Annotated in this window: 57 protein-coding genes and 1 tRNA gene (1 of these 58 only partly in view); 18 read left to right on the top strand and 40 right to left on the bottom strand. The window is 71.5% G+C overall.

What is annotated here, in order from left to right; all coding sequences use genetic code 11:
- The 6 genes from ACFVFQ_RS32040 to ACFVFQ_RS32015 all read left to right on the top strand — a co-directional run.
- Nucleotides 1-289 carry the 3' portion of an ROK family transcriptional regulator gene (locus ACFVFQ_RS32040; protein ID WP_383422790.1) on the top strand. Its footprint begins 899 nt before the window's first position, so 289 of the gene's 1188 nt are visible here — the last part of the coding sequence; the start codon falls outside the window, past its left edge; the stop codon is at nt 287-289.
- Between the two features lie 66 nt (nt 290-355).
- Nucleotides 356-1768 carry an extracellular solute-binding protein gene (locus ACFVFQ_RS32035; RefSeq protein WP_383422788.1) on the top strand — a complete coding sequence of 471 codons (1413 nt, stop codon included), beginning with the start codon at nt 356-358 and terminating at the stop codon, nt 1766-1768.
- A gap of 11 nt (nt 1769-1779) precedes the next feature.
- Nucleotides 1780-2736, top strand: a complete 957-nt coding sequence (locus ACFVFQ_RS32030; RefSeq protein ID WP_383422785.1) for a carbohydrate ABC transporter permease — start codon at nt 1780-1782, stop codon at nt 2734-2736.
- Nucleotides 2737-2763: 27 nt separating this feature from the next.
- Nucleotides 2764-3672 (top strand): carbohydrate ABC transporter permease, encoded by a 909-nt coding sequence (locus ACFVFQ_RS32025; RefSeq protein WP_383422783.1) that lies wholly within the window; start codon nt 2764-2766, stop codon nt 3670-3672.
- A gap of 7 nt (nt 3673-3679) precedes the next feature.
- A complete protein-coding gene (locus ACFVFQ_RS32020; RefSeq protein WP_383422781.1) occupies nt 3680-5242 on the top strand; it encodes a 6-phospho-beta-glucosidase in 1563 nt (520 codons plus the stop codon).
- Nucleotides 5233-6225: an N-acetylglucosamine kinase gene (locus ACFVFQ_RS32015; RefSeq protein ID WP_383422779.1), complete on the top strand. Its 993-nt coding sequence runs from the start codon at nt 5233-5235 to the stop codon at nt 6223-6225. The genes ACFVFQ_RS32020 and ACFVFQ_RS32015 overlap by 10 nt, the downstream gene beginning before the upstream one ends.
- Before the next feature lie 216 nt (nt 6226-6441).
- Here the strand turns inward: ACFVFQ_RS32015 and ACFVFQ_RS32010 are convergent, their stop codons facing one another.
- Together ACFVFQ_RS32010 and ACFVFQ_RS32005 are read right to left on the bottom strand one after the other, a co-directional pair.
- The gene (locus ACFVFQ_RS32010; RefSeq protein WP_383422777.1) at nt 6442-6747 is read right to left on the bottom strand and encodes a hypothetical protein; all 306 of its coding nucleotides are present in this window, start codon (nt 6745-6747) and stop codon (nt 6442-6444) included.
- Nucleotides 6748-6947: 200 nt separating this feature from the next.
- Entirely contained in the window at nt 6948-7640 is a 693-nt protein-coding gene (locus tag ACFVFQ_RS32005; RefSeq protein ID WP_383422775.1) for a FadR/GntR family transcriptional regulator, read from the bottom strand.
- A 329-nt stretch (nt 7641-7969) separates the two neighbouring features.
- On the opposite strand from ACFVFQ_RS32005, the gene ACFVFQ_RS32000 reads away from it, so the two are divergent.
- The 8 genes from ACFVFQ_RS32000 (at nt 7970) to ACFVFQ_RS31965 (ending at nt 19168) form a co-directional block, all read left to right on the top strand.
- Complete coding sequence (locus ACFVFQ_RS32000; RefSeq protein WP_383422773.1) at nt 7970-9397, top strand: hypothetical protein; 1428 nt, start codon at nt 7970-7972, stop codon at nt 9395-9397.
- 14 nt (nt 9398-9411) lie between these two features.
- Nucleotides 9412-10419 carry a glutamate ABC transporter substrate-binding protein gene (locus tag ACFVFQ_RS31995; protein ID WP_383422807.1) on the top strand — a complete coding sequence of 336 codons (1008 nt, stop codon included), beginning with the start codon at nt 9412-9414 and terminating at the stop codon, nt 10417-10419.
- A gap of 150 nt (nt 10420-10569) precedes the next feature.
- The gene (locus ACFVFQ_RS31990) at nt 10570-11871 is read left to right on the top strand and encodes a hypothetical protein (protein WP_383422771.1); all 1302 of its coding nucleotides are present in this window, start codon (nt 10570-10572) and stop codon (nt 11869-11871) included.
- Nucleotides 11868-14525, top strand: coding sequence for a tetratricopeptide repeat protein (locus ACFVFQ_RS31985; RefSeq protein WP_383422769.1), 2658 nt, complete (start codon nt 11868-11870; stop codon nt 14523-14525). Before ACFVFQ_RS31990 ends, ACFVFQ_RS31985 begins: the two co-directional genes overlap by 4 nt.
- Before the next feature lies 1 nt (nt 14526).
- Entirely contained in the window at nt 14527-15951 is a 1425-nt protein-coding gene (locus tag ACFVFQ_RS31980; RefSeq protein ID WP_383422767.1) for a protein phosphatase 2C domain-containing protein, read from the top strand.
- Between the two features lie 121 nt (nt 15952-16072).
- Complete coding sequence (locus ACFVFQ_RS31975) at nt 16073-16924, top strand: hypothetical protein (RefSeq protein ID WP_383422765.1); 852 nt, start codon at nt 16073-16075, stop codon at nt 16922-16924.
- A 43-nt stretch (nt 16925-16967) separates the two neighbouring features.
- A complete protein-coding gene (locus ACFVFQ_RS31970; protein WP_383422763.1) occupies nt 16968-18641 on the top strand; it encodes an FHA domain-containing protein in 1674 nt (557 codons plus the stop codon).
- A gap of 122 nt (nt 18642-18763) precedes the next feature.
- Entirely contained in the window at nt 18764-19168 is a 405-nt protein-coding gene (locus ACFVFQ_RS31965; protein ID WP_383422761.1) for a globin, read from the top strand.
- 605 nt (nt 19169-19773) lie between these two features.
- On the opposite strand, the gene ACFVFQ_RS31960 is transcribed toward ACFVFQ_RS31965, so the two are convergent.
- The 7 genes from ACFVFQ_RS31960 to ACFVFQ_RS31930 form a co-directional block, all read right to left on the bottom strand.
- Nucleotides 19774-20634: a hypothetical protein gene (locus ACFVFQ_RS31960; protein ID WP_383422759.1), complete on the bottom strand. Its 861-nt coding sequence runs from the start codon at nt 20632-20634 to the stop codon at nt 19774-19776.
- Nucleotides 20631-21065, bottom strand: coding sequence for an acyl-CoA thioesterase (locus ACFVFQ_RS31955; RefSeq protein ID WP_383422757.1), 435 nt, complete (start codon nt 21063-21065; stop codon nt 20631-20633). The genes ACFVFQ_RS31960 and ACFVFQ_RS31955 overlap by 4 nt, the downstream gene beginning before the upstream one ends.
- A gap of 5 nt (nt 21066-21070) precedes the next feature.
- On the bottom strand, nt 21071-22735 hold the full coding sequence (gene ettA, locus ACFVFQ_RS31950) for an energy-dependent translational throttle protein EttA (protein WP_383422755.1): 1665 nt from the start codon (nt 22733-22735) through the stop codon (nt 21071-21073).
- 310 nt (nt 22736-23045) lie between these two features.
- The gene (locus tag ACFVFQ_RS31945; RefSeq protein ID WP_383422805.1) at nt 23046-24431 is read right to left on the bottom strand and encodes an LAETG motif-containing sortase-dependent surface protein; all 1386 of its coding nucleotides are present in this window, start codon (nt 24429-24431) and stop codon (nt 23046-23048) included.
- A gap of 241 nt (nt 24432-24672) precedes the next feature.
- Nucleotides 24673-25215 carry a single-stranded DNA-binding protein gene (locus ACFVFQ_RS31940; protein ID WP_383422753.1) on the bottom strand — a complete coding sequence of 181 codons (543 nt, stop codon included), beginning with the start codon at nt 25213-25215 and terminating at the stop codon, nt 24673-24675.
- 344 nt (nt 25216-25559) lie between these two features.
- The gene (locus ACFVFQ_RS31935; protein WP_383422751.1) at nt 25560-27716 is read right to left on the bottom strand and encodes a YfjP family GTPase; all 2157 of its coding nucleotides are present in this window, start codon (nt 27714-27716) and stop codon (nt 25560-25562) included.
- Nucleotides 27716-29485, bottom strand: coding sequence for a dynamin family protein (locus ACFVFQ_RS31930; protein ID WP_383422749.1), 1770 nt, complete (start codon nt 29483-29485; stop codon nt 27716-27718). Before ACFVFQ_RS31930 ends, ACFVFQ_RS31935 begins: the two co-directional genes overlap by 1 nt.
- A gap of 300 nt (nt 29486-29785) precedes the next feature.
- On the opposite strand from ACFVFQ_RS31930, the gene ACFVFQ_RS31925 reads away from it, so the two are divergent.
- Nucleotides 29786-29861: transfer RNA gene (locus ACFVFQ_RS31925), tRNA-Arg, on the top strand.
- A 165-nt stretch (nt 29862-30026) separates the two neighbouring features.
- On the opposite strand, the gene ACFVFQ_RS31920 is transcribed toward ACFVFQ_RS31925, so the two are convergent.
- The 29 genes from ACFVFQ_RS31920 to ACFVFQ_RS31780 form a co-directional block, all read right to left on the bottom strand.
- A complete protein-coding gene (locus tag ACFVFQ_RS31920) occupies nt 30027-31421 on the bottom strand; it encodes a tyrosine-type recombinase/integrase (RefSeq protein WP_383422747.1) in 1395 nt (464 codons plus the stop codon).
- A complete protein-coding gene (locus tag ACFVFQ_RS31915) occupies nt 31421-31591 on the bottom strand; it encodes a helix-turn-helix transcriptional regulator (protein ID WP_383422801.1) in 171 nt (56 codons plus the stop codon). Before ACFVFQ_RS31915 ends, ACFVFQ_RS31920 begins: the two co-directional genes overlap by 1 nt.
- Nucleotides 31592-31942: 351 nt before the next feature.
- Nucleotides 31943-33499 carry a YfjI family protein gene (locus ACFVFQ_RS31910; protein WP_383422745.1) on the bottom strand — a complete coding sequence of 519 codons (1557 nt, stop codon included), beginning with the start codon at nt 33497-33499 and terminating at the stop codon, nt 31943-31945.
- Complete coding sequence (locus ACFVFQ_RS31905) at nt 33496-33771, bottom strand: hypothetical protein (protein ID WP_383422743.1); 276 nt, start codon at nt 33769-33771, stop codon at nt 33496-33498. Before ACFVFQ_RS31905 ends, ACFVFQ_RS31910 begins: the two co-directional genes overlap by 4 nt.
- Before the next feature lie 47 nt (nt 33772-33818).
- Entirely contained in the window at nt 33819-34709 is an 891-nt protein-coding gene (locus tag ACFVFQ_RS31900; protein WP_383422741.1) for a bifunctional DNA primase/polymerase, read from the bottom strand.
- 87 nt (nt 34710-34796) lie between these two features.
- Nucleotides 34797-35897, bottom strand: a complete 1101-nt coding sequence (locus tag ACFVFQ_RS31895; RefSeq protein WP_383422739.1) for a hypothetical protein — start codon at nt 35895-35897, stop codon at nt 34797-34799.
- A gap of 78 nt (nt 35898-35975) precedes the next feature.
- On the bottom strand, nt 35976-36434 hold the full coding sequence (ssb, locus tag ACFVFQ_RS31890) for a single-stranded DNA-binding protein (RefSeq protein WP_383422737.1): 459 nt from the start codon (nt 36432-36434) through the stop codon (nt 35976-35978).
- Nucleotides 36435-36451: 17 nt separating this feature from the next.
- Nucleotides 36452-36586, bottom strand: coding sequence for a hypothetical protein (locus ACFVFQ_RS31885; RefSeq protein WP_383422735.1), 135 nt, complete (start codon nt 36584-36586; stop codon nt 36452-36454).
- A gap of 20 nt (nt 36587-36606) precedes the next feature.
- A complete protein-coding gene (locus ACFVFQ_RS31880; protein WP_383422733.1) occupies nt 36607-37035 on the bottom strand; it encodes an NUDIX domain-containing protein in 429 nt (142 codons plus the stop codon).
- Nucleotides 37036-37044: 9 nt separating this feature from the next.
- On the bottom strand, nt 37045-37491 hold the full coding sequence (locus ACFVFQ_RS31875; RefSeq protein ID WP_383422731.1) for a hypothetical protein: 447 nt from the start codon (nt 37489-37491) through the stop codon (nt 37045-37047).
- A 29-nt stretch (nt 37492-37520) separates the two neighbouring features.
- Nucleotides 37521-37715: a hypothetical protein gene (locus ACFVFQ_RS31870; protein ID WP_383422729.1), complete on the bottom strand. Its 195-nt coding sequence runs from the start codon at nt 37713-37715 to the stop codon at nt 37521-37523.
- Nucleotides 37716-37919: 204 nt separating this feature from the next.
- Nucleotides 37920-40103: a hypothetical protein gene (locus ACFVFQ_RS31865; RefSeq protein ID WP_383422726.1), complete on the bottom strand. Its 2184-nt coding sequence runs from the start codon at nt 40101-40103 to the stop codon at nt 37920-37922.
- Nucleotides 40096-41355, bottom strand: coding sequence for a hypothetical protein (locus tag ACFVFQ_RS31860; RefSeq protein ID WP_383422723.1), 1260 nt, complete (start codon nt 41353-41355; stop codon nt 40096-40098). Before ACFVFQ_RS31860 ends, ACFVFQ_RS31865 begins: the two co-directional genes overlap by 8 nt.
- A gap of 227 nt (nt 41356-41582) precedes the next feature.
- Nucleotides 41583-42017 carry a hypothetical protein gene (locus ACFVFQ_RS31855; RefSeq protein ID WP_383422721.1) on the bottom strand — a complete coding sequence of 145 codons (435 nt, stop codon included), beginning with the start codon at nt 42015-42017 and terminating at the stop codon, nt 41583-41585.
- A 364-nt stretch (nt 42018-42381) separates the two neighbouring features.
- Complete coding sequence (locus ACFVFQ_RS31850; protein WP_383422719.1) at nt 42382-42627, bottom strand: hypothetical protein; 246 nt, start codon at nt 42625-42627, stop codon at nt 42382-42384.
- A gap of 9 nt (nt 42628-42636) precedes the next feature.
- Nucleotides 42637-42879: a hypothetical protein gene (locus ACFVFQ_RS31845; RefSeq protein ID WP_383422717.1), complete on the bottom strand. Its 243-nt coding sequence runs from the start codon at nt 42877-42879 to the stop codon at nt 42637-42639.
- 54 nt (nt 42880-42933) lie between these two features.
- The gene (locus ACFVFQ_RS31840; RefSeq protein ID WP_383422716.1) at nt 42934-43062 is read right to left on the bottom strand and encodes a hypothetical protein; all 129 of its coding nucleotides are present in this window, start codon (nt 43060-43062) and stop codon (nt 42934-42936) included.
- 20 nt (nt 43063-43082) lie between these two features.
- On the bottom strand, nt 43083-43397 hold the full coding sequence (locus ACFVFQ_RS31835) for a hypothetical protein (protein ID WP_383422714.1): 315 nt from the start codon (nt 43395-43397) through the stop codon (nt 43083-43085).
- Between the two features lie 12 nt (nt 43398-43409).
- Nucleotides 43410-43784 (bottom strand): RRQRL motif-containing zinc-binding protein, encoded by a 375-nt coding sequence (locus ACFVFQ_RS31830; RefSeq protein ID WP_383422713.1) that lies wholly within the window; start codon nt 43782-43784, stop codon nt 43410-43412.
- Complete coding sequence (locus ACFVFQ_RS31825) at nt 43784-44071, bottom strand: hypothetical protein (RefSeq protein ID WP_383422711.1); 288 nt, start codon at nt 44069-44071, stop codon at nt 43784-43786. Before ACFVFQ_RS31825 ends, ACFVFQ_RS31830 begins: the two co-directional genes overlap by 1 nt.
- Before the next feature lie 9 nt (nt 44072-44080).
- The gene (locus ACFVFQ_RS31820; RefSeq protein ID WP_383422709.1) at nt 44081-45805 is read right to left on the bottom strand and encodes a hypothetical protein; all 1725 of its coding nucleotides are present in this window, start codon (nt 45803-45805) and stop codon (nt 44081-44083) included.
- Entirely contained in the window at nt 45802-46305 is a 504-nt protein-coding gene (locus ACFVFQ_RS31815; RefSeq protein ID WP_383422707.1) for a hypothetical protein, read from the bottom strand. The genes ACFVFQ_RS31820 and ACFVFQ_RS31815 overlap by 4 nt, the downstream gene beginning before the upstream one ends.
- Complete coding sequence (locus tag ACFVFQ_RS31810; RefSeq protein ID WP_383422705.1) at nt 46302-46580, bottom strand: DUF6303 family protein; 279 nt, start codon at nt 46578-46580, stop codon at nt 46302-46304. Before ACFVFQ_RS31810 ends, ACFVFQ_RS31815 begins: the two co-directional genes overlap by 4 nt.
- A complete protein-coding gene (locus ACFVFQ_RS31805) occupies nt 46577-47206 on the bottom strand; it encodes a GGDEF domain-containing protein (protein ID WP_383422703.1) in 630 nt (209 codons plus the stop codon). Before ACFVFQ_RS31805 ends, ACFVFQ_RS31810 begins: the two co-directional genes overlap by 4 nt.
- Nucleotides 47203-47472, bottom strand: coding sequence for a DUF6284 family protein (locus ACFVFQ_RS31800; protein WP_383422701.1), 270 nt, complete (start codon nt 47470-47472; stop codon nt 47203-47205). The genes ACFVFQ_RS31805 and ACFVFQ_RS31800 overlap by 4 nt, the downstream gene beginning before the upstream one ends.
- 130 nt (nt 47473-47602) lie before the next feature.
- Complete coding sequence (locus ACFVFQ_RS31795; protein WP_383422699.1) at nt 47603-48379, bottom strand: DUF4097 family beta strand repeat-containing protein; 777 nt, start codon at nt 48377-48379, stop codon at nt 47603-47605.
- Between the two features lie 56 nt (nt 48380-48435).
- The gene (locus ACFVFQ_RS31790) at nt 48436-48609 is read right to left on the bottom strand and encodes a hypothetical protein (protein WP_383422697.1); all 174 of its coding nucleotides are present in this window, start codon (nt 48607-48609) and stop codon (nt 48436-48438) included.
- Between the two features lie 162 nt (nt 48610-48771).
- Nucleotides 48772-49110: a hypothetical protein gene (locus ACFVFQ_RS31785; RefSeq protein WP_383422695.1), complete on the bottom strand. Its 339-nt coding sequence runs from the start codon at nt 49108-49110 to the stop codon at nt 48772-48774.
- A 116-nt stretch (nt 49111-49226) separates the two neighbouring features.
- Nucleotides 49227-49367 carry a hypothetical protein gene (locus ACFVFQ_RS31780; RefSeq protein ID WP_383422693.1) on the bottom strand — a complete coding sequence of 47 codons (141 nt, stop codon included), beginning with the start codon at nt 49365-49367 and terminating at the stop codon, nt 49227-49229.
- A gap of 868 nt (nt 49368-50235) precedes the next feature.
- Here ACFVFQ_RS31780 and ACFVFQ_RS31775 point away from each other — a divergent pair.
- Both ACFVFQ_RS31775 and ACFVFQ_RS31770 read left to right on the top strand, forming a co-directional pair.
- Nucleotides 50236-51009: a helix-turn-helix domain-containing protein gene (locus ACFVFQ_RS31775; protein WP_383422691.1), complete on the top strand. Its 774-nt coding sequence runs from the start codon at nt 50236-50238 to the stop codon at nt 51007-51009.
- Nucleotides 51006-51479: an NUDIX hydrolase gene (locus tag ACFVFQ_RS31770; RefSeq protein ID WP_383422689.1), complete on the top strand. Its 474-nt coding sequence runs from the start codon at nt 51006-51008 to the stop codon at nt 51477-51479. The genes ACFVFQ_RS31775 and ACFVFQ_RS31770 overlap by 4 nt, the downstream gene beginning before the upstream one ends.
- On the opposite strand, the gene ACFVFQ_RS31765 is transcribed toward ACFVFQ_RS31770, so the two are convergent.
- A complete protein-coding gene (locus ACFVFQ_RS31765) occupies nt 51467-52030 on the bottom strand; it encodes an HD domain-containing protein (protein ID WP_383422687.1) in 564 nt (187 codons plus the stop codon). The genes ACFVFQ_RS31770 and ACFVFQ_RS31765 overlap by 13 nt on opposite strands.
- Before the next feature lie 7 nt (nt 52031-52037).
- Entirely contained in the window at nt 52038-52481 is a 444-nt protein-coding gene (locus ACFVFQ_RS31760; RefSeq protein WP_383422685.1) for a GntR family transcriptional regulator, read from the bottom strand.
- A 2743-nt stretch (nt 52482-55224) separates the two neighbouring features.
- Between ACFVFQ_RS31760 and ACFVFQ_RS31755 the strand changes: the two genes are divergently transcribed.
- Nucleotides 55225-55353: a hypothetical protein gene (locus tag ACFVFQ_RS31755; RefSeq protein ID WP_383422683.1), complete on the top strand. Its 129-nt coding sequence runs from the start codon at nt 55225-55227 to the stop codon at nt 55351-55353.
- Nucleotides 55354-55530: the final 177 nt, after the last annotated feature.

Raw genomic sequence — 55530 nt, 5'->3', positions numbered from 1 at the left:
CGCCGAGGCGCTGGCCCGTCAGGACGTGCGGGCCGAGGTGGCGCGGCGGCTGGCGACCGGGCTGGCCGCGGTGGTCGCGGTGGTCGACCCCCGGCTGGTGGTGCTCTCCGGCGAGGTCCCGCAGGCCGGCGGCGAGCCGCTGCGGGCCCTGGTCGAGAAGGAGTTCACCGGACTGGCGCTGCCCCGCCCCGAGATCCGGATCAGCGACCTCGCCGGCAACCCGATCCTCACCGGCGCGCTGCGCACCGCGCTCGCCGAGGCCCGCGACGCGGTCTTCGACACCGGCTGACCGCCGCGCGCCCCGGCCGGGGAGCCCCTAGGGGCCCCAAGGAACCCTTGACGTAAGGAAGTCCGCATGCCGCTCCCCCGCCCGGCCGCCCGCATCCGTCGTCACCGTGCCCGGGCCCGTGCCTGCCGCCGTCCCCGTGGCCGGTTCCTCGGTCCGGGCCGCCGGCTGCTGGTCGGGCTGGCCGCCGCCGGGCTGCTCGCCGCGGGGTGCGCCCGCCCCAGCGTCGGCAGCGACCGCGACGACCCCAGCAAGCCCGTCACCCTCACCTTCTGGCACGGCTGGTCCGAACCGGGCGAGGTCAAGGCGATCAACGACAGCATCGCGCGGTTCGAGAAGCTGCACCCCAACATCACCGTGCGGGCCGTCGGCAACGTCTCCGACGACACCATGAACCAGGCGCTGCGGGCCGGCGGCAGCAACGCACCCGACGTGGTGTCCTCGTTCACCACCAACAACGTGGGCCAATACTGCTCGTCCGGTATGTGGGCGGACCTCGACCCGTTCCTGAAGAAGACCGGCGTGGTGAAGGAAAAGGTCTTCCCGAAAACCCTGCTCGACTACACCCAATACCGCGGCCGGCAATGCGCCCTCCCCCTGCTCGCCGACGCCTACGGCCTCTACTACAACAAGGACGCCTTCCGGCGCGCCGGCATCGACCGGCCGCCGCACACCATGTCGGAACTGAAACGGGACGCCGCGAAACTCACCCGCCGCACCCCGAACGGCTCCTACCAACAAGTCGGCTTCATGCCCAACTTCCGTCTCTACCAGAACAGTCCGGACCGGCTCTTTGCCCAATGGGGCCCGCGCTACTTCGACCACAACGGCAAGGCGCAGCTCGCCAAGGATCCCAAGACCCGGGATTTCTTCACCACCCAGCGAGCCCTCATCAACGCCCAGGGCGGCTATCCGGCGATGGAGAAGTTCCGCGCCGGATTCGGCGACGAAATGTCCTCGCAGAACGCCTTCCTGCGCCAGAAGGTGGCCATGCACATGGACGGCGAATGGCGCGGCCTCTTGCTCAAGGAGGCCAAGGCGCCGTTCGCCTGGGGCGTCGCGCCGATGCCGGTGCCGGACGACCAGGCGGACGCCTACGGCCGCGGCTATCTCACCGGCACCGTCGCCGGCATCGCGCACAGCAGCCAACACCAGAACGCCGCCTGGGAGTTGGTGAAATTCCTGACCGTGAACACCGACCAGGTCGTCGCGTTCGCCAACGCCATTCACAACGTCCCGTCCACCAACGCCGCGCTCACCTCCCCGAAACTGGACGCCGACCCGGCATTCCGTACCTTCCTCGACATCGCCCGCAATCCGCGCAGCACCGCGATTCCCCCCTCCAACAACGGCGCTATGTACATCACCTCGCTCCAGGACTTCGGCTACGCCGAGGAGGCCGGAAAGGTCCCCGACCTCGGCGCGGGGCTGCGCCGACTCGACGCGCGGATCGACGCCGACAACCTCCAGTCCGAGAACTGACGGAGCCCGCCATGGCAGCCACCACCCCCACCGCGCCGGCGCTGCGGCGCAAACACCTCCGCGAACGCCTGCGCATCGTCGGATTCCTCTCCCCCTGGCTCGTCGGATTCTCGGTGTTCTTCGGCTATCCGCTGATCGCCACCGTCTATTTCTCCTTCATGCACTACAACCAGATCGAGCAACCCACCTTCGTGGGCCTGCGGAACTGGACCTACGTCCTGACCCAGATGCCACTCTTCGGGCCGGCGCTGTGGAACACGCTCTGGCTGGTCGTGGTGATGGTGGCGCTCCGGGTCGTCTTCGGGCTGGGCATCGGCCTGCTGATCACCAAGGTGAAATCGGGCGCCGGCTTCTTCCGCACCGCGTTCTACCTCCCCTACCTGGCACCCCCGGTGGCCGCCACCGTCGCCTTCGTCTTCCTGCTCAACCCGGCGACCGGCCCGGTCAACGAGATCCTCGGAGCGCTCGGCATCCCGGCCCCGCAGTGGTTCAACGACCCGGCCTGGTCCAAGCCGTCGCTGGTGCTGCTGTCCCTCTGGGGCATCGGCGACCTGATGGTGATCTTCATGGCGGCGCTGCTGGACGTCCCCAAGGAGCAGTACGAGGCAGCCGAGTTGGACGGCGCGGGCGCCTGGGGGAAGTTCCGCTATGTGACCTGGCCGTCGATCACCCCGATCGTGCTGTTCGCGGTGGTCACCGGCGTCGTCCAGACCATGCAGTACTACACCCAGGCACTGGTCGCCGGGAAGCTGGCGTCCGGCGTCACCATCGGCCCCGGCAGCGTCATCCAGCCCGGCTACCCGGACCACTCCACCCTGACCGTGCCGCAGCTCGTCTACTCGGTGGGCTTCCAGAACTTCAACACCGGTGCGGCCTGCGCCCTTTCGCTGGTGCTCTTCGCCCTCGCGATGGCCGTCACCACCCTGTTGATGCGCAAGCGCGCCGGCCTGCTCCCGGCGGAGGACTGACCCGCCATGACGGAGGACTGACCCGACGTGACCACCACGACGCTCACCCGCCGCCGCCCGGCGCGGGCCACCGCCCCCGGCACCGCCGGCTCCCCGGCCGCCCGCGCCCGCCGCCGGCGCCTGCTGCACTGGATCGCCGTGCACGCGCTGGCGATCGCCGCCGCCCTGTTCTTCCTGCTCCCCTTCGTCTTCGTCTTCCTGACCTCCGTCATGACCGACGACCAGGCGATGAGCGGCGAGTTGTGGCCGCACCAGTGGAAGTGGTCCAACTACACGGCCGTGTTCACCACCCCCGGCTTCCTCGACTGGTGGAGGAACTCCCTGCTCTACGCGGGCCTGGGCACCCTCCTCACGGTCTGCTCGGCGGTCCCCGTCGCCTATGCGCTGGCCCGCTTCCGCTTCCGCGGCCGGCGCACCGCGATGATCCTCGTGATCGCCACGATGATGCTGCCGCCCCAGGTCATCGTCATCCCGATGTATCTGGTGTGGGCGCAACAGCTCCATCTGACCGGCTCGATCTGGCCGTTGGTCATCCCGATGGCGTTCGGCGACGCCTACTCCATCTTCCTGCTGCGGCAGTTCCTTCTGACGATCCCGCAGGAGTACGTGGAGTCCGCGAAGGTGGACGGCTGCGGCGAACTGCGCACCCTGCTGCGGGTCGTCGTCCCGATGGCCCGCCCCGGCATCGCCGCCATCGCCCTCTTCCAGTTCTTCTACTGCTGGAACGACTACTTCGGCCCGCAGATCTACGCCGCGCAGAACCCGGCCGCCTGGACGCTCTCCTACGGCCTGGAGTCCTTCAAGAGCGCGCACAGCGTCAACTGGAACCTCACCATGGCCGCGACGCTGCTGGTCATGGCCCCCGTCATCGTCGTCTTCTTCTTCGCGCAGAAAGCCTTCGTCGAAGGCGTCACACTCACCGGAGTGAAGGGCTGAAACGGACATGCTGCCAACTTCCGGGGCGCGCGCCCCGCACTCCCGCATCAAGATCGCCGTGGTCGGCGGCGGCTCGACCTACACCCCCGAACTCATCGACGGCTTCGCACGGTTGCGGGACGCCCTGCCGGTCGCCGAACTCACGCTGATCGACCCGGCCACCGACCGGCTGGAGCTGGTCGGCGGGCTGGCTCGCCGGATCTTCGCCGCCCAGGGCCACCCGGGCAAGATCACCTGGACCGACGACCTGGACGCCGGCCTCGACGGCGCCGACGCCGTCCTCCTCCAACTGCGGGTCGGCGGCCAGGCCGCCCGCAACCAGGACGAGACCTGGCCGCTCACCTGCGGCTGCGTCGGCCAGGAGACCACCGGCGCGGGCGGCCTGGCCAAGGCGCTGCGCACCGTCCCGATCGTGCTGGACATCGCCGAACGGGTGCGCCGGCGCTGCCCGGACGCCTGGATCGTGGACTTCACCAACCCGGTCGGCATCGTCACCCGGGCCCTGCTCACCCACGGCCACAAGGCCGTCGGCCTGTGCAACGTCGCCATCGGCTTTCAGCGCAAGTTCGCCCGCCTGCTGGGCGTCGCCCCCGAGCGGGTGCAGTTGGAGCACGTCGGCCTCAACCACCTCACCTGGGAGCGCGCCGTCCGCGTCGACGGCGAGGACGTGCTCCCCAAGCTGCTCGCCGAGCACGGCGAGGCGATCGCCGACGACATCCGGATGCCCCGCGCGCTCCTGGACCACCTCGGCGTCGTCCCCTCCTACTACCTGCGCTACTTCTACCAACACGACGCGGTCGTCTCGGAGTTGCGCACCAAGCCCTCCCGCGCCGCCGAGGTCGCCGCCATCGAGCGCCAACTCCTCGACCTCTACGCCGACCCCACCCTCACCGCAAAGCCCGACCTCCTCTCCCGCCGAGGCGGCGCCTTCTACTCGGAAGCAGCCGTGGCGTTGACGTCTTCCCTGCTGGGCGGCGGCCACACCGCGGGCGGCGGGGGCGGGGCGGCGGGTGGGCCAACTGCCGCTGGTGGGAGTGGGGTTGGTGGCGGCTTTGGCGTCCGTGGCGGCGCTGACAGTGGTACCGCGGGCGATTCCGGGGCCGCTGGCAACTCCGGGGCCATCGGTGGCTCCGGGGCCGGTGGTGGCTCGGGGGCCGGTGGTGGCTCCGGGGCCGGTGGTGGCTCGGGGGCCGGTGGTGGCTCCGGGGCCGGTGGTGGCTCCGGGGCCGCTGGTGACTCCGGTGCCATCGGTGACGTGCAGATCGTCAATACGCGGAACAACGGGACGTTGTCGTTCCTGCCGGATGATGCGGTGATCGAGGTGCCGGCGGCCGTTGGCCCCGGGGGGGCCTCCCCCCTCCCCCTCCGCCCCCTCGCCCCCCTGTTCGCCGGACTGGTCGGCAATGTCACGGCCTACGAGGACCTGGCCCTGGAGGCAGCCCTCAAGGGCGGCCGCGATCGGGTCTTCTCGGCACTCCTCGCACACCCCCTCATCGGACAGATCGACTACGCGGACCGGCTCACCGACGAGCTGATCGCACACAACCGGGAGCACCTCACGTGGGCCTGACCGGCACGGCGCTCGCCATCGACGCGGGCAACAGCAAGACCGACGTGGCCCTGGTGGCCACGGACGGCCGGGTCCTCGGCCGGGCCCGCGGCGGCGGCTTCCAACCGCCGCTGGTGGGCACCGCCCACGCCGTCGACATCCTCACCCCCTTGATCTCCTCGGTCCGGGACCAGGCCGGACTGACCGGCGACGCCCCGGTCACCCAGCTCTCCGCCTTCCTCGCCAACGCCGACTTCCCCGTCGAGGTGACCCGCCTGACCGCCGAACTGACCTCGCGCGGCTGGGCGGACGCCGTCACCGTCCACAACGACACCTTCGCCCTGCTCCGGACCGGACTCCCGGACGGCGGCGAGCAGTTGGGCGTCGCCGTGGTCTGCGGCGCCGGCATCAACTGCGTCGGGCGCGGCCGCGGCGGGGCCACCGCCCGCTTCCCGTCCATCGGCCGCATCTCCGGCGACTGGGGCGGCGGTTCCTTCCTCGCCGACGAGGCGCTGTGGCACGCGGCCCGCGCGGAGGACGGCCGGGGCGCCCCCAGCGAACTCGCCCGCGCGCTCCCCGCCCACTTCGGCCTGACCACCATGCTGGAGCTCGTCGAGGCCCTACATCTGCACCGGATCCCCGACGCCCGCCGGCACGAACTCACCCCCCTCCTCTTCGACATCGCGGCGTCCGGCGACGCCGTCGCCCGTTCCCTTGTGAGGCACCAGGCGGAGGAGGTCGCCACGATGGCCACCGTCGCCCTCCGGCGCCTGGACCTCCTCGCCGAACCGACCCCGGTCATCCTCGGCGGCAGCGTCCTCGCCGCCCGGCACCCCCTTCTGCACGACCGCCTCACTGAACTCCTCGCCGAACGCGCCCCGAAGGCGCTCCCGCACGTCCTCACCGCCCCACCGATCCTCGGCGCCGCCCTGGACGCACTGGACCGGGCGACCCCGACGCCCCACCCGGACGCCTATCAACGGCTGCGGTCGGAGTGGCGGTAGGCCGGGGCAGGGCGGAGCGCGCCGGGGCGGGGCAGGCCACGGCGGGTCCGGTCGGGTCGGCCGGGCCAGAGCGGGGCTGCCACAGCGGCCCGTGCACGTGCGCACAGCCCCACGGATGCGACGCGAGAGAGAGCCCCAACCACGCCCACCGGGATGTGAGACATAGCCCCAACCGCCCCCGCTCGCCCGCCTCGTGGGCGCAAACCGCGAGCGCGCTCACCCCACCTGTACGCAGTCGCCTCTTCGGGTCTCGATGCGTTCGCCGGGGGTGAGGATGAGGTCGGGCGGGGAGGGGGAATGGTCGCGTTCCGTGATGAGGGTGAGGGGATGGTCGGTGTCGTTGATGATGAGGGTGGGGGTGCCGTCGGCGGAGTGGTAGACGGGGTAGGTGCCGGCCGGATCGATGTAGGTCGTGCCGCCGATGGTGAGGAAACCGCTGACCGTAGCGGGGTGTTCGGGGATCGTCGGGGTGCCGGCGGCGGCCTTGACGAGGGGGGTCAGGAGTCGGGTGATGCGGCGCATGGCGTGCCTCCGTTGCGTGGGTGGGGTCGGCGGGAGCGCCAACCCTTCGTCACTCAGCGTAGTTGGAGGGGGATGCGTTCGACAGCGGCGCGTGGGGTGAGGCGGGGGCGCGAGGAATGGCTGCCCGCGCCCCTTGGTAAAGGTCCGCGGGCGGGCGGGAGTTGGCGGGCGGGAGTTGGCGGGCGGGAGTGGGCCCGGGCTCAGTCGTCGAGCGGGAGGGCCAGGTCGCGGACGTGGCCGGCGAGGAGGAGCACCGCGGCGTCGACGGCGGCCTGCGGGTCCTGGGCGCGGATGGCGTCGGCGAGGTGGGAGTGCGGGTCGGTGGGCGCGGCGTCGGCGGTGTCCAGGCAGGCGGCGCGGCGGAGTTCTGCACGCAGGGCGGCGGCGAGTGAGCGGTAGATGTCGGCGAGGACGGGGTTGGCGCTGGCCTCCGCGACCAGGATGTGGAACTCGGCGTCGGCGGCGGTGAACGCGTCGCTGTCGTGCGTCGCGAGGGCGACCCGGCGGCGGTCCAGGGCGGCCTCGATGCCGGCGAGTTGGGCGTCGGTGCGGTGCTTGGCGGCCTGGCGGGCGGCGACCACGTCGAGCCCCTGGCGGACCTGGGTGACGTGACTGAGCTCGGCGCGCTCCAGGCGGCGACGGAGGGCGACCGCGCTGTCGTCATCGGAGATCACGAACGTGCCGTCTCCCTGCCGGGCTTCGAGGAGCCCGGTGTGGACCAGGGAGCGGACCGCCTCGCGGACCGAGGCACGGCTGACGCCGAGCGCCTCGGACAGCGCGCTCTCCGGCGGGATGCGACTGCCCACCGGCCACACGCCGTTGACGATCTGGGCGCGGATCTCGTCGGTTGCGCACTCCACGAGCGACACCCGGCCCTTACGGACGGTCTGCACGCGCTCACTCCTCCCCGGGGCGGCCGTCGGTGACGGGCCTCCGGTTTCCCGGTCGCCTGATGTCCGGCGACTCCTCGTAAGGGTAATGCGGGGCGGTGCGCGGCGCGCTGCCCCGGAATGGCGCCGGCTCCGGGAACCGGGGCGGGCCGGGCGGGCGTGATGAGTCGTGACGGGCCCGCGGCGGGGGCCGGGGGCACGCCCGGGGTGGGTGGCGTTCCGAACAAGATCGGGTCAAGTCCGGTGTGGTGGTCGGGCGCTGCGGACATACTGACCGCCATGTGTCCGTGCCCGCAGCCAGCGACCCAGGGGGTGGTTCTTCGGTGACGTCGGTGACGCCGTTCTCTTCGGTGACGTCCGCGCCGTCCGCGGCTCCGGACGCTCCCGCGCCGGTCGTGGGGGCCGGCGCGCGCCGGCGCACCGCGTGGGCCGAGGGGCTGGACCGGCTGCGGGCCGCGGCCACGACGGAGCCGGGGCGACTGCGCGTGATCGGGGCGGTGCTGGCGCTGCTGGTCGTGCTCTTCGGTGCGACCACCGCCTGGCAGGTGTCCGACCGTTCGGCGGCCGCCGACGACGTCGTGCGGCGCAGCCAGCCGCTGACCGCGGACGCGGCGGACGTCTACCGCTCGCTGGCGGACGCCGACACCACCGCCGCCGCCGGGTTCCTGGCCGGCGGAGTGGAGCCCGAGGCGACCCGGCAGCGGTATGCGGCGGACCTCGCCAAGGCGTCGCAACTCCTGGTCAAGGCGGCGGCGAACGCGCGGGTACCGGGTGCGGAGGGCGGCTCGGCGGACCCGGCCGGGGCCCAGATCGCCCGGCTGAACCGGCTGTTGCCGCGGTACGCGGGCCTGGTGGAGACGGCCCGGGCCAACAACCGGCTCGGGCTGCCGTTGGGCGGCGCCTATCTGCGGTATGCCAACGAGCAGATGCGCTCGGAACTCCTGCCGGCCGCCCGGGCGTTGTACGTGGCGGAGACGCAGCGGCTGGCCGCGGACCACCAACGGTCCACGGCCTGGCCGTGGTTCGCGCTGGCGGCGGGGGTGATGGCCATCGGGGCACTGGCCTGGGCGCAGCGTCGGCATTACCGGCGCACCAACCGGGTGTTCAACCGCGGCCTGTTGGCGGCGACGGTGGCGACGGTCGCGGCGCTGCTGTGGCTGGCGGCGGGGCACACGGTGGCGCGCGCTGGGCTGTCCGACGCATACGGGCACGGCGTCCGCTCGTTGGAGGCGCTCAACGTCGCCCGGATCGAGGCCCTACGGGCGCGCGGGGACGAGAACCTGACGCTGGTGGCGCGCGGCGCGGTGCTGACCCGGGGCCAGAAGGACTTCTACGAGGTCGACTACCAGGCGGGGATGCGCGCGCTGGCCGGCACCGGCCCGGAGGCCGCCGGTGAGCTGGGCAAGGCGCTGGCGCTGGCGGACGATGCGGCGGGCCGGAGCCCGGTACGGGACGCGGTGGCGGCCGCCGGCCAGTGGCGGGACCGGCACGCCGAGGCCCGACGGGCGGACGATCGGGGCGACTACGAGCGGGCGTTGGCCAAGGTGATCGGCAAGGCGGGCTCCACCGGGGCGTCGTTCGACCGGGTGGACACCGGGCTGGGCCGGGCGCTGGTCCACGAGCAGCAGCGGTTCCGGTCGGCGGCGGACGGCGGGCGCGCGGCGTTCGACGGACTGGCGGTGGGCGGCGCGGCGCTGGCCGTATTGGCCGCGGCGGCCGCGCTGTCGGGTATCGGGCGCAGGCTGTCGGAGTATCGGTGAGGGGGTCTGGGGAGATGGTGGTGCGCGGGCACAGGCTGCGGGATCTGCGGGCCGTGCTGACGCCGGTCGCGGCGGGCATGGCCGTGATGACGGCGGCCGCAACGGTGTTGGTGCCCGCGCTCGGCCACGGTGACCGCCCGCAGGGCCCCGGGCCGGTGGCGCTGCACCGGGCGTACGGGCCGGGGACGGGCCGCGCGCAGCCGGCCGCGGCGGGCTGCACGCCGGCCACCGCGACCCGGAGCCTTCAGCCCTCGTCGGCCGACGGCCCGGCGGTGGAGCGGATCAAGAAGAAGGGCCAACTGGTCGTCGGGGTGGACCAGAACACCTACCGGTGGGGCTACCGCAATCCGGACACCGGCCAGTTGGAGGGCTTCGACATCGATCTGGCGCGGGCCATCGCCAGGGACATCCTGGGGCCGGACGCCAAGGTCGTCTTCCAGGCGGTGCCGACCAACCAGCGGGTCCCGGCGGTCCAGCAGCGCGCGGTCGACATGGTGGTGCGGACGATGACGATCAACTGCGAGCGCAAGGCCCAAGTGGCGTTCTCCACCGCGTACTTCCAGGCCGGGCAGCAGGTGCTCGCCCCGAAGGCGTCGCCGATCACCGCGTTCGACGACTCGTTGCGCGGCAAACGGGTGTGCACCGCGGCCGGTTCGACGGGCGAGGCGGAGCTGGCGAGACGGAGCCACGGCGCGCGGGTGGTGACCGCGCCCAACCAGCTGGACTGCCTGGTGCGGCTCCAGTTGGGCGAGGCGGACGCGGTGGTCACCGACAGCGCGCTGGCCGCGGCGCAGGCGGCGCAGGACCCGACGGTGGAGCTGAAGGGCAAGCAGTTCACCGACGAGTCGTACGGGGTGGCGCTCAACAAGGCCGATCCGGACCTGGTGCGCCGGGTCAACGCGGTCCTGGTCGACTACCGCAGCGGCGGGGACGACAGCCCCTGGATGCGGGCGTACCGGAAGTGGTTGAAGGCCGATCTGCCCGGTATATCGGGGCCGCCGGCGCCCCAGTACAGCGACTGAGGAGATCCGGCGGCGGCCGGGTGCCCCACGGGGCGGCCGAGGGGGTCACTATGGAGGGGCTGGAGCGGGGGAAGGGGTTGTCGACCAAGGACGGGCGAGCGCCGGGGGCACCAACCGCCGTGCACGGTACGCGTATGGGAGAGGTGAGCGATGGGGGTCCCTGGACCCTTCCCCGGCTCGGCGGGGAGACCCGATGCCCCGGTGTGGGACCGGGAGGAGGTGGACCGCGCCCTGGCGCGGCTCGGCGCCGAGTACGAGGCGCTGGAGACGTCGTTGCTCGCGTTGCAGGACCACGCCGGCCGCCGGCTCCTGGAGGGCGCCGAGCTGTCGGGCGTCACCAAGGAGCGCTGGGCCGAGGCGGAGCGGTCGATCACGGCGCTGTGGGCGCTCTTCGACGCCTATACGGAGGCGTTGACGGCCGCCCGGGAGCTGCGGGCGCGCCGGCGTTGGCCGTCCACCGAGGAGCTCGCGGAGCTGTCGGAGCTGTTGCGGCATGGCGAGGTGACGGTGCCGGCCATGGCGGTCGAGGCCGTCGGATGCGGGCGGCTGGGCCTGTCGGAGCTGGTCTCCAAGATGACCGGGCTCTACGCGCGGTCGCTGGACGTGATCGTGGCGGCCGACGCGGTGTGGTCAGCGCTGCCGGCCCGGATAGACCTGCTGGCCGAGGAGTTGCGGCGGACCCGGTCGCTGGCCCACTCGGTGGGGGTGCGCCCCGGTGAGCATCCGGCGGGCGACGATCTGGAGCGGATCACCGCGGAGTTGGCGCGGCTGCGCGCTCAGGTGATCGTGGATCCGTTGGCGTTCTGGGCGTCGGCGGGGGACGGCAGCGCGGCGCCCGGAGGCGGCCGCCCGGATACCACCCGCTACGACCGGGCGGCGCGGGCGCTGGAGGACATCCGGCGCGAGGTGGCGGCGGTGCTGGACGTGCGGCAGGACGCGGAGCGGCGGCTGATGCTGCTGCGGGACGTGCTGTCGCGGGCGGACCGGACGCTGACCGAGGCGCGGCAGGCGCGCGGCGAGGTGCTGGCGAAGATCGCCGCGACGGAGGTGCCGGCGGTCAGCGGCCCTTCGACGGCGCTGCACGAGCAGTTGGTGACGGCCGCGGAGTACCGCCGCCGGGCGCTGTGGCACCGGTTGTCACCGCTGCTCGATAGCCTGGAGGAGCGTGCGGAGGACGAACTGCGGCGGGCCCGGGAGTCGTTGACGGCGGTGACCGCGCCGCTGGCGGTGCGGGCCGAGCTGCGCGGCCGGTTGGACGCCTGCCGGGCGCGGGTGGCGCGCCGCGGGCTGGCGGCGGATCCGCTGCTGGTGGAGCGGTACGACCTGGCGCGCCGGATGCTGTGGAGCGCGCCGTGCGATCTGCGGGTGGCGGAGCAGGCGGTGTGGCGCTATCAGGAGGCGGCGGCGGAGGCGATGGTTCCGGAGCCGCGGGACGGCCGGGGGGAGAGTTGAGCGAACGGGACGGGGGACGCTGCCAGCGCCGGGAGTGCGAGGGGCACTACGAGGACGTCGGCGGCGGTGAACTGTACTGCGACGTCTGCGGGTTGGCGCCGGTGGTCTCCGCCCGGGGGCTGCTGTCGGTGACCGCGACGGTGCTGACCCGGCGGGCGGAGGCGGGGGGCGCGACGGTCGCCGCGCCGCCTCCGTCCGGGGCCCGCGCGCGCCGGGAGGCCGGGGCGCACGTCCCCGAGCGGGCGGCGGACGGCGAGGGGCCCGGGAGCGGGTCGGGAAGCGGTTCCGGAAGCGGGTCGGGCGGCCGGGCGCCGGTGGTGGTGCGCGGCACCGGCGGCGGGCCGGGCGCGGGCTCCGGGAGCGGTTCCGGGGCCTCGCGGGGGCGGCTGGGCGCGGGGCTGGTGACGGTGCCGCAGGTGCCGCGGCGCGATCCGCGGGCGGCGGTGCTGGAAGACCCGCAGGTGCCCGAACGGAAGCGGTTCTGTAGCCGCGGGGAGTGCGGGGCGCCGGTGGGCCGGGGCCGGGACGGCCGGCCGGGCCAGCCGGAGGGCTTCTGCACCAAGTGCGGTCATCCGTACAGCTTCGTACCGAAGTTGCGGCCCGGGGAGCTGGTGCACGACCAGTACGAGGTCGCGGGGTGCCTGGCGCACGGCGGGCTGGGCTGGATCTATCTGGCCCGGGACCGGGCGGTGGACGACCGGTGGGTGGTGCTCAAGGGGCTGCTGGACACCGGCGACGAGGAGGCGCTGGCGGCGGCGGTGTCCGAGCGGCGGTTCCTGGCCGCCATCGAGCACCCGAACATCGTGCGGATCTACAACTTCGTGGAGCACCTGGACCGTTCGACGGGCAGCCGGGACGGCTACATCGTCATGGAGCACGTCGACGGCACCTCCCTGAAGGACCTCGCCAACGAGCGGCGCACGCCCCAGGGGCGGCGCGACCCGATGCCGGTGGAGCAGGCGTGCGCGTACGGCATCGAGGCGCTGGAGGCTCTCGGGCACCTGCACGCCCGGGAGTTGCTGTACTGCGACTTCAAGGTCGACAACGCCATCCAGCAGCACGACCGGCTGAAGCTGATCGACCTGGGCGCGGTGCGGCGGGCGGACGACCACGAGAGCCCCATCTACGGCACGATCGGCTACCAGGCCCCCGAGGTCGGCGAGGTGGGCCCGTCGGTCGCCTCCGACCTCTACACCGTCGCCCGCACCCTGGCCGTCCTCACCTTCGACTTCCAGGGCTACACCAACGTCTTCGCCGACTCCCTGCCGGATCCGGACCACATCGAGGTGTTCCGCCGCTACGAGTCCTTCTACCGGCTGCTGGTGCGGGCCACCGACCCCGATCCGGCCCGCCGCTTCGGGTCGGCGGAGGAGATGGCCGAGCAGTTGACGGGGGTGCTGCGGGAGGTGGTGGCGCTCCGTACGGGCGAGCCGCGGCCGGCGCTGTCCACCTTGTTCGGGCCGGAACTCCGGGTGGTGGGCACGGAACTGCTGCCGCCGCCGGCCGGCGACAGCTCGCTGCTGGGCACCCGTCGGGCCGGCCGGCGGGGGGCCGCCCATACGGGCGCCGAGGACCCGGCGCGGCTAGCGGGCAGTCCGGCGCCGCTCCCGTTGGACGTGGCCGCGGCGGCGTTGGCGCTGCCGGTGCCGCGGGCGGACCCGGGCGACCCCAACGCCGGCTTCCTGGCCGGGCTGCACGCCGCGACGCCGGCGGAGCTACTGGGCGCCCTGCGCGCGGCGCCCGCCGACTCGCCGGAGGTCCGACTGCGGGCGCTGCGCGCCCAGTTGGAGCTCGCGGCCGACGCCGGCGATCCGGGGCCCGGCGGATCGGCCCCGGTAGCGGGGTGGGACGGCGACGCCCCGTCTCCAGATGGCCCGGTGGAGACCGGTGGCCCGGTGGGCGCCGACGCCGCGTGGGACGTGGACGACGGGAGCGGGGACTGGCGGGCGGTGTGGCACCGCGGGCTGGGGGCGCTGGCGGCCGGCGACCGGGAGGGCGCGGCGCTGGCGTTCGACGCGGTACTCGACGCCTTCCCCGGTGAGCCGGCGCCGAAGCTGGCGCTCGCCATCAGCGCCGAGCTGCTGGGGCAGTGGGACAACGCCGCGGAGTACTACCGACTCGTGTGGGCGACCGACCGCGGTTATGTGAGTGCCGCGTTCGGGCTGGCCCGGGTGCGGCTGGCGGCCGGCGACCGAGAGGGCGCGGTGGCGGCGCTGGAGTCCGTCCCGGAGGGGTCCATCCACTACACGGCGGCCCGGATCGCGGCGGTGCGGGCCCGGCTGCGACAGCGCTCCCCCCAAGAGCCCCTGTTGCCGGACCTCACGGCCGCCGCCCAACAGGTCGAGGCGCTGGCCGACTTCGGGCTGGACGACCGGCGCCGGGAACAACTGGCCACCGAGGTACTGGGCAGTGCCCTGGACTGGGTACTCTCCGGGAGCCACGGCGACGGGCCCGGTGTTCCGGCCGGCGGGCCAAACGGGCCGGCGCCTTTGCCGCAGCGGCCGGCGCTGCTCGGCAGTCCGCTGGACGAGCGCGGGCTGCGGCTCGGGCTGGAGCGGTCGTACCGCCTGCTGGCGCGGCTGGCGCAGCGTGGTGAGGAAAGGATCGAACTGGTGGAGCGGGCCAACCGCTTCCGCCCCAGGACATGGGTGTGACATGGGTATGAGTGGGCCGTCCCGGTGCCGGAACTGCGGTGAGCCGCTCGTCGCGGGGGACAACTTCTGCGGGCGGTGCGGCGCCGATCCCCTGGCGCCGGCCGGGTTCGGCGGGGCCGCGGGGTTCGGGGCACCGCCGGCGGCGGCGTACGCGGCGGGCGCGACGGCGCAGGCGGGCCCGCCGCCGCCCGACCCCACGACCCGCCTGCCGTTCGGGGACGCGGTGGCGCCACCGGCCGGCGGCGCCGGCGGGCGGCCGGCCGACCCGCGGGTGGTCGGCTACGAGACGGTCGCCGACGCCGCCGCCGGGACCCGGCCCGAAGGGGACGCCCCGGCCTGGGCGTTGACCGACGTCGGGGCGGAAGCGGAGCCCCCCGCGGGCGCCCGGAGTGCCCCCGTGCCCGGGACCGAAGCGGAATCCGTAGCGGAATCGGCAGTGGCCCACGGGACGCCGGCCGCGGACTCGGCCGCACCGGGGCCCGGCGCGGCATCCGGAGCGGCGTCCGAAACGCCCGCCGAGCCGGCCGCCGGCCCCGACCTGCCGCCCGCCGCGGCCGGATCCGGAGCCGCCCCGCCGGCCCCGACCGCGCGCGAACGGGACCATTTCGAGCGGGAGTCGGCCGGCGCCGCGGCGGTCAGCGACCGCGGCCACCGGCACCACCGCAACGAGGACTTCTTCGCCCTGGCCGACACCGCGCTGCCGGACGGCTCGCCCGCGGTGATCGCGGTGGTCTGCGACGGCGTCTCCTCGGCGACCCGGCCGGACGACGCGTCCCTGGCCGCCGCCGAACGGGCCGCCGGCGCGCTGCGGATGGCGCTGCCGCGCGGCGAGCACCCGCAGCAGGCGATGCACGACGCGGTGCTGGCGGCCTCGGCAGCGGTCGACGCGCTGGCCGACGACCCGTCGATAGCGCACCACGAGTACCGCCAACAGAACGCCCCCGCCTGCACGTTCGTCGGCGCGGTGGTCGGCGGCGGGCTGCTGACCATCGGCTGGGTCGGCGACAGCCGGGCGTACTGGATCCCCGACGACCGCACCGCGCCGCCGGTCCGGCTCACTGAGGACGACTCCTGGGCCGCCCAGATGGTCGCCAACAACCTGATGACCGCGGCCGAGGCCAACGCCGACGAGCGCGCGCACGCCATCACCGGCTGGCTGGGCGCCGACGCCTACGAAGTCGAGCCGCACGTCGCGGCGTTCCAGCCGGACGGACCGGGGAGCGTGGTGGTGTGCACGGACGGGCTGTGGAACTACGCCGAGTCGGCCGCCGCGCTGGCCGCGGTGCTGCCCCTGGACGCACCCGCCCGGCCGCTGCACGCCGCGCGGACGCTGGTCGGGCACGCCCTGGACGGCGGCGGGCACGACAACGTCACGGTCGCGGTGGTGCCGTTCCGGGCGGCCGCGGCGGGGGCAGGATCGGCCTGAGCATCCGCGCGCACCCCCACCCTCAGCTACCGGGAGAGACCCCCAGCCCGGCCGCCAACCCCGGGCCGGCCGCCCACCGGTGGCCCGGCCGGCGGCGGCCCCAAGGAGCGGAACGTCACCCATGGCCAACTTCGCCAAGTCGCGGGCACCGCGCTTCACCGCCGAGGTGCACCAGAACCCCCATCTGCCCCAGGGTGGGCGGGAGGTGCACGCCGTCGTCACGGTCACCGCGACCGGCGGCGGTTCCACCGGCGGGCGCCCGGTGCCCGTACCGCGGCCGGAGCCGGTGGTTCCGGTCGCGGCCGAACAAGAAGGCGGGACCCTCGGCCCGGATGCCGGGGTCGTCCTGCGGGTGCGCACTCCGGTGGGCGCCGAGGTGCGGTCGCTGCGCCAAGTGGCGCCCCCCGCCGGGGAACTGACCGGCCAGCGAAGAGCATCGGGGCCGCGCGCTGGCGACTACCCGACCGGCCCCTGGGGCGACGAGTCCCGCGACTTCCACCTCTGCCTGCGCGTCCCGGACGCCGGCCTCGGCCGGGAGATGCTCGCCGCCCGCATCACGGTGCTGCTGCCCGCACCCGACGGCAGCGCGCCACGGGCCGTGGCACAGGGCCTGGTACGGGCCGTGTGGACGGACGATCCGGCCGCCGCGGTACGGATCGACCCACAGGTGGCGCACTACACGGGACGGTCCGAACTGGCCCAAGCCGTCCAGCAGGTGCTGGATGCGGCGAAGTCCCAAGATGCCGGTCGCGCCCTCGCGGAACTACGGCGCGCACGGCGACTGGCCGCCGCCCCGGGGGACGCGGACACTGCGAAACTCCTTGCGAAGGTGGTGGACGGCGTCGACGCCACGACCGGTACTGTGCGACAGGCGGCGAAGGCGGCCGAGGCCCGACGGGAGAACTCCCGGGAGGCGTCCGGCCCCCGTTCCTCGCCCGGAGAAACCGCAATGAACAACCATGAACAGCACTGATCAGTACCACCGGAAGTAACGGTACGGAGGGGGAAGAACCGACATGCCTACCTGCCCGAGCGGCCACCAGTCGGCGGCCGAAGACTGGTGCGAGGTGTGCGGCCAGCGCATGGCGGGCGCCGTCCCCCCGCCGCCCTCTCTGCCCGCCGGCTTCCTGAACGCGCCGCCGCCCGCCGAGCCGACCGGCCAGCCGGGACCCCCGCCGGGGCAGCCCGGCCCGCCGCCCGGTGGCCCGGAGGGCTTCGGCGCACCTGGTGCTCCCGGTGGCTTCGGTGGCCCTGGCGGCCCCGGCGGCCCGGGCGGTCCCGGTACTCCTCCGCCGCCTGGTGCGCCGACGCCCGGCCCCGGCGGCCAACCGCCGCAGGGCGGCTACGGGTTCCCGCCGCCCGCGCCCGGCCCGCAGGGCGGCCCCGGCGCTCCCGGCGCCCCTGGTGCCCCCCAAGGCTTCGGCGGCCCCGGCGCCCCCGAGGGCTTCGGTACTCCGGGTGGGCCCGGTGGCCCTGGTGCTCCCGGTACTCCGCCACCCGGCCCCGGTGCCCAACCGCCGCAGGGCGGCTACGGGTTCCCACCCCCGGCCCCCGGTCCGCAGGGCGGCCCCGGCGCGCCCGGCGCCCCCGCGCCCGGCCCCGAGCAGGCCGCCGAGCCGCAGGCGTGCCCGCAGTGCCGCACGCCGCGCGAGGGCGCGGCACCGTTCTGCGCCGAGTGCCAGTACAACTTCCTCACCAACTCGCCGGCGTCGTTCGCCCCGCCGGCCGGCGCCCCCATGCCCGGCCCCGGCGGCCAACCGCCGCAGGGCGGCTACGGGTTCCCGCCGCCGGCACCCGGCCCGGGCGGTCCGGGTGCGCCCGGCCCCGGCCCGCAGGGCGCCCCGGGCGGCCAGCCGCCCCAGGGCGGTTACGGCTTCCCGCCGCCGGGGGCCCCGCAGCCCCAACCGCCGGGCCCGCCGCCCGGTATGCCCGGCCCCGGCGGCTACCCGGGCCAGCCCGGCCCGCCCCCCGGCATGCCCGGCCCCGGTCAGCCCGGCCCGCCGCCCCAACAGGGCGGCGACGACTGGACGTTGAACCCGCCGGCCCAGCAGAACGCCGCACCGATGGCGCCGCCGCAGCAGCCCGGACCCGGCCCGCAGGCCCCCTTCGAGCAGCAGCCGCCGGCCCCGTTCCCGCCGCAACAGCCGCCGCAGCCGGGCCCGTTCGAGCAGCAGCCCCCGCAGGGCGGCCCCGAGCAGTTCGGCCAGCCGGGACCCGACGGCCAGTGGGGCGGCGCCCCCGGCCAGGCCCCGGCGCCGCCGCAGGGCCCGCCGCCGGTCGTCGGTGACGGCTGGGTGGTGGCCGTCGGGCCGGACCGCGAGTACTTCATGGCGATGATGGGCCGCAGCGGCCCGGAGGCGGCGGGGCTCAACCTGCCCTCGTACTCCCCCGAGCAGGTGCTGCCGCTCGCGAACGGCCAGCTCTCGGTCGGCCGCCGTCGGAACAGCACCGGCGAGTCCCCGGACGTCGACCTGGGCCGGACCCCGGAGGACCCGGGCGTCTCGCACCAGCACGCCCTGCTCGTCCAGCAGCAGGACGGCAGTTGGGCCGTGGTGGACCAGAACTCCACCAACGGCACCACGGTCAACCTCGCCGAGGAGCCGATCCAGCCGTACGTCCCGGTGCCGCTCCACGAGGGCGACCGGGTGCACGTCGGCGCCTGGACGACGCTGACCGTCCGCCGCGGCTGACACCGGGGCACCAGCCACCCAACTCCGGGGCGTGATCGGCCGATCACGCCCCGGAGCGCGTGCGGAACACCTGCCGTCCTAAGTCCGGAGTCCTCGGTCGGGGCGTCTGCCACCATGGACCGGTGAACAACATTCCGCACGGCACTCTTCAGGAGCAGACCTTCTACGAGCAGGTCGGTGGCGAGGACACCTTCCGCCGCCTGGTGCGCCGCTTCTACGAGGGCGTCGCCGAGGACCCGCTGCTGCGGCCGATGTACCCGGAGGAGGACCTGGGGCCGGCCGAGGAGCGCCTCACCCTCTTCCTCATGCAGTACTGGGGCGGCCCCCGCACCTACAGCGAGAACCGCGGCCACCCCCGACTGCGCATGCGGCACGCCCCGTTCACCGTAGACCGGGCCGCGCACGACGCCTGGCTGCGGCACATGCGGGACGCGGTGGACTCCCTCGACCTCTCCGAGGAACACGCGACGCAGCTGTGGGACTACCTGACGTACGCGGCCGCCTCCATGGTCAACACCGCCGGCTGAGAGAACGGTCACACCCGCCCCGCCGCGCACTGCCATCCCCGGCACCGCACCCGCCAAGAACACCTACGCCGCGACGCCCCCACCTCACCACCCGCCGCCGCCATCTACTCCCACCCGGCCCCGGCGCTCCCCCACCGCCCCCTCAACATCCGACACTCACCCCCGGCCCGTCCGGCGCGCACCTCCCAGCCCCGCCAGACACCTACCTCCCGCCCCGTCCGGCGCGCACCTCCCAGCCCGACCGGCGCTCGCCTCCCCGCCTCGCCAGACGCTCACCGCCCAGCCCAACCGGCGCTCGCCTCCCACGCCCCTCCAGCGCTCACCTCAGCCCGTCCGGCGTTTGAGGACGAGCCCGCAGGGCGACAAACAAGCCCGCAGCAGCGAGCCAACGAAGAAGCCCCAGGCCCAACAAGGGGCCCAGGGCAGGAGAAACGAGCCTCAAGGGGTCCGGGGCCCGGCCCCGGTTTCGGGAAGGGGCGGGTCCGGGGCACATCCCACCAGCGACGGCAGAGCGACGAAACACCAGGGCACCAGCGCATCAGGGCACCAACACGTCAGGACCGCAGGACCACAGCCCCACCGGGCGCCGCCCCACGGCCCCGCCCTCAAACCGGCGTAACCGTAAGCCCCGACAACCCCGTCCGCCCCGCAGGCCCCCCGACCCGCACGGCAACCGACCCATACGGCGTGCTCAACCGCAGCCACCCCCCGGCAGCCAACAACGCCACCGTCGGAGCCACCGGAGCCGCCCCAGCAGCCACACCGGCACCGGCACCCGCACCCGCACCGGCACCCGCACGCGCCCCCGGCACCCCAGCACCGCTCGCCCCACTCACCCCGTTCGCGCCCCGCGCACCCCGCAGGAACCCGAGTGACTGCGCCGCATGCACCACCCGCAACGGCAGCTCCGTATCGCCAAGCGTCCGCGACCAGATCTCCCGCCCGATCCGGTCCCGCTCGCTCCGGGTACGCCCCTGCGGCGGCAACGCCTCGTCCCGGGCGCGGAATTCGGCCACCGCGGCGGACACCGTACGCACCAACGCGTCCGGCGACGGCAACCCGGGCACTCGCGTCCAGCCGCCCCGCGGCGGCAACACCCCGGCCCACGGCGGCCCGGTCACCGCGGCGGGCACGGTGACACTGCCCTCCGACTCCACGATCCCTTCGAGCAGTTCCCCGGCCGAGACGGTCACGTCCAGCCCGAGGCCACCCTCAACACCACGAGACGCACCGACACCGCCACCAGCAGACGCACCACCACCGGCACGGACATCGGGACGGACCTCCGCCAACCGCGCCGTCCGAATGGCCAACACCTCGAACGACGGCGGACGGCCGAAGACGGCCAACACGCCGCCCCCGGCCTGGAGCCGCACCGCGGCCCCCCGGTCGTAGTGGATCAGCCGGCCGAGGAAGGCGGCGAGATCCGCTGCCTCCCCGGCGTCGGCGAACCGCAACACCGTCATCCCGCGACGGCCCCTTCCTGATGCGCGGCGTCGTCCAGGTATTCCTTGAGGATCGCCTTCTCCTCCGGCATGAGACGACGCGGCCGCCCCGCGGCGAAGTCGAACGGCACGACCACGGTCGCGGCCCGCAGATAGACCGTGTCCGCGTCCTTCACCTCGTACGCCACCGTCAGCGACGCGGCACTGATCTTCTTCACCCACAGCTCGACGGTCACCGGCTCCGGCCGGTACACCAACTGCCGCAGGTAGTCGATCTCGTGGCGCGCGACGACCGAGCCGCCCTTGAAGGCCGCACTGCCGCCCCCCGGCGCCAGCCGACGCATGTAGTCGATCCGCGCCTCTTCGAGGTAGCGGACGAACACCGCGTTGTTGACATGGCCGTTGGCGTCCATGTCCGACCAGCGCAGGGGGCAGGAGTAGCGGTACCGCACGGCGGTCAGCCCCGGGTCAGCTTCTTGTACGTCGCCCGGTGCGGGCGGGCCGCGTCGGCGCCCAGCCGCTCGATCTTGTTCTTCTCGTACGACTCGAAGTTGCCCTCGAACCAGAACCACTTGGAGTTGCCCTCGTACGCCAGGATGTGCGTGGCGACGCGGTCCAGGAACCAGCGGTCGTGGGAGACGACCACGGCGCAGCCGGGGAAGTCCAGCAGCGCGTTCTCCAGGGAGGACAGCGTCTCGACGTCGAGGTCGTTGGTCGGCTCGTCGAGGAGCAGCAGGTTGCCGCCCTGCTTGAGGGTGAGCGCGAGGTTGAGGCGGTTGCGCTCACCACCGGAGAGCACGCCGGCCGGCTTCTGCTGGTCCGGGCCCTTGAAGCCGAACGCGGAGACGTAGGCCCGCGAGGGCATCTCGACCTGGCCGACGTTGATGTAGTCGAGCTCGTCTGAGACCACGGCCCACAGGGTCTTCTTGGGGTCGATGTTCTCGCGGCTCTGGTCGACGTAGGAGATCTTGACGGTCTCGCCGACCTTGATGTTGCCGGAGTCCGGGGTCTCCAGACCCTGGATCATCTTGAACAGCGTGGTCTTACCGGCACCGTTGGGGCCGATGACGCCGACGATGCCGTTGCGCGGCAGCGTGAAGCTGAGGTCGTCGATGAGGACCTTGTCGCCGAACGCCTTGCTGAGGTTGTCGACCTCGACCACGACGTTGCCCAGACGGGGACCCGGCGGGATCTGGATCTCCTCGAAGTCCAGCTTCCGCATCTTGTCCGCCTCGGCGGCCATCTCCTCGTAACGCGCCAGACGGGCCTTGGACTTGGCCTGCCGCCCCTTGGCGTTGGAGCGGACCCACTCCAGCTCGTCCTTCAGGCGCTTGGCGCGCTTGGCGTCCTTCTGGCCCTCGACCTTCAGACGGGTCTGCTTGGTCTCCAGGTACTTGGAGTAGTTGCCCTCGTAGCCGTGCAGGCGGCCGCGGTCGACCTCGCAGATCCAGCCGGCGACGTTGTCGAGGAAGTACCGGTCGTGGGTGACGGCGACGACGGTGCCGGGGTACTTGGCCAGGTGCTGCTCCAGCCACTGCACCGACTCGGCGTCGAGGTGGTTGGTGGGCTCGTCGAGGAGCAGCAGGTCGGGCGCCTCCAGCAGCAGCTTGCACAGCGCGACGCGGCGGCGCTCACCACCGGAGAGGTTGGTGACCGGCCAGTCGCCGGGCGGGCAGCCCAGCGCGTCCATGGCCTGCTCAAGCTGGGTGTCGAGGTCCCAGGCGCCTGCGTGGTCCAGGTCCTCCTGGAGCTTGCCCATCTCCTCCATCAGCGCGTCGGAGTAGTCAGTCGCCATCAGCTCGGCGACCTCGTTGAAGCGCTTGAGCTTGTCCATGGTCTCGCGGGCGCCGTCCTGGACGTTCTCCAGGACCGTCTTGGACTCGTCGAGCGGCGGCTCCTGGAGGAGCATGCCGACGGTGTAGCCGGGAGAGAGGAAGGCGTCACCGTTCGACGGCTGCTCAAGACCGGCCATGATCTTCAGCACCGTGGACTTACCGGCGCCGTTGGGGCCCACGACGCCGATCTTCGCGCCCGGCAGGAACGCGAGCGTCACGTCATCGAGGATGACCTTGTCGCCGTGCGCCTTACGCGCCTTGCGCATCGTGTAGATGTACTCAGCCAAGAGAAACCGTCCGGCAGTTTGGATCTATCAGGTGGTCTGGTGGCTCCGCCGCGTGGGCCGTGGTGCGGCGTGGCCGCGCGAAGGCAGATACACCCCATCTTGCCGTACGTCCATCGCAGGACGGAAACGGGTTCCGGGAGATGGACGGCGAAGGCCCCGGAGCGGACGTTGCGCTCCGGGGCCTTCGCGCTGCGCGTTCGGTGACCACCCGCTCACGGCGTGCCGACGGCCCGCTCACCGGTGGTCACCGCGTCGCGTACGACGGTGACGGCTGACTGCCTCCGCCTTCCCGCTTACGCGGATTCCTCGCTCACGCCCGGGTCTTCTTCTTGCGCAGGAAGAACACCGCCGCGCCGCCGACCACGACGAGGGCGACCGCGACACCCGCGATCACCGGGGTGGCGCTGCTGGAACCGGTCTCGGCGAGGTCAGTGCCGTGACCGCCGGTGTTGCCGGCGCTGGTGCCGCCGGCCGAGGCCGGGCTGGGGTGCGGCGACGGCTGGCCGCCGGTGCCCGCGGTCTTGCAGTCCAGGACGCCGGAGAAGGTCTTCTTGAAGCCCTCCGCGCCGGTGATCGTGATCTGGTACGGCTGGTCCTCGCCCACCGGAACGGTCACGGTCTTGGACGCGCCCGGCGCGACCTCGTAGTCCTTGCCGGAGAGCTGGAAGCGGAACGCCTGGTCACCCTTGTTGGTCGCGGTGACGTCCACGCCGCCCTTGGAGCAGTTCTTCTCCGCGGTGATCGCGGGTATCGCGCCCTGCTTCTTCCAGGAGACGGTGGCGGCCGCGGAGACCGTCGACTCGCTGGAGCCGGCCAGGATCTGGGTCTGGCTCTTGGCGTGCTCACCGATACCGGTGAAGGCCCGGCCCACCGGGACCTTGGTCGCGGCCTGCGCGGTCAGCGAGGTGTTGCCGTCGGCGGCGCCCTTGGGCACGTCGAAGAACAGCTGGGTCCCGTCGGCGGCGCTGGTGACCGGCTTACCGTCCTTGCCGACGATCTTCACGCCGGCCGGCACGTCCGACGCCGGGGAGACGGTGACGCTGTCGGCGTTGGTGTGCACGGTGACCGGGCCGATCTTGCTGCCGGACTTGCCCGAGACCGCCGGCGGGTCCAGGGTCAGCGACGCCTTGGGCTCGGAGACGCTCTGCGCGCTCTTCTCCAGGTAGTCGGCCAGCTTCTCGGCGGCCGGGTCGACGGCGTCCACCTTGACGTGGTCGGAGAAGCGCCAGATCGCGACCTGGGTGCCGGCCGCGGCGGTCTTCTCGGACAGCTGCCCGGCACCGGCCTTGGTGGAGAGCGCCGCCAGGTCGTTCACCTGCGGGTAGGAGTTCTGCAGGATCCAACGGATCTTGCCCGCGTCCGCGTTGTTGTGCAGCGACGAGGCGCTCCACGGCACTTCCTGGTAACGCGCCTGCTGCTGCGTCGGGTTGTGGATGTCGATGCAGTACGTCTGCAGCGTGCCGCCGTTGTCGACCGACATCTCGAAGAGGCCGGCGCCGATCCGCTGGTCCCCTCCGTTGCCGTGCACCACGGCCTGGTCGAAGGTCTTCAGCCCGCCGAGCGTCGCGGTGGCGCCCCCGTGCGACATGGCCGGGTCGTCCGCCGCGGCGGTCCCCGCGGTGGCTATCGTGCCCGCCGCGATCAGGCCCGAGGCCACGACCGCGGCGGCAAGGCGGGCTGCGCCCCGCCCCTTCATCGAAAGCATGATTTCCCCTCTGGGCGAGGCGGTCGGCTTGAGAGGAGCCTCGCCGGAAAGATCCCAAGAACTCAACGGCCGAACTGGTCAGCCTGGTCAGCCCCCGTGAGTACTCGTCGGATCCTATGGAGCGGGCGCATCACGGTCCCCAGTAATAGCGTCCTATAAGCGATCCGAATCGCAATCGTTACCGAATACTCGCAACGCGGCCCGACATTATCGACAAATCACCGATGCGTTTTCAGGGCACAGACACCTTCTGTGGCGAATTGCCGGGCCCTCTCGTCGCCCTGCCGGCGCTGCCGCCGGACGGTCCGCCGACACCCCCCATTCCCGCCGTCGTATCCGATTCAACTTTTCCCAACGGCCGCACTTCCGCTCCCCGTTGAGTTCCCTCGGACACATTCCTCACTCTCACCACCCGACGGAATGCGGACGTCCCGCGCGAAAGATCGTGCCCGATCGCGAAGGCGTCGATCTCGACCGCGAACCAGCGCTGTCCCCCCTTCTCCGGCGCCTGTTCTCCCTCCCGGACCCGCAACCGCCCCTGCACGACGAGCGGTTCGCCGACCGCCACCGACGCCGCGACATTGTCCGCGAGCGCGCGCCAGGACCGCACGGTATAGAAACTCGTCTCCCCGTCGGTCCAGCACTCCCGCGCCTTGTCCCACCGCCGCGAGGTCGCCGCCATCCGGAACCGCGCCACCGGAACCCCCGCCGCGGTCTCCCGGTGCTCCACCGCCGTGGCCACGTTCCCCACCAGCGTCACCATCGTGTCGTTCATGAAAGCCCCCCGTTCCTGCGTTACTTCGTCGCGTCGTTCCTTCTTTTTGCCGTCGCTTCAGCGCACCACTTCACTTCGCTGATTCAGCTGGCTACTCCACTCGCTGCTTCAGTCACCGCTCCAGTCGCCGCTTCATCGCGCTGTGTTGCTTTGCGTTGCCGCGACGCGGTTCCGTTCGACTCCGTGTGGTTCCGCGCCGGGCTTCGCGAAATCCATGCTGCACGGAATCGGCGCGGGCCGCGGCGGGCTGTGGACGGTCCCGCCGGCGAAGAGTCCCGCCTGTGGACAACTCCGTCACCCACCAAGGGAGTTCGACACCTCGCCCGCCGTCCCGCCGCGCCCCCTCACACGCCCGACGCCACCGCGTACCGCTCCCGCACCTCGCGGTACCGCAGGAGTTCCGCGGCCACCGGCTCCAGCACCCGCGCCCGCCCGCACCCCGCCGCCGCCGCCCGCAACCTCCGCTCGGCCTCCTGCCCGTACCGCCGGGCCGGCCCCCGGGCCGCCAGCCCGCACAGCCAGGTCAACACCGGCCCGCCGACCGAGCCCACGACCGCGGGCACCAGCCCCGACAACCACTCCGCCGTCGCCACCACACCCGTCACGGAGCCCAACACCCACAACACACCGACCACTTGCAACACGAACAACAGCCCTTGCAGCGCGGCCGCCACCGACCACCACCGCGGCTTGCCCTCCGGCCCGCTACGCAACGCCTCCTCGGCCTCGGCCGCCACCGCGTCCAGCGCCTCCGGCAGCTCCTCGGCGCCCCGCACCGCCGCCTCCCGCACCGCCTGCGCCCACGGCGCCGGCAGCCCCTGCGCGGCCTCGACCGCCACGGACCGGACCGCCTGCTCCACCACCGGCCGCGCCGCCGCCCGCCCGTCTGCACCCCGCCCGGAGCCAACGACCGCCGCGGGAGCGGGGATCGCCGCGGAACCGGTACGTCCGTCCCCGCTGCGCCCCTCCCCACCACGGCGCTCTTCCTCGTTACGGAGCCGCTCCCCACCACCGCCCGTTCCCGCACCCGCATCCCCCGCCCCGGTACGCGGCCCGGCAATCCTCACCGCCCCCGTGCCGTAACCGCCCCCGCCTACCGCCGTCATCGCACCCGGCCGCGCCGCTCTCCGGCCCTTCCGCCGGGCCCGCAGCCGCGACCACGGTGAACCGCACGCCCGCCCCGCGAGCCACAGCCAGTCCCGCTCCGCCGCCCGCCCGGTAGCCGCCGCCCCCACCGCCTCGGCCAGCCGGTCGTCGAACTCCTCCCTGGCCCGTTCGGTCAGCCCCACCCGGCTCTCCGCGACGTACGACGACCGCAGCCGTTCCGCCGCGGTGTCCACGTCCGCCGTCAGCCGGCGGTCCGCCGCGCCCCGTTCGGCGACGAACTGGGCGAGCGCCTCCCGCAGTTCCGCCACTCCTTCGCCCGTCGCGGCGGAGAGCGCCATGACCTCCGCCCCCGGTTCCCCGTGCTCGCCGAGCGCCAACCCGTCCTCGTCCAGCAGCCGGCGCAGATCGTCGACCACCTGGTCGGCGGCGTCGCCCGGTAGCCGGTCCATCTGGTTGAGCACCACGAACGTGACCTCGGCGTAGCCCGCCAACGGCCGCAGATACCGCTCGTGGAGCACCGCGTCCGCGTACTTCTCCGGGTCCACCACCCAGATCACCGCATCCACCAACTCCAGCATCCGGTCGACCTGTTCGCGGTTGCTGGTGGCCGAGGAGTCGTGGTCGGGAAGGTCGAGCAGGACCAGCCCGGCCAGTTCGGGGCTGCCTTGTGCGGGGGTGTGCCGGCGGTGCACGGGCACCCCGAGCCGGCGCAGCAGCCCCTCCGCGCCCGGCCGGCCGCCGGACCAGACGCAGGCCACCGATTCGCCGGTCGTCGGTCGACGCGCCCCGACCTCCGAACGGGGCGCCCCCGCCAGGGCGTTGAACAGCGACGACTTCCCGCTGCCGGTCGCCCCCGCCAGGGCGACGACGGTGTGCTCGCCGGACAGCCGGTACCGCTCGTCCGCCGCCTCCAGCACCCGCCCGGCCTCGTCCAGCGCCGTCCCCTCCAGCCGGCTCCGGGACAGCGCGATCAACTCCCGCAACGCGTCCAACCGGGGCTGCAGCACCTCCCCTACGGCCCGTCGCGCCCCACCGGGCACCCACTTGTACCCGGGCCCACAGACATCAACTTCGACCTCGCCCTCAGCAGCACCCGCATTCGCCCCCGGGGCCGCAGAAGCAACAAATGCCCCTCCCGCCCCGCCTGATCGCTCCGCACCACCGGCCTCGTCCCGCTCCCCCGCCCCCAACGGAACTTCCATCCCTCCGGCGTCCGCCTCGGCCTGGCCCCCGCTCCTCGACACCCCGCGCCGCACCCGCCGCGCAATCACCCCGTCGTCCCACGCACCACCGTCCCGCGCCGCCTCGTCCCAAGCCGCGCGCTCCCCCTCCCCTTCCTCGCTCGCCACGAGCTCGCTCACCCTGCCCTCCGCCCCTCGCTCCGCGGACTCCATCACCCCGTCACCGCCTCCCGCTCACAGCGGTCCGCCACCGGGCGCCCGCGCTCCGTCTCCCACTGACCCGCCCGGTCCGCCCGTTCCACGGACCGCCTCCGGTGCTGCTCCCGCTGCACCACCGACAGCGCGGCGATCAGCTCGGCCTGCTGGTCCGGTGCCACCGTCAACCGGTCCAACGGGGCCAGCCGGCGCTCCCGTTCACCGTCGAGGGCGCGCTCCAGGTATGTGGTCAGCAGCCGCGCGCCCTGGTCGCACAACCGCAACGCGCTCTGCGCCCCCAAGAGGTCGGCGAGGTTCTCCCCCGCCGTACGGGCCCGACGCCCGCCCAACAGCGCGGTGGCCAGCAGGGCCGCCGGCTCCTCGGCGTCCACCGGATCGTTCCGTTCACCGGCCTGGCCGCCGCGCGCCTCACGGGTCTCCTCCTCGGCGAGCTCCTCCAGGCAGCGCCGCCACCGTCGGACGACCACGCCGATCCGCTCGGCGGCCCCCGCGGCCCCGTCCGCCGCGGTCCGTGCCACCTCGGCCGCGGCGGGATCGTGCCGCCAGGCACCCGCCGCCCGCTCGTCGGCCGCCTCGACGGCGCAGACCAGCAGCGCGGTCAGGCCCTGCGTCAGCGCGTCCAGCAGCTCGTCGGCGCGGCCACCGAGCCCGTGTGCGTGCCAATGGGCGCGGGCGTCGCCGGCCAGCACCTCGCCGGCCGCGACCTCGCCCCGCACCCGCTCCGCGGCCTCCTCGTACGCCTCCTCGACCCGGCCGGCCAGCCGCAGCGCCGCGGCGTGCTGTGCCGCGGCGGCCCCGGCCAACGCGGGCAGTCTGCTGCGCAACGAAGCAATGACCCCGGAGGCGGTCCGGTCAGCGGCCGCGCTACGGGCCACGGGGTCCTGCGCGTGCCATTCCAGCCACTCCCGCAGCCCCGCCACCGCCGTCGCGGGCAGCAGCCCACGGCCCCCGCCCGCCGACTCGGGCAGCTCGGGAATGGTGAACCGGGGCACATGGCCGAGCCCGGCGCGCTGCAACAGTTCGGCGTACCGCGCGGAGATCTCGGGGGCGATCTGGTGCGGCACCCGGTCCAGCACGGTGACCAGCGTGACGTCGTACTCCTTGGCGGTGCGCAGCAGATGCCAGGGCACCGCGTCCGCGTACCGGGCCGCCGTGGTGACCAACACCCAGACGTCGGCCGCGCAGATCAGCTCGGCGGCCAGCTCGCGGTTGCCGGCCACCAACGAGTCGATGTCCGGGGCGTCCAGCAGCGCCAGCCCACTGGGCAGCGCGGGATCCGTCTCGATCCGCACGGTCGGTGCCCCCGGCTCACACCCGTCCCGGCAGCGCCCCTCGCTCCCGTCTTCCCCGCCATCGTCCCGCTCGGCCGCCTCCCCGCCGTCCTGCTCGGGCACCCACACCCGCGTGAACCCCGGCAGCACCCGCTGCCCGGCGAACCAGCGGTGATCATCGGGATGGCAGACCAACACCGGCGTACGGGTCGTGGGCCGCAGCACCCCTGCTTCCGAGACCCGCCGCCCCACCAGCGAGTTGACCAGGGTGGACTTGCCCGCCCCCGTGGACCCCCCGATGACGGCTAGGAGCGGTGCCTTAGGGGCGCGCAGGCGGGGCATCACATAGTCGTCCAGTTGGGAGAGCAGCTCGGCCCGGTTGCGCCGGGCGCGGGCGGCGCCCCCGAGCGGCAGCGGAAAACGTGCGGCGTCGACACGGTCCCGCAGAACGGACAGTGCATCGATCAGCCGGGGTCCTACGTCCAAGGTCGCCACATGTGCAGAATGCCCAATTTCGATAGCTTTTTGAAGCGTATAGCCCCTTGTGTGCGCCGCAAGAATCACGCAGAGCAAGAAAGGGGCATATAGGATTTTCAGGAAATCCGAGGCGCAGGCATAACGAGTACACAACACCCGCCGCACGAGGCGCCAAAAGCCGTGCAGGATTCGTACCTGCCTGCGATTATCGGGATCGCTTCACTGAACCTCCACAACGTGCCACGGAGGTGAAGCAACCGGGACGAGGCACCCGGACCTCTATCCTGGTCCGCGGTCCGTGATCCACGCCCACCACCGGCCCCCGTAGCTCAGTGGATAGAGCAGGTGCCTTCTAAGCACTTGGCCGCAGGTTCGAGTCCTGCCGGGGGCGCCAGGCGAGGCCCTCTCTGCTGAGAGGGCCTTTTTGCTGGTCAGGAGCTGTTTCTGATGAACGGCGCAGAGGTCAGATGCCCTCCTCGAAAAGGGCGGAGCACGTCCGACCGTGTCCGGCTGAAACCGAGTTTCTGCGGGTGGCGGCGGAGAATACGCGGAGAAGTTTTCACGCCCCCTCCACGGCCGGGTCCGGCAGCTCACCTGCCTGTTCAATCCTGTGCTTCAGGTCGTCGAGCTGCCCATCGATGCAGCGGGCGTACGTGTCCAGCAGCACAGGGACGCTGTTGCCTGCCCACTCGGCCACGGTCGCGGGCGGAACGCCCGCATTGAGCCAGTTGGTCAAGCAGGTGTGCCGAAGGTCGTACACACGGCGGCCGAGAGGCGATCCGAATTCGTAGGAAGTGAGCACTTCCTTCCGCGCGCGCCGCCACGCTCGTCTGATCACGGACCCGGCCAGGTACCCCCCTTTCTCTCCCTGCACCAGCAGATCGCCGGGCTTCAGTCCTTCCTCCTCGATGTGGACACGGAGGATCCGCGTGAGGCCAGGACGGCAGGGCACGGTACGGGTGTCGTCGGCGGCCCGCCCCTTGAGCCCGCGCTCCTCGCGCACTTCCCCTGTGTTCGTCCACTGCTTGCCAACCTCGGGGTGGGCGGTGTGGAGCAGCAACTCGCCCCACTGGTCGTCAGCGTCTGCATCGGGCAGACGTACGTCCCCGACATCGATCGCCACGACCTCCTCGGGCCGGGCACCGGCGTAGTACATCGTGGCGAAGAAGGCGTGCAGCCGCCGACCGCCTCTCGGCCGCGCATAGACCCAGCCGAGCAGCTTGGCGGCCTGCTCTTTGTTAAGCAACGACCGTTTGTCGACGGCGGAGGAGGTCTTGACCGCGGTAGTGCCCTTCCCCTTCGGCAGCGGGTTCTCCTTGAGCACCTTCTTCTTGACGGCGTACTCGAAGAGGACGTTCAAGACCCGCCTAGTCCGTCGGATCGAGCTAGCGGCCACGGGTGTGCCGTCCAGCTTCACCCCGGCCGCGCGAAGCGCCATCTCCACCGTGTCCTCGTCCTCCCACGCGGCCATGGCAAGCGAGTTCCGCTGCACCCAGCGCAGGATCACGGCGACCTCCGACGGGGCCTGGTCCCGCCGGAGGGTGTTGAAGGCGTACTCCCGGAGGGCCCGACGTACATCGACGCCCTTGAATGCCGTCGGCTGAGACCGAAGCAGAGCGATGGTGACGGGCGTGAGCGCCTTCGCCACGTTCTTCCGGTTGTTCCCGGACGTCCGCTCCCAGAGCTGGTCAACGAACTGGATCGCGAAGTCGTACCAGGACACGCCGGCTGCGCGGGACATGTGTGAGACCGGCAGGCCGGTAGAAAGACTGAACGCCTCCCCCTTCTTGGCAGCGGACACCAGCCCCGCCCGAAAGGAGTCCGCAAGAGCGACGGTGCCGAACGGCTTCCGCCACTCCTTGCCCTCCAGCTCCCAGCGGACCGTGTACGTGGTCTTCCTCTTCCCCACGTACACGGAGGTCTTCCAGAACTTCACGTCGTACGTCGTGTCCATCAAGCGGCGTCCTCGCGCTCGTTCAGCCAGATCTCAAGGTCGACTCGGCGCACGCGTATGCCGCCGTTCGGAAGCTTGATGCAGCGGGGGGCTCGCTGCTTCTGGCGCCAGTCGTAGAAGGTGGAGCGGGTGATGCCGAGCTCGTCGCACAGCTCGGGGACGGTGAGCATCTTGGGGCTGGACACAGTGGTGTCTCCTTCAAGGCTGGTATCCCCGCCACAGAAACCACGAAATACACAGAAACCCGAGACCAGCGCGCTGACCTGCCGAAACGTGCGGTTGGACAGCGCTGGAGCGTCTTCCACAGAATTCGCGGAAAGTCCCACAGAAATAGGGCCGGCCCGCTCGCGCCCGCCTACCCCGGTGTCGTACGGCGGGGTGGCGCGGAGGGGCCAGGTATTTCTGTGGGACTTTCGCTGAATTTCTGCGAGAGGTGGCCGGCAACCGTTCCGTTCAGCATTACTGCAGGTCAGGGGCGGCCCGGGCTTATTTCTGTGTTTCTGTGGTTTCTGTGGCGATGGTCAGGGCTGCGGGGTGTGGAGTCGGGGGTGGGCGAGGTAGCGCGGGGAGGGTGGTCGGCCGCGTCCGCCGGTGCGTTGGGCGGGCAGGGCGCGGAGGTAGCCATGGTCTTCTAGGAGGCCGAGGGCGGGGTCGAGGGCGTCGGCGGTGGGGAACTCGGAGCGGGAGACCTTGAGCATCAGTTGTCGTTTGCTGAACTCCGGCCAGCCCTGGGCCCGGAGAGTTTCCAGCAGGCTTGTGGCGCGGTCGGTGGTGGGGTCGCCGCCCATGACGTCGAACGCGGCCAGGCCGTGGCTGGTGAAGTACTCCCCCAGCTCGATGGCGCCGCGCATCGTCTCCTCCGAGATGGAGAGGGTGGGGCCGTTTTCGAGGTGCTCGGCCAGGTGCAGCAGGCCGGCGATGCGGGCGACGGCGCCCACAAGCTTGCCCGCCCAGTCGTCGATGTGCCCCAACACCCCTTCCCGCTTGCGGAGTCTGGGCTCCACGCGGTCCTTGTAGTCGCGGTGGGCTACGTATGCCTCGGGGCTGAGCTGGAGGGGGGCGGGTTCGGTCCGGTCGGCAAGGGCCAGGGTTAGGTCGATGACGTTGCGGTTGTAGGTGACCTTGACGTCATCGGGGATGGGGTCGGGCTCGGACTTGCGGTAGCCGACCAGCGATTCTGGCAGGGAGTACAGGAACCGTCCCAGCAGGCCGCGGCGGCGGGCGGCTTCGTTGCGGCCGATGGCCTCCAGGACCTGAGGCTGGACGCAGATGCCGATAGTCACGGCGGGGTCTTCGATGTATTCCTTGCGGGTCTGCCGGTTGACCTTGTGTCGGTCCCCGGCGTGGCCTTTGAGGAAGACGCCCAGGTTCGGGGTTCCGCTGGAGTAACGGCCGGCCATGATGTCGAAGATCTCGCCTTCCGCCGACATCACCGCGATGCGGTCGCCCTGCTCAGCCAGCGTGGAGGCGACCGTCTCAGCGGTGGCATCGTCGGCGAGCAGTTGCGGCTCGGCCGGAACCTTCAGCGTCTTCGCCTTCTGCGCCAGAGCCTGCGCCGATTCCACCAGGGCGTCCTGTTCGTCGGGGCTGGCTTTGGCGGCCTTGGAGGCTGCGTGCTCGGCTGCCTCCTTGGCCATTTGGGCAGTTACCTGTGCTTCCACGATGGCCGGCGTGGCGGCCTCCACCAGATGCTTCTCCGCGTCGTAGAGCGGATCGGTGAGCAACGAGAACACTGCGGACTTCCGGTTCGCCGGGGGTAGCGCCACCGCCACATACAGGTTCGTCGGCTCTTTCCACGCCCCGCGAACATGGACTTCACTGCGGCCACCGGCCGCGGTCGCCAGGACCGACAGCGCCAGGCTGCCCGCCAGGTCGGCCGGGGTCTGCGTCTCCTCGGCGACGGCCGCGACGAAGTCACGCAGCCATCCGGGCAGAGCATGAACGGGGAAATCCGCCAACGCCCGTTGCCCCTTGAGGGGAATGGGGTCGTCCCACACGGCGGGCATGGGAGCGGCCCGGAGGTCGAGCTGAGACAGTCTGGCCCACATGTCCGTGCCGTCCAAAGGCTGGGTGGTCATGCCGCATTCCTCCTCTCAGTGCGCAGTGGGCAGGTCTTGGCGCGGTGGTGCTCCCAGTCCGCGACGAGCCGTTGGACGGCGGCTCGGCCTCGGACTTCTCGGTCGTAGGTGCCGCAGCGGCAGATGGCGGTGGCGCGGGTAAGGGCGTTCCGCTGCGGTGGGGCGATGATGTGCAGCCCGAACAGGGCCTGCTCCGGGGGACGGTGGGTGGTCGGGTGCGGGTCAGGACTTTTAAGGGACGCCCTTCGGGCGGCGCCCTTCTGGCCGCTCACGCCAGACGGCGGTTGGTCTGTGGCGGCGGGGTTTGGTGCGTTGGTGGTCACGCGGCCCTCCGCATGGTGCTGGCCAGGCCGCGGGTGACGGCGCGTTGGGCGTAGGGCTCGGGGACGCCGACGGAGACGGCCGCGTCTACGACCTTCTTGCTGAGGGCTTCCAGGTCGCAGGGGCCGGGGCAGTCGGTGTGCTGGGCGGCCAGGAACGACGCCACCGCGTACGCCTTTGATCCGGCGCCGGACTCGGTGCAGCTGAGGACCATAGCGAGTCCGCGTTCGAGGCCGGTGAGGACGTAGCGCGCGGTGTGGCGGCAGCCGGTGGCGACGGTGCGGTCCCAGGTGGCGCGCTCAGGGGTGGAAGAGACCACCCCCGCCCCGCGGCGGTCGGGGGTGGGGGTGGTCTCTTCCTTCACGACCAGGGCGCGGACGGCCGGAGGCAGGTCGGTCATGGTTCCGGTGCCGGGGCCGAGCCAACGGGCGTAGACCATGGCGGACTTGATGTCGACGCCGGGCCGCACCTTGTTGGCGGAGGGCATGGTGCCGCGGTAGATCCAGTGCTGGCCGCGCCCGGTGAGCACGGTCCTGGTGGCGGGCAGGTGCTCGTGGGCCCAGATGACGGCGTCGAGGTCGTCGAGGTCGACTACGGTCAAGCCGGCGCCGGCCGGATGGTAGGCAACCGCGGCTGCTTGCTGCCATGCCGGGGCCCACGCTGCGGAGGTGAGGACGGCCGGGTCGGTGGTGGCGGCGGCCCAGGCGTGGCACGGGAGCGGGCAGTGGCAGGGGCCAGCGGCCTTCATGTGGGGCCGGTCCCCGCAGGCGCTCTTCTCGCAGGCCGGGCAGTTGCCGAAGGGGCGTTTGCCTCGGCTCAGGGGGAGAACCGGTACGCCGGCGGCGGCCAGAGCCAAGGCGGTGTGTCGAATGTCGGGGGGTTGGGTCATGCTGGAGGTCTCCAGTTCTGATGAATGGTGCTGGAAGCCAGGGCGGCCCGGTTCTTTGGCGAGATGCGCGGGCCGCCCTGGGCGTAGCTAGGCGGCGGTGTCGACGTCGCCGCGGCGGGTGAAGGTGGAGTGCTGGCCTGGGGTGATGAGCCCTGCGTCGCGCCATGCGTCCAGCAGGTCAGGGCCTTCGTGGGCGGCGCAGGAGGAGCACAGTCGCCCGGCCGGCACCGAGCCCGCGCCCTGGGCTTTGGGGGGTTTGCGTCCCCACTTGCACGCCGGGATCCCTGCCGCCTCAACCTCTCCCTCCAGCGCCCGCAGCCGCTCGGCGACCTCGGGGTAGAAGAAGGCGATCTCGTCGAGTTCACCCGGCTTGGCAAAGCTGCCGCAAAGGCATTCGCCGGACATGTGCAGGTGCTCGGTGACCTCGTTCAACGGCAGCGCGTTCGGGGTGCACAGGCGGTGCTGAGCGTGCTCGTGGTCTTGTTGGCAGCGGTGGCGGGCGCGGTATTCGCGCATGTGCGCATCGGTCCAGTGGACCAGGGGAGAGACCCAGATGATCGCGCCGTCTGCGTCGATGGCCTCAGCGTTGCGGAATCGGCGTTCGGTCTCGGCCCAGCGCATGCCGCCGAGGTAGATGACCTTCTTGGTGCGGCCTTCGGTGCCGACGATGGAGCGGCGAAAGCGCATGAGTGGTTCGTCTTTGAGGTGCCGGTACATCACCTTGTGCCCGGCTGGGCCGGGGAAGCCCTTCCATACGGGGCGGATGCCCTTGTTGGGGCCGACTGTGGCGATGACGCGTCCGCGGACGAGGTCTTCGTAGCGGTTCTTGGGACGGAGTTCGTGGAGAGTGTCGCCCCAGGCGGTGGCGACGTCGCGGACGTACTGCGTGGTGCCGGGGATGCCGGTGCCGGTGTTGACGTGGAGGACGGCGTTGTACCGGCCGCGTAGGAGGTGGCCGACGATGGCGGAGTCGTTGCCGCCGGAGGAGAGCCAGTACGTGCCCACGATCGGATACAAGGCCAGGGCCTGGTTGAGGATTTGATGGCTGCGGACGATGGCCTCGTCCAGCGTCCGCGGAACGTGCTCTTCTTGGCCGGCTTTCGGGGGGCGTTTGGCGAGTTGATCGGGCATACCGGGGAACATGTCCTGCCCGTCTCGGGCCGGGCGTTTGGTGTTGCGTGAGCTCACGAGTCACCTCGCTGAAGGGATGAAAAGAGCCCGGCCAGGGCAGCCGGGCTCGGGTATGGCGTGAGGTGGATGGGCTGATTAGAACGGCGGCTTATCGTCGGGGGCTGGTCCCACGGGGGCCGTGCCGCTCGTGGACCACGGCCCGTTGTCGGCCGGAGTCGGGTTGCTGCGCTGGGCACGCTGGACGGTGGCGGTGGCGAACTGCAGGCTGGGGCCGATGTCGTCGACTTCGACGGCGAGCATCGAGCGGTTCTCGCCCTGGTCGGTCTTCCAGTTGTGCTGGCGGATACGGCCGGAGAGAACGACGCGGGAGCCCTTGGCGAGGCTGTCGGCGACGTGCTCGGCCAGCTGCCGCCAGGCCGCGCAGCGGAAGAACGCGGCGGTGCCGTCCTTCCACTGCGCGGACTCCTTGTCGTAGGTGCGCGGGGTGGAGGCGACGGTGAACTTCACCAGCGCGGCACCGGAGTTGGTGAACTTCAGCTCGGGGTCGGCGGTGAGGTTGCCGATGATGGTGATCGGGGTTTCGCCCATGGCCATGAGAGATCTCCTGGGTGTCAGTCGCAGGTGCAGTCGGGGCGTTGGCTGGAGCCGTCGGCTCCGCAGCCGCAGCAGTGCGCGTAGGGGTAGGGCTCGCTGTCGTCGCTCGGCGCGCACAGCTCGCAGTCGATGAAGTCGTCGTCCTCGTACATGGGTTGCTCCTTAGCGGTGGTCAGTCGTTGAGCAGGCCGCTCTGCGCGGTGACGGCGTGGAGGATGTCGGCGTGGTCGAACGCCAGCGGCGGCAGGGCAGAAAGGGGCCACCAGCGGGCGGATCGGGCGTCGTCGCCGGCGACGATGGGAGTGTCAGCGGGGACGGCGGCGAGGTACGCGACGGTGATGTACCTGCCGCGCGGGTCGCGGTCGGGGCGGTCGAAGACGCCGATCTGGCGAAGGTCGCCGGCGGCCACCTGTACGCCGGTCTCTTCCGCCAGCTCGCGGGCGGCGGCTGCGCGGCTGGTTTCCCCAGCATCGACGTGGCCACCGGGAAGGGCCCATGCGCCCTCGTGCGGCGGCCAGCCTCGCTCGATCAGCAGGACGCGGCCTGTGTTGATGGCCACCACGTCGGCGGTGTACCGGATGGTCTCGAAGGTCTCACTCATGCGGGGTTCCTAGCGGTGGTTGATGGTGCCGTTGGCCCGGCCGAACAGGCCGGTGGCGGTGATGTGTTGGGTGACGTGCGGGCGCTGCATCTCTCGCTGTGCGGCGGTGATGCGGGCCCGGATACGGCCGATGGCAGCCGCGGCGACTGCTCCGCCGGCGGCGATGGCGGCGACGGTGGACCACAGGACGTGGCTGACGGCGAGGAGTCCGGGGGCCGCGGCGGAAAGCCCTACCGCGGTGATGGCGATGCCGCCGCCGACCGTCGGTGCCAGCAGTGCAGTTGCTTTGGCCCAGGCCGGGATCGGCTGAGCGGCCGGGGCCACGAGTGCTGTGGGCGGGGGTGGTGGAGTGGGGCTGGTGCTGTAGGCCAGGGCTCTTTCGCCGGTCGGGAGGATGACCTCCTGGACGCCGGGTGGGATCTCGTGGGGCGGCAGGGTGGGGTGTTGGGGGTGCACGGTGTCTCCTCCAGCCCGGCGGCCGGGTGTTAGGTGGTGAGGTGGGTGAGGGCCTGGACGATGGCGTGGCAGGCGGTGTTGATGGGCTTGCTGGCGCCGGTGCTGGCGATGAAGAAGCCGAAGAGGAACAGCGCGGTCGCGGAGCCGAGTTGGACGTAGCGGACGCGTATGAGGACGAGGCTGATGAGTCCGAAGAGGACTGCGGCGGAGATCGTGACGGCCATGAACGGTGCCTCCGTTTCGTGCAGTGAGCCCCGGACCGTAGGGTGGTCCGGGGCTCACTGGTGGTTACGTTGTGTGCTTGTAGTGCGCTTGTTGTCGCTACAAGCGACAACAAGGAAAAGGGGTGGTTGGGCGGGGGGCGTGGTGGGTTGGAGGGGGGTGTGCTTGTTGTCGCTACAAGCGACAACAAGCAGTTTTGGTGACTCTTAGTTGTCGTGGGCGTTGCTGCGGTGGACGTAGTACGCCTGGGTTCCGGTGCCCATCTGGCGGACCTCGGCGGAGGCGACCCAGCGGCGGAGCCAGCCGGAGATGGTGGTGCGGTGGGTGCCGTAGCCGAGGGCTTTGAGGTCGGCTTCCATGCGGGAGGGGCCGGTGCCCTCGGGCCCTGCGTCCAGCAGTAGGCGCATCGCCGCGTCCTGCGCTGACGGCATCGGCGCCGCGGGCTGTTGGGCGCCGGCAGGTGGTTCCTCGGCACCGCCCGACTGTTCGGCGCTCGCCGGGCCCGGGGGCTCCTTCGGCGGAGTGGTGGGGGTGTCGTCGGTGTTGTCGACGACGAGCCGTAGCTTCTTCCCCGGCTCAGGCTCCGGATCCGGGGGAGAAGTCGGTTCTGGGGGCGTCGGTGTGTCCTCGGGCTTGGGTACGGTGTTGCTGCGGTGGGGGAAGAGGCGGGTCCACTCGGCGCTGCCGGGGGTGATGCCGGTGCCGGGTCCGCCGGGGGTGGCTCCGGTGGTCGGATTCTTCGTCAGGTTCGGGGTGTTGGTGGTGGGGACGGCGATGACGGGGATGTCGGTGTAGGGGCGGGTGACGTCGTGGAGGGTCTCGCCTTCGTAGAGGTGGGGGAGGACGCGGGCCCAGCGGGAGGGGTAGTAGCGGCCGTGGGGGACGCTGCGGGAGATCTCGTCGAGTTCGGGGCGGCGGGCGGAGCAGGCGGCGGCGATCTGGTCGATGCGGTCGGGGGTGAGGTTGAAGGCTTTGAAGGGGCGGGGTTTGGTGGAGTTGTAGGCGTTGAAGCCGCAGCCGGGCCAGGGGGCGTCGGCGGGGTCGACCTGCTGGAATCCGGAGAAGAGGTAGCTCAGTTCCTCGGGGTCGGTGACGTACATGCCCCAGCGCCACTTGGCGCGCTTCTTGACCGGGACGGGGATGGAGTCGCTGGTGGCCCGCAGTGAGGAGACCTTGACGCGGACGCGGACGGCGCGGCCGGTGTTCATGATGGTTTCGATCTGCTGCTTGATGTCGCGCGGCTGGTCGGCGGTCTCGTCGACCACGATGATGATGGCGGGGACGTCGGCGCGGGCGGGGAGCTTGGTGTCGTTGGCCTGGCGCATGAGCTTTTGGTAGCGGCGCTTGCGGACTTCGATGATCTGCAGGGCCATGGTGAGCATGGCCCGGGTTTCGTCCAGGGTGTGGGCGGTCCAGTCGATGACGGGGCGCTTGTGGGTGCCCTCGATGGCCCAGGAGGTCAGCCACGGCAGGGACAGGCCGGCTCCGGTGGTGTCGATGTGCCACACCAGAGCGTCGATGGTGCGGATGAGTTGGGCGTTGATGGTGTTGAGGGTGGTGGTCTTGCCCGAGCCGGTGTCGCCGATGCCCAGCCCGCACTGGAACGCCAAAGAGCCCAGGGCGGGGGTGCCGTCGCGGTGGAGGCCGATGGCGAACTCGTCGTCGATGCTGGTCGGCGACAGATCCAGCGGGAATTCGATCTTCTGCTGCATGACGTTGGTGGTGGACACGCGGATGATGGCGGTGCCCTTGCGTCGTCCGCCGGCGACCTCGACGCCGCAGCCCTCGTTCAGGCGCAGGTCGGAGCCAAGGGCGTCCTCGAACCGCTTGAGTTGGCCCCAGGTGGCGCCGCCGGGCAGGTCGGCCTCGACGGTGTAGCCGGTGTTCATCTGCCAGAGCTGGATTGCGACGATCTTGCAGCCGTCGAGCTTGGCGATGCGGGCCAGCCGGTCCTTCCACTGCGCGCCCCACGCATCGTGCTGTTCCTGCCGCTCAGCTTCTTCGGCTGCGCGGGCGGCGGCGGTGCGGCGGAGCTTCTCCGCGCTCTCGTAGCGGCCGACGGCGCTCCAGGACAGGCGGCCGATCAGGGCGCCGCCGGCGAGGGTGGCCAGGGTGGGAAGGGACCAGGGCGGGCCGCCGGCGGCGGCCCAGGAGGACCAGCCGCCGGCCGCCAGCCACAGCCCGGCTCGATAGGTGAGGGTGCCGCCGAGCCGGCCGCGGCGGGCGCCGTCCAGGGCGGTGCCGAGCGCGCCGCCGGCGGCGATGGCCATGTCCCACATCGGGTGGATCCCCGAGACGTAGGTCAGGGAGGAGGCCGCCAGCGTCGAGGTGACGGCGGTGGCGGTGGCGGTGTTGAGGGTGTGGCGGCCCTGCCAGTCGAGGTCAGGCACGCGCTGCTCCGTTCCTGGGGACGGCCCACATCTGCTCGTTGGGGCGGGGGTTTTCGTTGTGGTCGATGTCTTCGGCGTGCAGGCGGCGGAAGGCCGGTTGCAGCTCCATGGCGGCGGAGACGGCCTTGCGCAGGCCGTGGACGACGTCGGCGACCATCTCGGCGATGCAGGGATCGACCGGGTAGGTGTCCGCCGACCGCGTCGCTAGCGACGTCACCGCCTGGGCCAGGTGCTCCAACCCGATGGGGACGCCCTCGTATTCGGCGCCGATGGCCATGGCGGGGCTGTCGCCGGTGCCCTCGGGGGACCAGATTTGGTAGACGCCGCGGACCTCCTCCGCGGCGGTGGCGAGGACGGAGGCGGTGGCCCACAGGGCGCCGTCGCCGTCGATGCTGCCGACGTTCCACCAGTGCTCGTTGACCCGCGGGTTCTCCAGCCGCATCAGGTCGTGGTCGTGGACGGTGCGGAAGGTCGGTTCGATCTCGTCGGCGTAGGCGGCGGTGGCTTCAAGGACCTGGGAGACCTGGGCGACGCCCTCGGTCATCGCCGGATCCATCGGGTAGATGGTCGCGGAGTTCTCCGCCAGCGCCATCACCGCGTCGTTGACGTGCCGGATGGCATCCGGCAGGCCCTTGTACTCGGCGGCGACCGCGGCCATGGACGGCGCCTCATAGGCCGCGTAGGCGTTGGCAACCTCCTGCGCGGAGGTGGCGAAGACGCTCACGTGTGCTCCCTTCATCGTGGATTCCTCGGTCAGCGGCCCGGCGTCGGTGCCGGGGTCGTCGCAGACGTGGCCGACGTGCTCGCGCGCATCGGCGGTGATCGGCTCTGCCATGTCGGTCAGTTGGGAGTTCAGGCGGCGTCGGGAGGCGTTGGCGACCTTGCCGTAGACCTTGCGCCAGACCCGGCCCGGCCACGACATCCCGGTGTTGGTGAAGCGGAAGCGCTTGCTGAGGGCGGCGGGGACGTTGGCGGCGGCGCCGACGAGCAGCGAGAGGGGCATCACCGCCAGCGCCGCGATGGTCGCGAAGAACACCGCAGCCGCCAGCCGCAACAGGTGCCGCAGGTGCGCGTAGCCGCGGCGCCGCAGTGTCTTGGTCGAGTGCCAGACCCCCGAGAGCTTCGACTTCAACCACCCCGTGGCCTTCGCTCCCCAGCCGCGCAGCCACTCAACCGCCCGGCCCCACCAGCCACGCACCCGGTCACCGACCGCGTGCCGGGCCCGCGCCAGGCGGCCCCGCGCTGCCTCCACCGTCGACCGCCCCGGACCGCGGCCACGCAACGACCCAACGGACGCACCACCGGCTCGACCGACACCGGGCGAACCAGCACCCGAACGCCCACCGCGCCCCAGCCCCAACGGGCCGCCGCCGCGGGGAGCGTGGGTGGAGCGGCGGGGCGCGCCGAGTCCCGTCGACCGGTTGCGTGCCGGCGATGCCGCTGCCAGGGCGGACCTGCTGCCAGGGCCCTTGGTCAGGTTCACCGGCGACCGCCCAGCGGAGCCAAGGCCACCGGACCGCTGCGGGCCCAGCCGGGTCGAGGCAGCACCGGGACGCCCAGCTCCGGCACCCGGGCCGCCGCCCATACCGCGGCGTGCGGCCGGACCGCGACCAAACAGCCCTCCGGAGCGGCCCGCCGGCCCGGCGCCAACACCGTGGCGCCCAGCAGGACTTGTGCCATACCGGCCCCGGCGGAACCCGAACCCTCCTTGGCCCGCGCCGGCCGCCCCGGCGGCAGCCGCGCCGCGGCGAGTAACGGCACGTCCTCGGCCACGGCCAGCGCCCATCGTGGTCGCAGCCGCCGCACGGCGCTGGGCAGTGGTGCGGGACGACCGCGCCGCGGCCAGCCCCAACGCGCCCACACCGGCCGCAGCCACCCCACCAGCCACCACCCCGGCCACGGGGCCCGCGGCACTGAGCGCACCGCACACCCCGACCGTGGAGAGGTTCACGGCATTGGCCAACAACGGCACCGCCGCCAACCCGCCGGACTCCGGCGGGTCTTGCTCCTCCTCGTCTTCGTCGTCCTCGGGCTGCTCCGGCCCGCTCAGGTCGTAGTCCTCCTCCGGCCCCGGAGCCGGCAGGTCCGCAACTCCCCCGGCCGGCTCCTGCTGCGGGAGAACCTGCGGCGGGTTTGTCGCTGGTGGGGGTGTGATCTCGTCGGTTTTCGCTGTGGTCGTGTTGGCGTGCGCCATGCTGGAGGTACTCCTCTCACGGAGTGCGAAGGCGCCCCCGGCCAGGCCCTGAGAAAGCGGGCCGGGGGCGCCATCAGCGAACGGCTAGAGCGCGTTGCGCTCGAAGGAGAAGTGCGAGATCGAAAGCGCCCAGGTGCCCATGTGCTCGGCCAGCAGCCCAAGGACGTACTGGAAGGCGCTCTCCCGCGTGGACCTCGGGTAGTTCAGGTCGAGGTCGACGACGCCGGAGACCAGCCCGAACGCACCGTCACGGGTGGTGCCGGACATGGCGTAGCGGAAGGACACCGGCCTGGTGCCCCGGCCCGTGGCCGGGGTGTCCTCGTGGGTCATGGCGGCTCCTCAGCTCAGGTCGAGGCAGTCGGGGATCTCGCCGGCGCGCAGTTCGCCGGCGATGTGGCGGTACTCGCGGGCGTTGCTGCGGGCGATGGCGGCGGCTCGGGAGGCAACGCCCTGGGTGTAGGCGTCGAGGTTGGGGTCCTTGGCAGCACGTTCACCGTCGAGGGCGGCGGCGTCAGCGCGCTTAGCCTCCCCCTCGAAGCCGTCGGCTTCCTCGTTCAGGCGGGCGCGCGAGAAGAACGACATGCGGAAACTCCTTGTGGAACAGATGAGTTGGACCAGACGAGATCGAGGCGGCTGCTAGGACTTCTTGCCGTGCTTGCCGGTGAGGTTGATACGGACGCGGGACTGCGGCTGGCCCTTGACGGGCTCGGCCTCCGGCTTCGGGGCCTTGCCGGTGAGGTTGATGCGAACGCGGGACGTGCTCATGGCTTTGGCTCCTTCAGCTTTCAGGCGCGGTAGAGGTGGGTGGGGTGCTCGGCGGCGGTCTCCTGCCAGCGACGGCTCTCCGCGGCGTCGCTGTGTCGGACGCGCACGGTGAAGGCGCAGTCCGGCTCCGGGCAGCGGTAGGTGGTCGTGTCGAACGCCTTGATCAGGGCCTCGACGAACCACACGGTCGAAGCGAGCCAGGCCAGCGCACACGAGACGAGCAGCGACAGCGGCACGTGGTAGGCGGCCAGTTGGGAGCCGAGGACGATGGCGTTGATCATCCCCAGCACCACGCTGAGGCTCTGCACAAGGCGTTTGGCGGTCTTGCGATCCATGACAGTCTCCGATCAGGCGGCGAGTACAGGTGACTTGGCGCAGGTCAGGCAGGTGCCCAGAGACGTGGGAACGGTGTATCCGGCATCGCGTCGGCAGCAGGGGCACCGGCGGCGGGCGGCCAACGCCCGCTCCAACGCGGCCCACTTGGCCGGTGTCATCGGCCGGACGGGGAGGGCGAGGGAGATGCAGTAGAGGTAGGCGGCCCGCACACCGCGAGTGCGGCGGGAGCGCCACAGGATTTGAGCGGCGACGGGCTGGCCGCCAGGCCGCAGTCCGCGAGCGCGGAGCTGTCGGCGGGTGGCCAGCCCGTCGGGGGCGAGGTGGTAGGGGTAGGTAGGGATGCCATAGCGGGTCCCGTCCAGGTCCCAGAACCTCGGATGCGACATCAGGGGCGGCCGGGGCGCGCCATGGCGCGGCACCGCTCGGCGTGGGCTTGGGCGGCTCGCTGGAGGATGGGCAGGACTTCGGTGACCTTCCGCTCCACCTCCTCGGGGCTGTCGGTGTAGAACACCTCGGGGCTCATGCGGTCCTGCCACGGGCACCGCTCGCCGCCGCACATGGCCGTGAGGCGGCCGTTGGCGTAGCGGAGATCGATGGTGGCGCCGGCGACGGTGAGGTAGCGGGCGAGAACGCCCTCGAGCCAGACGGTCTGCGTGCTGGCGGTGATGGTCATGTGCGTCTCCTAGACGGTGGCGGGGTGGCCGTTGACGGCGTGGTGCGTGGCGGCGCGCGGTTGGTGCGCGGCGATCTGCGCGGCGCGCGCGGCACGGAAGTCCCGCAGCCAGTTGCGGGCGTTGCCGCCGTCGACGCCGAAGCGGGCGGCCAGTTCCGCGGCGGTCGGCTCGACTTGGCCGTTGCTGGTGGTCAGGGTGTGCAGGTAGTGCTCCCAGCCCTGCTGCTTGGCCTCCGACCGGAACACCGTCCCCTCACCCGTGAGAGCGGCTTCGGGGGCTTGGGCGCCGTAGGCGGCCAGATCGCCGCGCAGCCGGTCGTGGAGGGCGGTGGCCTCCTGGATGTGCCGGTTGACCTCCTCCAACGCCCGCTGGCGCCCCTGGGCGAGGTCTTCGGCTTCACGGCAGTGCGCGGCCAGTTGATCCAAGTGCCGCTGGTGCTCGGCGAGGGCGTCCTGAGCCTGCTTCTGGGCGTTCTCAGCCTCGGACTTCAGGCGGTCGGCCTCGGCAGTGGCGGCGGTGACGATGGCTTCCGCGCGCTGCCGCGCGTCCTGTTCGGCCTGCCGCGCGTCCGCCGCGCGCTGCCGCGCAGCCTCCACCGCTTCGGCCACACCATCTTGATCCTTGAGGATCGCGTCGCGCGCGGCCTCGACCTCCTCCAGCTCCCGCCGCGCGGACTCCAGTTGCTCTGTTGCGTGGTGCCGCGCGTCTTCCGCGCGCTGCCGCGCGTCCTCGGCGTCGCGCCGCGCGCTCTCCGCGCGCCGCCGCGCAGCCTCGGCCTCCTCGGCGAGCGCGGAGGCTTCTATCCGATCCGCGGCAGCCGTGATGGACATGTCCTCGATCTTGGTCAACACCGCTTGCGGGTCGGAGTAGTTGAGGTTCGCCAGATCCTCCGCGCCGGTCAGGGTGGCCATCCGCCGTGCCATCGCCAGCACCTGGGCTCGGTCGGTGGCAACGTCGGCCCGGTCCAGGCACCGTTGTGCCCGGCTGCGCAGTCGCTCCCGCCGGCGCCCGGCCCGCCACCTGGCCCACCGCCCGGCCGGAGCCGGGGCGGCCAAGGCGAGACGGAACCGGTACAGCCGCAGCGCCGCGCGCTGCGCGAGAGCGGCGCGGGCGATGGCCGAGGACGACGAGCGCGCGTCCAGGCCCAGCAGGGCGAAGATCGCCGACCAGGTGTGCTGCCACAGCAGCATCACCAGCCGCGCCGGACCCGGCCGGACGTCGGTGTCGTCCGGGTCGGGAGTGTGCAGCTTGCTTCGTAGCTGGAGTTCGACCAGCCACGCGGCCAGCGCCGGGATGGCAGCCAGGACCGGCCGAACCCACCAGTTCGGGGCGTGGACGGCGTTCATGGCTCCGGAGAAGGCCACCAACGTCCAGGCGGTGCGGTGCATCAAGCGCAGCTCGCGCGTCCAGCCGACCTCGGGGTCGGCAGTGCGGTAGAGCATCACCAGCAGCACCATCTCGGCCGCGTCGAACACCCCGATGAACGCCACCGCCAGCAATTTCGGCAGGTGCGCTGTCTCGGTCGCGAAACCCCACAGGCCGAAGACGGAGACGGCGACACCGCCGAGCGCCACCACGGCCTGGGGGCCGATCCCGGACAGCCACGCCGAGCGCCGCAGCCGCCCAACGCCCCACATCGCCCCCGCCGCCGCGAGCAACGCACCCAGCAGCGGGGCGGCCCAGGACACCCACCCCGGGGCACCCGGGAGCAGGGCTGTCAGTTGGGGAATCATCCGGCACCACCGCCGTCCTCGACAGCGAAGTCGGCCAGCGGGGCTGTGCGCCACTCGACCTCGGACGCCGGCTTGCTGCTCGCGAGCCTCCAACCACTGTCGGGGGCACCGAGGGAATGGGCATGCCGCCGGGCAGCCTCCGGGGTCGGGTGGACGCTCACCAGGCGGCCATAGTGCAGCAGGACGACGGCCCCGCAGATGGTGTCGAGCTCCGCCTCCAGCATCTTCATCTGCTGCGCCTGCTCGGCCGCCATCTCGTGTGCGGCCTTCAGCTCTGCCCGCGCGGACTCCAGCGCCACGTGCAGGTCCACGGCCTCAGTGCGGGCCGCCTCGGCAGCGTCTTCCGCCGACACCGTCCTGGCGGTCAGGGCACACAGCGACCGCACGTAGCAGGCTGCTCCCTGGTCCGCGGCTTCCTCGGCCTGCCGGGCGCGCATGCGGGCAGCCTCGATCGCCTGCTCAAGGCCGGCCAGGTGAGCTTGGGTCACGATGCGAATCACGGTGCCTCCTTCAGGCGGACCGGGATGGTGGCGAGCAGGCACACGGGGCTGGACGGGTCGTCGGCCAGTTCGCTGTACTCGATCCACTCCCACTCGGCGTCGGCCGCCACCTCGTAGCCGAGTTCGGCGAGCGCCTCGGCGCGTTCGACCGGCGTGGGAATCGGCTCGGTGCGGCCCCACTTATGCTCGGGCCAGGTGGCCACGTCGAGCTGCACCACGTACACGTGCCAGCCGTCGTCCGCGGGCGACATCTGGGCGGTGAAAAGGTCCGTCACCGGGCCACCTCCGCGCCCCGTCGGCCTGCGCGACGACCGTTGACGGTGGGCAGAGCCGGTTCGCTACCGGCGATGACGAAGCCGCCTCCGGCCTGCTTGGCCGCGTACATGGCCTCATCAGCCCCACGCATCAGCCGCTCCAGCGGCGGCACGAGCTCGTTCTCGACCAGCGCGGCGCCGATCGACGCACCGACCGACACACGCTGGCCGTTGAAGTCGAACGGCGCGCACAACGCCTCGTGCAGGTTCGCCAGTTCGTAGGGCAGGTCGGTGGGGTGCTGCATCGGCAGAGCCAGAGCGAACTCATCCCCACCGAGCCGGGCCGCGCAGCCGTCCAGGACGGTCGCGGCGGTGCCCAGCGAGCGGGCCACAGCGGTCAGCGCCGCGTCGCCGGCGGCGTGGCCGTGGCGGTCGTTGAGGGCCTTGAAGCCGTCCAGGTCGATGACCAGCACCGCCGTGCCCGGCGCCAGCAGCCGCGGCGCTTGAATCTCGAAGAGGGCGCGGGTCGGCAGGAGAGTCAGCGGGTCTCGGCGGGCCGCCTCGATCCGGCGCCGCCACACGACGTTGTGGACGGCCCAGCCTAAGGCGACGGGGGTGGCGGACAGGGCCGCGATCGTGGCGCTCACGCCGCCACCCCAGGGGCCTCGTTGGCGCCCTTGTTGGCCAGGTCGCGGCGGGCGGCGAGCACCCGGCGCCGCGCACGGCGCAACTGGCGCTCGTCCAGCTCGGACGGGGTGCGGTCCAACAGGGCGATCTGGGCGTCCAGCAACGCGACTTCGGCCTGGATGAGAGGCATCTCGGCCTCGATCGCGGCCAGTTCGGCGGGGGTCGGCTCTCGGTCCTGCTCCGCCTGGGCGATTGCGGCCAGGACGCGTAGCGAGAGAATCTTCATGGGTCGTTTGCTCCTTGGACGGGTGGAACGGCCCTACAGCGGTCCCGGTGTTGGAGCACCGGGGCCGCGCGCCGTTGGAGGAAGGTGGTGGCCGTGGGGCGAGTAGCGCCTCACGGCGGGTTCTGGATGGTCAGCGGGAGACCCGGTGGCCGCCGGTGACGGTGTGGGTGTCCTTGTGGACGTTGGGGCCGCCGGTGATCCCGATCGAGCCGGAGACGCTGCGGGCGGTGAGGGTGCCGGAGGCGTTCTTGGTGGCGTGCAGCGTGATGGCGCCGGAGGTGGTCTCCAGACGGGCGTCGTGGCCGTCGTAGAGGCCAAGGTCGACGTGGCCGGAGACGGAGCGGACGTTGGCCTTCTCGGTGACGCGGCCGGCGGCGATGTAGCCGGAGGTGGTGTCAGCCTTCAGGCGACGAATGCCGTCGGCGTCCAGGACCCCGGAGACGGACCGGAACTCCACCTCCTCGACGTAGCCGCAGATGAGGGCGTCGGTGGAGGTGGAGACGATCGCGAGGGACGAGCCGGGCGGCAGCGTCACCTCGGCGCGGATCGAGCTGACCTTCTCCATCGTGGTCGTACCGCCGGTGATGACCTGGCCGTTGACGATGGTCACGCCCGTGACGTTGCCGTAGACGGTGCCCACACTCTGGAAGACCTGGCCATCGCGGACGGTATGGGTCATCGCGTTGCCGGGCAGCTCCGGGACCTGCACGGTCAGGGCCTGGCCGACCTGCCCGAAGTGGGCCCCCTTGATGGCGTCGACGGCCTTACCGGAGGAATCGTCGGTCCGCAGAGCCACGGTGGCGTACTTGGCGGCGTTATCGACCTGGACGTAGATGCTGCCCATCGGCACGTCCACACCGAGGACGACGGGGCCGGCGGTCTGCGAGGTGAAGGTGCGCTCAGTCATGTTCGGGTCTCTCCTGGTGAGTTGAGAGGTCAGACGGTGGCGATCAGGTCGGTTGGTCAGTGGGGGAGGCCGTGCTGGCACGACGAGCACGGCCAGCGGCCGGTCCCGTAGATGCGGATCGGCTGCACGGTCAGCCCGGCGGCGCGGGCTTCGGCCAGGCCCCGGGCGCAGTCGCCCAGCCAGCCGAACCCGTCGGCGTCGGTGATCTTGTAGCCCTTGCGCGACTTCATGAGCGGCGTTCCCTTCAGCAGATGTGAGTGGAGGTCGCGGACCCAGTGGTCCGCCGTGTCGCGCCGGCGGCAGTGATGAGCGCCGCGGTGTGGAGGGAAGGTGGCTGGGTGCCCCGGCTGGGAGTCGAACCCGGCCTGCGACCATCGGGGCTGTTGGACTGGTCAGATGTCAGCCGCGGCGAGCGCGAGTCCGATACGCAGGTGCTGCTCGGCTCGCCGTAGCAGGACCTGCTCGTCCTGGCGGTCGTCGGGGTAGAGGGCGTCGTCCAGGTCGCGGTGAGCGGCGGCGAAGGCGTTGTCGGCGGCCGTCCACCGCGCCTGATCGCAGGACTCCAGCGCCGAGCACAGGAGGACGTAGTCGCGGGCGGCGAGCACGGCCGTGGTCAACTCCCAAGCGGTGACCGGGGAGTGCTCCTCGCTCTCCCAAAGCCCCGCGAGAGCGGGGCCGTAGGCGTCGATAAGAGCCGCGAAGGTCGGCTCCTTGGCCGGCATCAAGTGCACGAGCGGGGTCCCTTCCAGTGGGCGCAGTCAGAGGGAGCCGCCGGGCTCCCTCTGCGGCAGCGGCGGCAGTTGATCGGTGGACTCGGGCGCACGGTCGTGCTGCGGCTCGGGCTCACTCACCGGCCCGCACCCCGCAGCGCCGCCGCCTGCCGCTCGGCCTCCTCGGCCGCCGCAGCGGCCTGCCGGGCCTCCTCCATGTGCTGCTCGCTCAGCGCATCGAGAGCAGCAGCAGCCTCCTTCTCGAAGGTCTCATTCACCGCGAACCACCCCCGGACCGTGTCGCGTTGTCCTGCCGGGCGCGGCGCAGGGCCTCGTCCGGCTGGCTCGGGTATTCGCGATCGTTCTGCGAAGTGCCGGGCGGGGGTGCGAAGATGAGCCTCAACACAGGGGTACCTCCAGCTAGGTGTGCCTGTGGCGGGTCTCGGGGATTGCGCCCCCGGGGCCCGCACCTGTTTGTGGTCTCTCGTCACGAGCGACCACAGCCCCCGGCACCATCCACCCCTGGGCGGAGGTGCCGAGGACTGTGAGCACTGGTGCTCAGGAGATGTTGGGCGCGGCTGGGCCGCGCGGTGGCCTGGTGAAGGGCCGTGGGCCTCATATGGACGCGGGCCGAGCTCGGTCCGGGGAGTCCCCTCCCGGACGTCATCGCACGCAATGTGGTGCCGCGTCGTTCTTTTACGTCGTGGGGTTGTCGGCCCTCCGTGCTTGCCATCAGCAATGAGCGCCTGGTTGGTACTGCACCAGGCCGCCCCTAACTGCTGGGCGTCTGACGGGTCATGGCACGTGCCGACTGCCACCACCAGGGGTGATGGCGCCGCACGACGGGTCTCCACTCACCTCCGGCCGGTGTCGTCACGGCCGGTGTCGCTGTGGTGGATCACGCTGTGGAGTTCTCAAACAACGACCGCTTCCTTCGATGCCGCTTTCGCAGCACCTCCGGGCGGCTTCGATACATGTAATACCTGTATCGCTCGGGGTGTCAAGCGTTCCTGGTCGGTCCCGCTTTCCCCTTGGTGTGCCTACAGATTGGCGCCAGAACGGCAGACGCCCCACCGCTCCCATGGACGGCTCAGGGCCGTCTCGCTAGGGTCGAAGACGTCCCAAGACGTCCCTGGGGGTGGGCGCATGGCAAACGAACGTCTCCGCGCGGCTCTTGCCGAGCGGGGGTTCACAGTGGAAGAGGTCGCAGAGCGACTGGGGGTGGCGCCCAAAACGGTGGAGCGCTGGATCACTCCAGGCCGGAAGCCCTACCGCAGGTTTCAGTACGCGCTCGCCTCACTGCTCAGGTGCGAGGTCTCGTTCTTGTGGGCCGACGAGCGCACGACCTCGGAGGTCGCTGCCGCAGGCGGCGCCGAGTTGGTGAGGCTCTACCCGCACCGGAACGTGGTGCCGAACGACCTTTGGCCTGCCCTCTACTCGAAGGCCAGCCAGCACTTCGACGTCCTGGTCTACTCGGGGTTCTGGCTCTCCGAAGACCCAGCGTTCCTACGTGTCGTCAAGGAGAAGGCGCGTAACGGCGTCCCCGTGCGGTTCATGCTCGGTTCTCCGGACAGTCCTGCCGTAGCTGTCCGGGGCGAAGACGAAGGCATCGGTTCGGCGATGGCCGCGAAGATTCGCAATGCGCTGTCCAACTACGACCGGGCTGGCTTCTTCGCCTTACCCAACGTCGAGTTCCGTCTTCACGACACCACCCTCTACAACTCGCTCTACCGAGCGGACAACGACCTTCTCGTCAACGGGCATGTCTACGGTGTCGGCGCCTACTTGGCACCCGTCATGCAGCTTCAGCGCGTACCTGGCGGCGAGTTGGTCGAGACATACATCGAGAGCATCGAGCGCGTGTGGCAGAGCGCCCGCCCGATCTCATCACCAACCGATTGCGCAGGTACCAACGCATGAGCCGCACCGACTACTACCGCGACCCCCACGCCCCTCGTGCCAACTCAGTCGTGCCTTCTGTCACCGCAGTGGTCCTGAACGAGGACGGCCACCTGCTGCTCATCCACAAGACCGACAACGACCTGTGGGCTCTCCCGGGGGGCGGCCACGACATCGGAGAGGCCATCAGAGACACGGTGGTGCGCGAAGTGAAGGAGGAGACGGGTATCGCCGTCGACGTGGAGGAGGTCGTCGGCCTCTACACGGACCCGCAGCACGTCATGGCGTACGACGACGGAGAGGTCCGGCAACAGTTCTCGATCTGCTTCCGCGCCCGGCTCATCGGAGGCTCCTTGCGCACCAGCAGCGAGTCAAAAGAGGTCCGCTGGGTTTCCCCAACGGACCTCGTTGACCTCGATATTCATCCGTCGATGCGCCTGCGCATCACGCATGGTCTGGACGAGACGCGGACCGCGCCTTACATCGGCTGACGAGCGCTGGCCTCCATCCGGGCCTCCACTCGGGCCGCGGCGGCGTAGATTTCCGGCGCAGCCCGCTGGATGAAGCGGCCGACGATTGTGTCGGGCCCATACCGGCGCACGATCTCGTCAAGCCGTTCGGGGGGCGTGGTCGGGTGCCCATCCGGTGTGGTCGTCATGTCGCAGAAGATCAGCGCGTCCACCAGCTCCGGACGCTCCAGTTCGAACTCTGCTTCCAGCTCAGCGCGAAGTCCCCTCTCTTCCGCCTCCAGCAAGGCGCAGGAGTGGTGAGCGACTAGCCGGACGACGCGGTCGTCCATCCCCTCCTGGTCCCGAAGGAACCGCGCTCCATCCAGTGGATGAAAGCCTGTGGAGGCGATCGTCGGCGAGTAGCCGATGTCATGCAGAATCGCCGCTGCCTCCATGAGCTTCACGTCCGGACCGAGGATGGAGTGGAGCGTCGCAGCGCACTGGGCAACTCCTTGAGAGTGGGCCCACCTGCGCGGGAGCGGTTCGGCGAGAAGCGTTTCGGAGAGCGCGTAGGCACGCTCGGTCAATCCCATAGCCAACCTAAGTCGTCGTGGATGTCGGGGCAGCGCGGACGGTGCGTCCCTTCCCGTGCGCAGTCTCCAGCAGTCCTTGCCCTTCCAACTGCGCAAGCGCCGACCGGAGTGCGGTCCTGGACACCCCGAACTGCTCGCAGAGCTTCGCCTCGGAGGGAAAGGGGTCCCCCGCGGCCAAGGGGGTTTCCGTGATGATCCCGATCAGCCGGTCTGCGAGCGGTCGCCGGTCACCGGTGCCGGCGACACCCCAGCCCGCGCCCGGTTCGGAGTAGATCAGGCCCTCTCCCTGGAGAGCTGTGAGAGCGCGCCGGATCGTCGTCCGAGAGACCCCGTGATCACGCATGAGTTGGGCCTCGGACGGCAGCCTTTCGGTGATACGCCGTTCTTTGATCATTCGGCGCAACTTGTCCGCGATCGCCAGGTAGGTGCCTCTCGGGCTAGCTCCGGGCATCCGACCTCCTCTTGGCCCACTACTTGTGCCGTACCGGACAAGGGTCGCACGGCTCAGCATTGCCATTGGAGTCGTGGCCTCCTGTGCAGGTTGAGTACGTCGGCGCGCGCGTCCAGGTGCGGCAAGCACGGCTGCTTCCGAGCGCAAGAGATCGCTCGCCACGCATGCTCGGAATCCTGTGTTCCGGTGAATGCGCGGTGACGCTGCTGCCGCAGTGCTCTCCCTGGTCAGAAACGCCCAGGTCAGGTACGGCAGCGCGTCGAACCGTTCGCGTCCCTTCTAAGCACTTGGCCGCAGGTTCGAGTCCTGCCGGGGGCGCCAGGCAAGGCCCTCCCATTGGGAGGGCCTTTTTCCTGGTCAGCAGGCATGTGACCACCAAGAAGGAAAGGCGCCGGACGCTCCCCTGACACTCCGGGCAACCACCGACGCTGCCCGGCCGCCTCCGGCCTTCGACGGGTGACTGTGTCGAATACGCGTCGAGGCGCCCAACACCCTCAGCCAATCGCACACCTCGGGGAGGGCCCCTTGACCTCCGCCCGACGTTTGAGATCTGGCAACTGCCCTTCAAGGCAGCCGGCTTAGACCGAGGACTACGACCTGGCTGCCCCGCTCCGGCAGCCGCCTCGGTGTCCTCACCGACTCCCCCTACGCTCGCGATATCGAGCTACGCGCCAGCAACTCTGCCGGCAGCGCCCCGTGCCGAGTTCGATCCCCTACGAACGGCTACCGGCAGCCTCTTGATAAAGAACACCTCTCCAAGCAGAGCTGTTCATGAGGTTGCATTTACCAGCCCAAATAAACGGGAGCTGGCGCCGAGCCACCAACAAACCACTGCCGAGTCACCACTCCACTCGACCAAATTGAGGAAGCCCAGAATCCTCTTTGCTCGATCCCAAGTGGCATAGCCGCAGTTGCCTTCCTGATGTCGGGAACCCACCTGCCGCTCGGCCGGCCGATCCCCCTTTCCGCTCCATCCCGCCACCCCTCCCCGGCACATCCGGCCCGACCCCACCACCACCGCACGCAGCCAGCGCTACGCCCCTCAGCGCACGCCCCAGCCCGGAAACCGCACCCCCCTGGGGCCCGGGCGGCAGATGCCGGCCTACGACCCCACGGCGCCACCTGAGCAGGCCGTCCAGGCCGTCACCACCGGCCCAAAGCTCCGGACCGACCACCACCACCGCTCAAACGAACCCGACGCCCCTGCCGACCTGCCGCACAGAATCGAAACCGATTAGCCAATCCACCGCCCCCAGATCCGCCACTCCCGCGCCGCCGCATGAAACGGCTCGCGGTGCCGCTCCCTCTGCCTCCAGCAGCCAGATACATCGATCTGCCCCATCTGGCCGAACTCATCAGAACGCCTGAACTCGCCGCCTGTGGAAACACCCCCGGCAACGGCGAGGAAACGCCGAATCCCCCCTCAAATCCCTTCCAACACAACCTCATTGCGCCGGACCTGATTCCCTTCCCCACAGGGTCGAGGAAAGCAAGGAGGCGTCGAGGCGCCCACAACTCACCCTACAGAGAAGGAAATTCAACCTCCGCCACACGTCACACCACACAAACGGGCCGAACCACCACAGCAGAGCGCCAACCAGCAACAATGGCTTGAGCCTTGCCCGCCGCCAACTCCCGTTGTGCAGCGACTGCTACCTCACCATCTTTGGGCACGACCGATCGCGCCCCGCGGCTGTCTCGGGGAGCCGACCGACGTCATCGACCGCCTCGTTGGTGAACAGTGCCGCCCTGTGGGGCCGGGCAGTTGGCCGTCGTCAGTACAGCCGCCCTTATCGCCCACAACGAAGCAACCTTCGGCAGACGCCTAGGGAGAGGTCCCCGTCTCACGAACCGTGAGGTCTCCGGGCCAGGCCCGCCGCAGGCCCCCCTTCGCCTCACAGGCAGGGAGTGACTTGCTGCAGGCTCAGGCGTCGGCACGTGGGTCACCGTCCCGCCCAAGGCGGCCTGGCAACCCCACTTGGCAGCCGCCGTCTTCGCCGCCCCATGGTGATACGGGTGTAGCGGACCAGCTGCTCGGGAACCCCCAGGCCGACCCCGTCTCCGAGGCGGTGTTGCCTGGATGACGAGGCTCTCCTCGCCCCCATCGAGTGACTCCTGCGCCTTGCCGTCGAAGCCCTGGCACACTTTGCCGAGGTCGCGTCCCAGATCACCAGCAGACAACTAGCCGGGGTCAAGGGCGCCTTGAGCATCTGCCCTATACGGCCGACCAGTACCCCGTTCTTTCAGTCGCCCAGCCCGCCCCGCCCTGCTCTGCCAAACTCGTGAACATCCCGAAGGATCGTGGCTTCCGCACTTGAACGCCAGCAACTAGCCACCACGCTGCTCACCACGTTCGGCACGACTGTCCAACTCGCCCTCGCCCGCAACCGCGCCTCCGACGGCCGGATTGGGCAAGACGCACAGAGCTGCGGCCCCGATGGCAGCAGGAGAGGCAAGAGGACGGGGTACACAGGGCGAAAAGTGGAACTCGGCAGCTCCCAGATGACGGCACGCCAGGTCGAGACGCTGGTGAAGCACAGTGCTGAACTCAGAAGCGAGCTGGCGACGTTCGCCCCGAGTTCCCGGTTCACCCGACGGTTGGATGCCCTGCTCGACGGCCTCATCTACCAGGTCACTCCGACATCGGGCGAAGCGCCCTCGGGAAACTCCGCAAGGGACTCCTCGTCGCCGCCCAGGCCCTAGCTGGCCAACCGCAATTACTGCGCCGCGACCCCGAAATGCTGTGCAGGGCCTGGGAGATGCAAGCCGAAGCCCGCGGCGCGACTTCGTCGAGCTGCTCAGCACCGATCTGCTCATCGTCGACCCCGAAAAGGCACAGGACCGGCTGCGCGACCACCACCGCCAGGGGTAAGCCCTCACCGAACCAACAGTCGGCCCCGGTGGCCACAACTGCTGGGACACATCTCGGACTCCATGTCGCTGCCTAAAACTACCAACGCAAAGAAGCCCCGCTCCCCGAGTAAAACTCGGAGAACGAGGCTCCCCTCAAAAAAAGTTCGGCGGCGTCCTACTCTCCCACAGGGTCCCC

The sequence above is a fragment of the Streptomyces sp. NPDC057743 genome (genome assembly GCF_042798755.1).
GTDB lineage: Bacteria > Actinomycetota > Actinomycetes > Streptomycetales > Streptomycetaceae > Streptomyces.
This window is presented reverse-complemented; position numbering and strand designations above follow the sequence as displayed.

What these genes read in the sequence shown, in the direction of transcription:
- ACFVFQ_RS32035 (WP_383422788.1), top strand. Translation starts at nt 356, where the DNA reads ATGCCGCTCCCCCGCCCGGCCGCCCGCATCCGTCGTCACCGTGCCCGG.
- ACFVFQ_RS32030 (WP_383422785.1), top strand. Translation starts at nt 1,780, where the DNA reads ATGGCAGCCACCACCCCCACCGCGCCGGCGCTGCGGCGCAAACACCTC.
- ACFVFQ_RS32020 (WP_383422781.1), top strand. Translation starts at nt 3,680, where the DNA reads ATGCTGCCAACTTCCGGGGCGCGCGCCCCGCACTCCCGCATCAAGATC.
- ACFVFQ_RS32010 (WP_383422777.1), bottom strand. Translation starts at nt 6,747, where the DNA reads ATGCGCCGCATCACCCGACTCCTGACCCCCCTCGTCAAGGCCGCCGCC.
- ACFVFQ_RS31995 (WP_383422807.1), top strand. Translation starts at nt 9,412, where the DNA reads ATGGTGGTGCGCGGGCACAGGCTGCGGGATCTGCGGGCCGTGCTGACG.
- ACFVFQ_RS31990 (WP_383422771.1), top strand. Translation starts at nt 10,570, where the DNA reads ATGGGGGTCCCTGGACCCTTCCCCGGCTCGGCGGGGAGACCCGATGCC.
- ACFVFQ_RS31980 (WP_383422767.1), top strand. Translation starts at nt 14,527, where the DNA reads ATGGGTATGAGTGGGCCGTCCCGGTGCCGGAACTGCGGTGAGCCGCTC.
- ACFVFQ_RS31975 (WP_383422765.1), top strand. Translation starts at nt 16,073, where the DNA reads ATGGCCAACTTCGCCAAGTCGCGGGCACCGCGCTTCACCGCCGAGGTG.
- ACFVFQ_RS31970 (WP_383422763.1), top strand. Translation starts at nt 16,968, where the DNA reads ATGCCTACCTGCCCGAGCGGCCACCAGTCGGCGGCCGAAGACTGGTGC.
- ACFVFQ_RS31960 (WP_383422759.1), bottom strand. Translation starts at nt 20,634, where the DNA reads ATGACGGTGTTGCGGTTCGCCGACGCCGGGGAGGCAGCGGATCTCGCC.
- ACFVFQ_RS31945 (WP_383422805.1), bottom strand. Translation starts at nt 24,431, where the DNA reads ATGAAGGGGCGGGGCGCAGCCCGCCTTGCCGCCGCGGTCGTGGCCTCG.
- ACFVFQ_RS31940 (WP_383422753.1), bottom strand. Translation starts at nt 25,215, where the DNA reads ATGAACGACACGATGGTGACGCTGGTGGGGAACGTGGCCACGGCGGTG.
- ACFVFQ_RS31935 (WP_383422751.1), bottom strand. Translation starts at nt 27,716, where the DNA reads ATGGAGTCCGCGGAGCGAGGGGCGGAGGGCAGGGTGAGCGAGCTCGTG.
- ACFVFQ_RS31920 (WP_383422747.1), bottom strand. Translation starts at nt 31,421, where the DNA reads ATGGACACGACGTACGACGTGAAGTTCTGGAAGACCTCCGTGTACGTG.
- ACFVFQ_RS31915 (WP_383422801.1), bottom strand. Translation starts at nt 31,591, where the DNA reads ATGCTCACCGTCCCCGAGCTGTGCGACGAGCTCGGCATCACCCGCTCC.
- ACFVFQ_RS31910 (WP_383422745.1), bottom strand. Translation starts at nt 33,499, where the DNA reads ATGACCACCCAGCCTTTGGACGGCACGGACATGTGGGCCAGACTGTCT.
- ACFVFQ_RS31900 (WP_383422741.1), bottom strand. Translation starts at nt 34,709, where the DNA reads ATGACCCAACCCCCCGACATTCGACACACCGCCTTGGCTCTGGCCGCC.
- ssb (WP_383422737.1), bottom strand. Translation starts at nt 36,434, where the DNA reads ATGGCCATGGGCGAAACCCCGATCACCATCATCGGCAACCTCACCGCC.
- ACFVFQ_RS31885 (WP_383422735.1), bottom strand. Translation starts at nt 36,586, where the DNA reads ATGTACGAGGACGACGACTTCATCGACTGCGAGCTGTGCGCGCCGAGC.
- ACFVFQ_RS31880 (WP_383422733.1), bottom strand. Translation starts at nt 37,035, where the DNA reads ATGAGTGAGACCTTCGAGACCATCCGGTACACCGCCGACGTGGTGGCC.
- ACFVFQ_RS31870 (WP_383422729.1), bottom strand. Translation starts at nt 37,715, where the DNA reads ATGGCCGTCACGATCTCCGCCGCAGTCCTCTTCGGACTCATCAGCCTC.
- ACFVFQ_RS31850 (WP_383422719.1), bottom strand. Translation starts at nt 42,627, where the DNA reads ATGACCCACGAGGACACCCCGGCCACGGGCCGGGGCACCAGGCCGGTG.
- ACFVFQ_RS31845 (WP_383422717.1), bottom strand. Translation starts at nt 42,879, where the DNA reads ATGTCGTTCTTCTCGCGCGCCCGCCTGAACGAGGAAGCCGACGGCTTC.
- ACFVFQ_RS31840 (WP_383422716.1), bottom strand. Translation starts at nt 43,062, where the DNA reads ATGAGCACGTCCCGCGTTCGCATCAACCTCACCGGCAAGGCCCCGAAG.
- ACFVFQ_RS31835 (WP_383422714.1), bottom strand. Translation starts at nt 43,397, where the DNA reads ATGGATCGCAAGACCGCCAAACGCCTTGTGCAGAGCCTCAGCGTGGTG.
- ACFVFQ_RS31830 (WP_383422713.1), bottom strand. Translation starts at nt 43,784, where the DNA reads ATGTCGCATCCGAGGTTCTGGGACCTGGACGGGACCCGCTATGGCATC.
- ACFVFQ_RS31825 (WP_383422711.1), bottom strand. Translation starts at nt 44,071, where the DNA reads ATGACCATCACCGCCAGCACGCAGACCGTCTGGCTCGAGGGCGTTCTC.
- ACFVFQ_RS31820 (WP_383422709.1), bottom strand. Translation starts at nt 45,805, where the DNA reads ATGATTCCCCAACTGACAGCCCTGCTCCCGGGTGCCCCGGGGTGGGTG.
- ACFVFQ_RS31800 (WP_383422701.1), bottom strand. Translation starts at nt 47,472, where the DNA reads ATGAAGATTCTCTCGCTACGCGTCCTGGCCGCAATCGCCCAGGCGGAG.
- ACFVFQ_RS31795 (WP_383422699.1), bottom strand. Translation starts at nt 48,379, where the DNA reads ATGACTGAGCGCACCTTCACCTCGCAGACCGCCGGCCCCGTCGTCCTC.
- ACFVFQ_RS31790 (WP_383422697.1), bottom strand. Translation starts at nt 48,609, where the DNA reads ATGAAGTCGCGCAAGGGCTACAAGATCACCGACGCCGACGGGTTCGGC.
- ACFVFQ_RS31775 (WP_383422691.1), top strand. Translation starts at nt 50,236, where the DNA reads ATGGCAAACGAACGTCTCCGCGCGGCTCTTGCCGAGCGGGGGTTCACA.
- ACFVFQ_RS31770 (WP_383422689.1), top strand. Translation starts at nt 51,006, where the DNA reads ATGAGCCGCACCGACTACTACCGCGACCCCCACGCCCCTCGTGCCAAC.
- ACFVFQ_RS31765 (WP_383422687.1), bottom strand. Translation starts at nt 52,030, where the DNA reads ATGGGATTGACCGAGCGTGCCTACGCGCTCTCCGAAACGCTTCTCGCC.
- ACFVFQ_RS31760 (WP_383422685.1), bottom strand. Translation starts at nt 52,481, where the DNA reads ATGCCCGGAGCTAGCCCGAGAGGCACCTACCTGGCGATCGCGGACAAG.